Here is a 57671-nt window from a genome sequence, read left to right on the forward strand (position 1 = left end):
GCCGCGGTGGACGGAACGGTCGTCGCGGCGTCGCCGGTGACGCCGCGGCCGGGGCGGCCGCCGACGGCGACGGCGACGAGGCCGGCGGCGGTGAGCCCCCCGGCGCCGACGAGCAGCCGGCGCCGGGTGTACGTGGCCGCATCGTGGCGGCGGGCGCGCCGGAGCGGCGGCATCGCGCTCGGTTCGTCCGCCCAGTCCCAGTCGTGCTCGGCCACTCCACACTTGTAGAGGCTCGAGACCCCCGGATCGTGTCATTTCTCGCCAGATTTTTTCTGCCGCGGCCCGCAGCGGCACATCGCACCCACCGTTCCGGGGACTCGGCCTACGCTGACGGTTCGCGAAAGGAGCCGCTCATGCCTGCGAGTGACGAGGACATCGTGCGCCAGATCGGGGCGCTGGTCGACGAGGAGCACCGACTCAACAACCACCCCGGTGAGCCCCTCGGCGACGACGGCGCCGCCCGGCTGCGCGAGCTGGAGGTGCAGCTCGATCAGTGCTGGGACCTGCTCCGGCAGCGACGGGCCAAGCGCGAGTTCGGCGATGATCCGGGCGAGGCGCACGTGCGCCCGGCCGACGTCGTCGAGCGCTATCAGCAGTAGACGGCTCGCCGGCTACATCGGCGTAGCCGGCTCGCCGGCTACATCGGCTCAGGCGGCGGGTGTGGCCGGGGCGAGATGGAAGGCGCCGTCGTTCATCGTCAGGATGATCAGCTCGCCGTCGGGGGCGATGCCCCACCCGGTGACCGGCGCCGGCGACGCGATGCCGAGGCGCACCATCTGGTAGTCGGCGCCGATGGCGAAGAGCTGTCCCGTCATGTCGGCGAACACGTACGCCCCCACGAGCGCCGGGCTCGCCGCGCCGCGGTACACGCACCCGCCGATCACCGCAGGGCCGATGTCGCTGTGGTTGTACGCGAAGACCGGCGCCACCGCATCGGGGGGCACGGCATCGGGGTGGTTCACCTGGGTGCCCTCGACCGCCGGCCAGCCGTAGTTGGTACCGGACGTCCCGGCCGGGAGGTGGTCGACCTCCTCCATCGTGTTGTTGCCCACGTCGCCCCACCACAGGTCGCCCGTGGCGTTGTCACGGCAGAACCCCCACGGGTTGCGCAGCCCCTTGGCCCACATCTCGGGCGCCCGGCCCTCCTGACCGACGAAGGGATTGTCCGGCGGCACGGTGTAGCCCGGTCCGTCGGCGTTGGGGACGATGCGGATGATGCCGCCGAGCAGCTTGGAGTAGTCCTGGGCGTCGGCGCCGTTGCTGCCACCGCCGTCGCCGGAGGCGATGAAGAGCGTGCCGTCAGGGGTGAACGCCAGCCCGCCGCCCTTGTGTCCGAGCCCCGGCTGGTCGATCGCCAGCACCTCGCGTACCGACGCCGGATCGGGGCGCCCGGCGGCGTCGAGGGCATAGGAGACGACGTGGCTGTCGGGGTCGGGATCGTCGTCGGTGTAGTAGAGGAACATCCGTCCGTCGACCGGGTTGAAGGCGATGCCGAGCATGCCGCGCTCCGAGCCCGGTTGGTAGGCGGTGACGAGGCTGGACAGGTCGAGGACCTGTTCCGGCGCGGCGCCGTTGGCGACGCGAGAGACCTGGCCGCCCTGCGACGTGACGTAGATCGAGCCGTCGGCAGGCCGCGAGGCGAGCGCCGTCAGGAGCGGGACGTCGAACAGGTGACGCACCTCGAGCGCGGCCGACTCGATGGTCGCCGCCGGCGGCAGCGGTGCGACCGGTGTGGTGGTGGTCGTCGGCGCCGCCGTCGTGGCCGGTCCGACCGACGTGGTCGGCCCGCTCGCCGTGGTGGCGGCGCCGGCGTCGGGACCCGATCCGGGCGACGCCGCCGGCAGCGATCCCGGCAGCGACGTCGCGTTCTCGGCGGTTGCCGCCGCGCTGTCAGCCGGTCCTGCGTCGCCATCGTCACCACCGCAACCCGACGCGGTGAGCGAGGCGCCGGCGAGCAGCGCCGCCACCACACCCCTCCTGCGTGTTCCCATCCCGGCCACCGTACCGGCGGGGCGCCCGGGCATCGGGTCACTCCGGCCCGAGCCCTCAGCACCCTCTCAGCCGATCCTCAGGGGTCGTCTGTGTGACGGCCGATCGCGTCCCGGCGGGATCGGGCAGCACACAGACGCGAGCGCATCGTCTCGGCGACCCAATCAGCCCGCTCCTCGAGGTCGCTCCTCGTGTACTCGTAGACGCGAAAGCCCTCGTCGATGAGCTCGTTGCGGCGTTGGGCGTCACGCTGGCGCTCGGCATCGGAGGCATGCCCCCTGCGGCCGGTGACCTCGACGACCACACGAAGGTCGGAGTACACGAAGTCGACCCGGCCGACGAGCCCGTTCGGTCCGTGGACCCGGTGTTGGGTCGTCGGGCGGGGGAGCCGGTGCTGGCGCATCAGCCGCAGGAACGCCCGCTCCAGAGGCGATTCGCCGCCGGTATCGGGCAGCAGCCGATCGATCGCCGTGACGCCGTGACGGCCCCGGGCGCGCAGGCGGGCGAGTCGCTCGGCGATCACGCTGCGGGCGGACAGCCGGCGACGTATGGCCGAGTCGATCGCCGCCGCCAACCGCACCTGCGGAACACGCAGGGCGGCGAGATCGATGATCGTTCGCGTCGCCGAACTGCACCGCAAGCCGTCGACCGTGATGACGTCGTGGGGACCGACGTGCATGGTCGTGTGGACGCGGACCCCGTCGAGCGAGTGGTGCCGCCCCCGACGCACCGTGAACTCGCCCCGCCCGGGCAGGGCTCGGTCGCGGCCCAGCAAGGCCGCCGCCGCTTCGTGGCTCACCGAAACGGAAATGGTTCCTCTGCGTGACTGGAGATCCCACGTACCGACGCTCTGGCATCACACGGACGGGAGATCACGCGGTCGCGCGTGTGTTCGATATACGCTAGAGCGATGGCTGCTGGTCGCCGAGGCACGGTCACGTCGAACTTCGGAAGCGGCGCGCGCGAGAACCACGACGCCACGCCGTTCTACGAACGCTTCCGGGCGCCGGAACTGTCGGCCGACGACACGGTGCTGCCACCGGTGCCGGTGGCCGAGCCGTTCGTCCACGGCGACGCCCGCGACATGTCGACGGTTGCCGACGGGTCGGTGGCCCTGGTGGTGACGTCGCCGCCGTACTTCGCCGGCAAGCAGTACGAGGAGGAGCTCGAGCGCGAGGGTGTGCCGGCGTCCTATCTCGAGTACCTCGAGATGCTCACCGACGTGTTCCGCGATTGCGTCCGCACGTTGGAGCCGGGCGGCCGCATCGCGGTCAACGTCGCCAATCTCGGCCGCAAGCCCTACCGGAGCCTGTCGGCCGACGTCATCCGGATCCTCCAGCACGACCTCGGCCTCCTCCTGCGCGGCGAGCTGATCTGGCAGAAGGCCGAGGGGGCGACCGGTTCGTGCGCGTGGGGTTCGTTCCGCAGTCCCGCCAATCCCGTGCTGCGCGACATCACCGAGCGAGTCATCGTGGCCAGCAAGGGCCGCTTCGACCGCGCCCGGACGGCGCAGCAGCGAGCGGCCGAAGGACTCCCCCACGACAACACGATGCTCACCGAGGACTTCATGGCACTCACGCTCGACGTGTGGTCGATCCCGCCCGAGAGCGCCAAGCGGGTCGGCCACCCCGCGCCCTTCCCCGTCGAACTGCCCGAGCAGCTGATCCGCCTCTACACCTACGCGGACGACCTCGTGCTCGACCCGTTCATGGGCAGTGGCTCGACGCTTGTCGCCGCGGCGCGGCTGGGCCGTCGCTACGTGGGCTACGACCTCGATCCGTCCTACGTCGACATCGCCCGCCGCCGCGTGGCCGACGCCATCGAGGACACGTCGACCGCCGCGGACACCGCTGCTGCCGCGACCGACGCTGCGGTCGACGCCGGTACGGTCGCGGCCGACGGGCAGGGCGCCCGCAAGACAGCGGAGCGCCTCCTCACCGATGTCGGCTTCACCATCGTCGGATCGGCACGCCGCATCCGGGGCACCGGAGTGACCGTCGACGTCGTCGCCACCGATGCCTCGGGTGACAAGTGGTGGTTCGACGTCGCCGGATCGTTCCTGACGCGCCGCGGTGGCCTGCGGTCCACCGAGGTCGTGTGGCGCACGCTCGGCGAGGCGGCGGCGCTGCGTCGCGCCCGCGGCACCACACCGCTCGTCGTGTTGAGCAGCCACCTGCCGAAGCAGCCGAGCGATGCCGATGCCGCCCTTCGGGCAGCCGGCCCGGACACGATCTTCGACGCCGTGGCCTTCACGTCACGCGCCGACATCGACCGCCTGCGCCTGTACGCCAAGGGCGGCTACACCGCGACCCCGCAGCCCGGCTTCTGGCGCCCCGCCGACCTGCCCTGAGGCAGCCCGGCCGGGCCTCAGATCGCCGGCACCGGCTCGCGTTCGGCGACGTGCGCCGGGCGGGGAGCCTCGGTGCCGAACGGGGGGTCGAGGCGGTTCGAGCATGCGTTGTAGACGAGGAAGGCGTTGCAGCGGCCGTGCAGTGAGATGTTGTCGGGCGAGCCGTGCATCAGGTTGCACTCGAAGAAGGCCACCGATCCCGGTGCCCCGGTGAACATCGCCACCTCGCCGCTCGGTTGCAGCGCCTGCAGCGCGGCGAGGTCGGGAACGCCGTACTCCTGCTCGCGCAGCGAGGTCCGATAGTGATCCTCCGGAGTGTGCCCGGCGAACGACAGGTATCGGTGGTGCGAACCGGGCAGCATCAGCAATGGTCCGTTCCACGCAGTGTTGTCGGTCAGGGCGATCGACACGCTCACCGCGCGCATGGCGGGCATGCCGTCTTCGACGTGCCAGGTCTCGAAGTCGGAGTGCCACGGGAACGATCGTCCGGTGACCGCCGGCTTGAGGTTCACCCTGCTCTGGTGGATGTACACGTCGTCGTCGAGCAGCTGGCGAGCGACGCCGGCGAGCCGTTCGTCGGCGACGATCCGCTCGAACGTCGCACTCACCTTGTGCACCTCGAAGAGCGACCGTACGACCTCGGAACCGGGCTCGAGGACGAGCCGCTCGTTGGCGGCCAGTGCGGGATCGCGCCCGGCCGCCTCGGTGGCGGCGAGGCACTCGTCCACGGTGTCGTCGTCGAGCCAGCCGTCGAGCACGACGAAGCCGTCACGCTCGTAGGCGGCGAGTTGGTCGGCACCGAGGGGTCCGGGCGCATCCCTGCCGCCCCACAAGACGGGGTCGGCGCGGTCGACGATGGTTCCCTCGCGTCCGACGCGCGACGGGTAGCGGTCGGCGCTCATCGGCTCACCGGTTCCTCGACGATCAACGGGTAGGCCCCCGTCTCGTCGTGCACCTCCTTGCCGGTCACCGGAGGGTTGAAGACGCACACGCACCTGATGTCGGTGGTCGGCCGGACGATGTGGCGATCGTGGGCGTCGAGGGCGTACACCACACCCGGACGCAGCTGGTGGACGGTGCCGGTGGCGAGCTCGACGAGCTCACCTTCGCCGTCGATCACATAGACGGCCTCGAGATGATTCTGGTAGTGCATCGGAATCTCGGTGCCGGCGTAGAGCACGGTGTCGTGAACCGAGAAGCCCATCGCGTCTCGAGCGAGCAAAAGACGCCGCGATCGCCACGTGTCGGCGCGCACGTCCCGGTCGCTGCCGGCGATGTCGTCGAGCGTGCGAACGATCACGCCGCCACCACCTCGGTGATCGCGGCGGTGATGCGACCGAGCCCGTCGATCAACTGCTCCTCGCCGATCGTGAGCGGCGGCAGCAACTTCACCACCTCGTCGTCGGGTCCAGCCGTCTCCAGAAGCATCTGCCGTTCGAAGGCGGCCGAGCAGATGGCCGGCCCGAGCTTCGGCTCCGAGCACGAGATCCCCTGGATCAGGCCCCGGCCCCGCCGTTCGACGAACCGGTCGGGGTGCGCGTCGACGAGCCCGTCGAGGTGGGTCTCGACGACGTCGCCAAGGTGAGCCACACGCCGGGTCAGAGCGTCGTCGGACCACCAGTGGCGGAGGGCGGCCGCCGCCGTGACGAAGGCCAGGTTGTGCCCGCGGAACGTGCCGTTGTGCTCACCCGGCGCGAGGACGTCCCAGCGCGGATCGACGAGCACGATCGACAGTGGCACGCCGTAGGCGCTGAGCGACTTGGACAGGCAGATCATGTCCGGCTGATACGGCAGCTCCATCTTCTCGAACGAGAAGAACGGGCCGGTCCGCCCACAACCGACCTGGATGTCGTCGACGACGAGCAGCACCTCGTGCTCGTGACAGAGCTCGGACAAGCGGCGCATCCACTCCGCCGATGCGACGTTCACGCCACCCTCGGCCTGCACGGTCTCGACCACGATCGCAGCGGGAAGGTCGACACCGCTGCCGTTGTCGGCCAGCAACGACCCGAGCAGCTCGAGCGAGTCGAACCCGTCGCCGTAGGCGCCCTCGAACGGCATCTTGACCACGTGGTTGAGCGGCACGCCGGCGCCGGAGCGCTTGCCCCCGTTGCCGGTGAGCGCCAGGGCGCCCAGTGTCATGCCGTGGAAGGCGTTCGTGAAGCTGACGACGGTCTCCCGGCCGGTCGCCTTGCGGGCGATCTTCAACGCCGCCTCGATGGCGTTGGTTCCGGTGGGCCCGGGGAACACCACGCGGTAGTCGTGACCGCGCGGCCTGAGGATGAGGTCGTCGAGGGTGAGGAGGAAGTCCTCCTTGGCGGCCGTGGCCGTGTCGAGCGAATGCGTGACCCCGCGTCGCTCGATGTAGTCGACCAACGTGGCCGTCAGCTCCGGTGGGTTGTGGCCGTAGTTCAGCGCACCGGCGCCGGCGAAGAAGTCGAGGTATTCGCGACCTTCCGTGTCGACCTGGACGGCACCGGAGGCGGTCTCGAAGACGGTCGGCCAGCCGCGGCTGTAGGCACGTACCTCGGATTCGAGGCGGGCGAAGGTTTCCATGGTGGTGTCCTCTCCTGTGGGGTAGAGATCGTCGAGGGCGAGCGACGGCATCACATCGGACCGATGCGCACGCGCCGCTCCGGCTCGTGCGCCGCCGGGTCGGGAAAGTGTTCGCGTTCGAACAGCGGCTGCCAGTCGACGGGTGCGCCGCGGGCGGCGGCGAAGCGCTCGAACAGACGCGCCGAGGGCTCGTTGGTGGGCGTGACGGTCGCTTCGAGGAATCGCAGTGGCTGCAGTCGAGGACGGTCGACGAGATGGTCGAGCAGGCGCACGCCGAGCCGGTGCTGTCGATGCGCCGCGGCAACGGCGATCTGCCAGATGAACAGCGTGTCGGGGGCCGCCGGTGGGCAGAACCCGGTGACGAAGCCGGCGAGGTTGCCGACGTCACCACCGCTGCTCGCGCCCGGCAGGGCGACGGCGCACGTGTCGGCGAAGTGCTCGGCCAGCATCAGGTAGCTGTACGGCGAGTTCACGTCGAGACCCTCGTGGGCGACGCGCCACATCGCCGCGGCGTCGGTGAGGAAGGGCGGCCGCACGAGGACGGTCTGGTCGCGGGGCGCGTCAGGTGAGAGGCCCGGAGGGTGCTTCATCGGTCGCCAGTCAGTCGTTGCGCAGCACGGCCTGGAGGAACGCCTGGGTGCGCTCCTCCGTGGGGTCGGTGAACATCTCGTGGGGCGGGCGGTCCTCGACGATGCGGCCTTCGTCGAACATCACGACCCGGTCGGCGATCTCCTCGGCGAACCGCATCTCGTGGGTGACGAGGAGCATCGACATCGATGTGTGCTGGGCGAGATCACGAAGCACGGCGAGGACCTCGCCGACGAGCTCGGGATCGAGTGCCGACGTCACTTCGTCGAACAGCATCAGCCTCGGCTCCATCGCCAGGGCGCGGGCGATGGCCACGCGCTGCTTCTGACCGCCCGACAGCGACGCCGGGTGCACGTCGGCCTTGTCGGCGAGCCCGACACGGTCGAGCAGGTCCATCGCCAGGGCGTTGGCGTGATCCTTGTCGAGCCCGAGCACCTTGCGGGGCCCGAGCGTGACGTTCTGTCGCACGGTGCGGTGCGGGAAGAGATGGAAGTGCTGGAAGACCATCGACACGTTGCGCCGCACGCGCCTGATGTGGGACTCCTTGGCCGGCACCCAGCGGTCGACGCGCCGCTGGTGGTAGAGCTGCTCGCCGTGGATCGACACGAAGCCCTCCTCGGGCCGTTCGAGCGTCATGAGCACACGCAGGATCGTCGTCTTGCCCGACCCGCTCGGCCCGATGATCACCACCTTCTGGCCGGCTTTCACCGTGAGGTCGAGGTGGTCGAGCACGACGTTGTCACCGAACCGCTTGACCACCTGGGACATCTCGACGCAGACGTCGTTGTCGACGTCGTAGGGGTCGGGCAGCTTCCCTGCGGCGGCGGGCGTCCCGGCCGGACCACCCGGGTACGTCTCCCCTGGTGCCAGTTGCTCATGTGCGCTCATAGCCGTACCTCCGCTCGAGGTTGCGGGCGAGGATCGCCGCGGGGACGCTGACGGCGAGGAACAAGAGTCCCGCCATCGTGTAGGGCTCGAGGCCACGGAAGGTCCTTCCCGTGATCGACTGCGCTGTACCCAGCACACCGAACACCGTGATGGTCGAGGCCAGCGGGGCGTCCTTGAAGCTGGCGACGAGGTAGTTGCCGAGCGCCGGGAGCGACGTCGGAATCGCCTGCGGGAGGATGACCGATGTCCACTGTTGGCGCCGCGACAGGTTGATCGCCGTCGCGGCCTCCCACTGGCCGCGGGCGATCGATTCGATGCCGGCGCGGTACGCCTCCGAGGCGTAGCAGGCGTAGTGGATGCCGAGGCCCACGACACCGCACACGAACCCGCTCCAGCGGACGCCGTAGTTCGGCAACACATAGAAGATGACGAACAGTTGAATGAGCAACGGCGTGCTGCGGATGAACTCGACGACGAGACCCACCGGCCAGGAGATGATCTTCAGGCGAGTGCGCCGGGCGATGGCCAGGGCGAGTCCGAGCACGAGGGCGATCCCCATGCCGAGGACGGCGATCTGGACCGTGATCCACAGGCCTTCGAGCAGGTCGGGCAGGAGGGAGCGGGCGTAGGCCCAGTCCCACGTCGGTGGTTCCTCACGCTGGAGGGGAATCCGGTTCATTTCACGGCCTTCGCCATTCGTCCGGTGTCCAACCCTCGGCCGTAGTGGCGTTCGAGGAGTCGGGTGATGCCGGTGATCGCCAGAGAGATCACGAAGTAGAGCACCAGGGCGGCGGCAAAGATGTCGATGGTGTCGGCCTCACGCAGCTGGCGCATGTTCTGGGCCCGCTGCGTGATGTCGCGCAGCGACACGAGATACACGAGCGATGAGGCCTTCATGACCTCGATGACGAGGTTGCCGTACGGCGGCAGCATCGTCACCATCGCCTGTGGCAGGACGATCGACCACATCCGTTGCCGGCCCGACAGATTGATCGCGATGCCTGCCTCGGTCTGTCCCTTCGGGAGGGCCTGCAGAGCGCCGCGGACGAGTTCGGCCCCGTAGGCCGACAGGTTGAGCCCGAGGGCCAGGACGCCAGCCTGCAGCGAGGAGAGCTCGGGCCCGAACAATGGCAAGGCGAAGTACAGCCAGACGAGCAGGATGATTGCCGACACGCCGCGCACCACCTCGACGTAGACGCGCACCAGCCACCGCAGCGGAGCGACAGGCGACAGGCTGCCGATCCCGAGGAGGATCGCGGCGACGGTTCCCCACGCGACGGCGAGCGCGGTCACCTGGACGGTGACGAGCGCGCCTTCGGCGAGGACGCGGAATTGTTCGGCGTTCAGCATGGTCGTGTTGGATCGGGGCGAGCTGCCGAGCGGTCAGCGACGCTGTCCGCTCGGCAGTTCTCGGAGTCGAGCGGACGGCCGTCAGGCGGTCGTCGTCCCCGCCATCTCGTCGGCGGTGGCGCTGGCCGCGGTGTCGCCAGCGGTCGTACTGTCGTGGCTCATCTCGGTGCCATCGACGGCGGCGCTGTCATCGGTTTCGCCGCCGAGCAGCGATTCGAGCGTGACGTCGGCCGCGGCGTCGACCTCGGACGCGCTGAAGCCGAACTCCTCGATGAGCGCGAGGATCTCGCCGTCGGCCTTCATCTCGTTGAGCACATCGTTGAACTCGTCGCGGAAGTCCTCGTTCTCGTAGCGGAACGCGAACGCGCCGCAACCGAGCTGTTCTTCGCCGTCGATGACCGGGACGAATCCCTCGGTGGCCTCGAAACCGTCCAGGTCGGCCACCTGGGCGCGCACCGTGATGGCCGTCAACGCCACGGCGTCGACGCGGCCGGCGTCCAGGGCGTCGAAGAGGTCCGGCGTCGTCTGGAAGCCGCTGATCTGATCGTCGGCAACCCCCGCACCGATCGCATAGCCCTCCTCGACGGCACCGGCGAGCACCCCGAGCTGGGCGCCGCTGTCGATCACGCTGTCGAAGTCGTCGAGGTCGTCGGGATTGCCCTCGGGTACCGCGAAGGCGGTGGTCGCGCAGTAGTCGGGATCGGCGAACAGCACCTGTTCGGCACGCTCGGCGTTGATGAACATGCCGGCGGCGATGACGTCGACACGGCCGGCGTTGAGGCCGTTGATCAGGGCGCCGAAATCGATGACCTCGAAGTCGATCTCCTCGATGCCGAGCCGCGAGAAGACCTCGCGGGCGATCGCCGGGGCCTCGCCGGTGGCCTCGCCGTCCTCCTCGTAGCCGTACGGCCGCTCGTTGGCGATGCCGATCGTGATGCCCTCCTGGCGCGCCGTGGCGAGCAGCTCGCTCGGCTCACCCTCGGTCGCAGCCGTGCCGGTTGCCTCAGTGCGAGCGACGTCGGTGGCATCCGCCATGTCCGCGTCGCCACCGGCCTCGGTGTCGTCGGGCGGCGCGCTGGCGGCGGCCGATGCCGTGGTGACGGCGCCGGCGAGCGCGACCGCCGCCAATGCGGCAAAGGCGGATCGACGTCGACGTTGGGTGTGCAGGTGTCGGGCGAGGTGCATGTGATTGCTCCCGGTTGGCTTCGTGAGTCGTCACGACCGGCCAGACACCAGGCCGGAACATCCGCTTTCAAACACGGACACTCGACACGGCGGCGCCATACAACCAGTCATGGCACCGCGCCAAGAACCACCCCATAACAAGGTCGCACCCGACGCAGCGACTGGCACGCACCGTAACACCGCAAGCAGCGCAGGCAAAGCTCTCCCGATGATCGGACGTCTAGCAGGACCTTCGCGCATCGTGACCTGAACGACATGGAGGATTGAGCACGCTGCTGATCTGTGGATCGGACTGAATCATCCTGATCCACCCACTCAGATTTACTCGTGACGAACGTCCTGTGAACCACGCATCTGGGATGTGTGGCGCGCTCTCGGCTGCCGACTGGCGACGACCTCGACCGCTTCCGGATCGCGCGGTCGCGGACCCGTCGCGAACTGTTACGCCGGGGTCACGCGTCCGCGACGAACGGTCCGTAGGGTCCGCTCCACGATGAGTACCGCGGTGGCGATCACGCTGCGCAGGTGGTGCTGGCGTGGCGGCGACGGACGATGGACCCCTCTCGTGGGGTGGACGTTGCTGGCCGCGTCTACCACCGGCGCCGTGGCGTTGCGACGCCAGCTGCCCTGGATACCCGTCGCCTATCTGACCGTCGTCATCGGCGCCGGCACGGCGCTGTGGCGCTTCGCCCGCTGGCATTCGGCGTCGCGGCGATGGGTGCGCTGGCCCGGTCTGTCGCTGTGCGGGCTCGTCCTCGTCGCGATGTGCCCGATCCCGTGGCTGACCGCCAATCTGGCGCACCCGCCCGGATCGGCGTGGCGTCTCGACGGCAACCTGACCGTCGACGGCCACACCGTCGATCCGCCCGGCCGGTGGTACTGGCTCACGGTCGGCCGACCACCGCTGGTGGCCGAACTCGTGCTCGGCGAGCTGTTCTCCGACCACGCGCCCGCCAAGGATCTCCGGGACGGGTCGCACAAGAGGCGGCCCCGCTACAGCGAGCCGGCGGCCGCGGCCGTCGGCCTCCGCCAGGCCCACGCCGACGGAGCGATCGAGCGGGTCGGCGAGGTCGAGGCCGTCGTCGGAGGCCCGTGGGCAGACACGCCGATCGGACGGTGGTGGCGCGACCTCGGGCTCGGGCGGTCGCACGGGATGATGGTCGCGCTGGTCACCTACGCCGACGCCGAAGGAATCGATCTCGCCCACGGCCGAGCGATCGCCGGCACCGGCGGCATCAACGCCGACGGGACGGTGTCGACGATCAGCGGGCTCGTGGCGAAGGCGACCGCGGCGCGCCGGGTCGGCGCCGACGTGCTGCTCTATCCGGCCGCTCAGTCGGATGAGCTGTCGGGGTTCGCGGCCGGCACGATGCGACTCGTGCCGGTCCGCACCCTCGACGACGCGATCGCCGCCCTCCGGGCGTTGTAGCCGACCACGTCGCGCCGGCTACGCGGGCGACGAGCGGCGGGTCCGCTGGACGAGCACAGCGCCACTCAACGTCAGCAGCGCACCGATCGCCGTGACGACGGCGGGCGTCGTGCTCCCGGTGCGGGGAAGCTGCGTCGGGGTTCCACCCGCCGGTCCCAGCGGCCGCTGTGGTCGGCGCCGGGCCGCCGGTCGTGGTCGGCGCGTCGGTCTGACCCGGGGCACCGGTCGTGGTCGGCGCGTCGGTCTGACCCGGGGCACCGGACGTGGTCGGCGCGTCGGTCTGACCCGGGGCACCGGACGTGGTTGGGGCCACGGTGGTCGTCGACGCCACGGCTGGGCAGGCCGTGGCATCGAACGACCATGTGTCCTCGACGGCGACGACCGCACCGTCGGGGTCGTAGACCCGCAGGAACAGGAAGTAGCTGTCGGGGTCCTGGGGGTCCCAGCCGGGCCAGTCGATGGGCGCCAGGCTGACGGCGTGCGTCTGGGGCGACGACGTGGCCGTCACGCCTGCAGCCGGACCCTCGTAGTCCCCGGCCTCGCCGCCACCTTGGAGTTGGACCGTGAACGCGCCGGTACCCGACGTGGTGAACGTGACCGACACCGTGCATCCGGCCGTCGACACGTCGTTGAGCGTCGCACCGTACGTGTCGTCTGCCGTCACCTCGACGGTCGTCGAGAACGTGTTGGTGCCGTCGGAAATGGTGACCGTCCAGGTCCCCGGCCCACGGAAGGGGGTCATCGAGTCGCCGAGGGTGAGCGTGAAGTTGCCCTCGGGATCAGGGACGACGCCCATGTAGGGCGAGTGCGACCAGCCGTCGCCGAACGGGTCAGTGCCCGTGACGGTCAGCGGGGCCCCTGGCGTGAACTCGGACCCGGTGATCGTGACCGAGCCGCCGACGTCGATCGTGGCGGGCGTCGGGACGATGTCCGCGTGCACGGGCGCGACGCCCAGTAATCCCCCGCCCAATGCCGCAGCCACGGCAACGACGAGACTCAAGAAGAGGCGCTTCATCGCATGTTCCTTCTCTGTGCCACCCTGAACACCGCTCATACGGTGCGGGATGTGACGCTACGCATACATGACAAAATCGGGAAGACTCTGGGCGATATTTGGTTCAATCCATGAGTAAGTTCGCCCGAGTATTAGCCCGTTCTGCGCGGGGGCCACAGCCAGCCGTTGTTGTCGGTGCCGTATGGTCGGGTGGGTCCGGGTTGGCAGGTCTGTTGGCCGGAGCCGACGATCAATGCGGCGGCGCCGGTGGCGGTGACGCGTCCTTCGCTGTCGATCAGCCAGACCCCGTCACCGAACAACGGACGCACGGTCGTGTAGGCGACGCCGCTGCCGGCGGTGGCGGGCGCGGGGTTGGGGAACGACCACGGACCGATACCGATCGTGCACACCTGACGACGCTCGGCGGCCTGCAACGACCAGAACGGATCCCGCGGAGAGCCCGAAGGGTCGCGGATCTCGAAGTGCACGTGCGGCACCGAGAACTCCGAGTTCCCCGAATCACCCATGTAACCGATGATCTGACCGGCGCGGACCCGATCACCGGGCTGCAGACCGGGCGGGAACTGCCACACCCGGTCGGCCCGACCATCGTCGGAGCCCGGGTTGTCGTTGTTGGTGTGGAAGTAGTTGTAATGCCAGCCGTCATCGCCAGAGACCGTCACGCCGTACCCGGCGAGCTCGCTGCCCCGATACCCGACAGCACTGATCGTGCCGTCGACCGCGGCCAGCAACGGCTGCATCCGCACCCCGACCAAGTCGACACCCTCATGACGGCGCGAACAATCCACCTCACGACAATCGTTCCAACCCGGGTAATACGACACCGGACCCAACACCGGAAACGCAATCGAACGCATCGCCCCCGACCCATGCACACCAAGAGACGGCGGCGCCGCCCGCGGATCGCGACGCGCCATGTCCCCCGGCCCGTCCGACAACGTCGGCCCGTCGATCACCACCGGACCCGCCGCATCGTCCCCTACCCCAACGTCGACGTCGACGTCGACGTCGACGTCGACGTCAGCCGTCTCCCCGGCGGGGGCGTACACCCCGAGCCAACGCTCCACGAACAACTCCGTCGACAAACGATGCTCGGCGGGGAAGTCCTCCCACCACGCCGTGCCCTCAGCACGCTCCACGAACCACCGGCCAATGGCACCGACAAGATCACCGTCAGTGCCGACCAACAGCCGCTGCACATCGGCACGGGCCCTGGCATCCTGCACCGACGCCGGCGCGTCACCAGCCACGCCATAACCGGCATAGCCGGCCCACTGGTCGGCGCTATAGCCGTACGCACCCGACCGGCCATCGGCATCCGGGGCCACCGCGTAGTCACCACCCGACTCCAACTCGGCCAGCACGATGACGGCCCGTTCCAGATCGACCACCAACTCACCATCCACCACCATCTCGCCGACGGCGGCCGGCGGCGCCTCCGGCACCGTCGTCGCGGCGCTCGCCGCCCGGCGCGGCGACGTCAAACCCGACGGAGCCCACGCCGCCGTGCTGGCCGCCGGCACCCGACCCGGCACCGGCCAACCAGCACCACCAGGCCCCCCACCCCAACGGCCACCACCCGCGATCCACGTCGTGTTCCACGCAGGCAACGGCCCGAACACCTCCACCGGCAACAGCGTCGTCGTGGTCGTCGACGTCGTCGTGGTGGGGGCGATCGTCGTGGTCGAGCCGGCATCACTCGACGGAGGGGGCTCACTGCTGTCCACGGGGTCGGAGTCGACCGGGTCCGAGCCGACCGGATCCGAGTCCACGGGATCCGAGTCGGCCGGGCCCGAGCCGACCGGTTCCGAACCCACCGGGTCGGAACCAGAAGGGTCGCTCGACGGAGGCGCCGTCGAGGAGGTCGTCGTGGTCGTCGATGTCGGCGGTGCCGTCGTCGATGTCGTGGTGGTCATGGTGGTCGTCGTGGCCGTTGCCGTGGTCGGCGGCAGCGGCGGAGGCGTCGGGCTGCTGGCGACGACCGGACCGCCACCGGCCAGCCCGCATACGGCGAGCGCACCCACGAGCGCTCGCCGCAGCGGGGCGAACCAGCAGCGGTCGAGGCAAGTCATCGACCCGCCGATGAGTCGATGACGTCGATCGGTGTGCCGGCCGGCAGCTGCCGGAGCACCTCGAGGTCGTCGAGCTGAAGCCGGATACAACCATGGGAGACCCGAGCCCCGGTCTCACCGATCTCGTCGGCGGCACCGAGCGGACCATGGATCGCCGCGATCGCATCACCCGACGACTGAAAGTCCGAAATCGTCTCGGAATGCGACGACGTCACCACCACGAACGGACCCCACCCCGACGTCGTATCCGGCGGCTCCTGCATGAACGCCACGAAGAAGCTGCCCACCGTCGTCGGCGCATCCTCGGTACCGATCCCCGCCGGCGCATCGAGGATCTCCACCCCCGACTCGAACACCCGCAACCGCGTCGTCGCCACATCGATCTCCACCCGGAACGGCGTCGACGCCAACGTCACATCACCACGACGCACCCACGCCGTCGACCCGTTCGGCCGCTGCGCCAAACGCACCCGCAACCACCCCGGCACCTCATCGATCACCGGCAACACACTCGGCCGGTCATGCCACCTCGCCGGCACCACCCCCACCTCCTTGCCATCAGGCCCATCAAAGCTCGGCGTGTCCGCAACGAAACTCGCCACCAACGTCGGCGACGCATCGATCGCCTCCGACGACGACGGTGCCTGTGATGCGCTGTCGGGCGTCGTCGACGCCACCGACACCGTGACGAGATCATCCACCGGCACGGTCGGCGCGACCTCGTCAGGATCATCGCCCGGCCACAACACGACACTGGCCGTCACCGCCGCGACGAGGACCACGACAGCGGCGATGACGAACTTGATCGGTGACCGAGTCATGGCGGGGGTCCTCCTTCGAACGGGTTTGATCTCGAACCGGTGCGGTACGGCCCCACCGACAGGTGGGCGCCGACGGGGCCGTACTCGCTCTTGATGCCGCTAGCCGGTGACCGGGATGGGCCCGGGTGTGATCGGCGCGGGGGGTGCGGCAGGCGGTGGGATGCGCGTCACCGTGTTGCACTCCGGGTCGACCGTGTCGGGCGCACAGTTGGACAACACCGCCGACACCGTGTTGTGCAGCTCACCGGGACCTGTGACCACCTGGTGCACACGCACCGAATAGGTCATCGTCACCGTCTCGCCGACAGCGAGCGGCCCGGACCACGTGAGCGTCGGCGCCGTGAACGACAGGCTGCCGCTGCTGGCGGATGCCGTGTCGAGCCACGTGGCGTCGTCGAGTACGTCGGTCAGATCGTCGACGGCGACGGCGGGATCGGCCTCGGTGAAGTCGACGTTGCCCGAGTTCGTCACCGTGACCGTGTACGTCAGAGTGCCGTTGGGCTGCACCGTCGTCGCCGACACCACCTTGCTCACCGTCAGCTCCGGATCACCTGGTGTCTCGGCGCAGGCGTCGTCGGTCAGCTCGTCTCCGTTCGCACGTACCGTGGCCGTGTTGAGGAGGCCGGTGCCCGACTCCCCCGTGGTCAGCGTGCAGTCGCGGGCCTCGGCCGTCGCGTCGCCGGCCGCGTCGACCAGGACCACGGCGGTCACGAGGTACACGTGCTGGCTCCCTGCCGCGAGTTCCTCGGCCGTGACGACCACGATCTCGTCCTCGCCGTTCCACGAAGGGTCGGTGACGATGCCACCCGGCTCGGTGTTGGCGATCGCTGCCGACTCGACCGTGATGCCGTCCCCGAATCGGAACCGGTCATCGAGGTCGTAGCTGCCCGCACCGGTGCCGTCGTTGCTCACCGTGATCGAGTAGGAGATCTCGTAGCGGTTGTCGCCGAGGTCGGTCGGACCGGATGCGATGTCCTTGACGAGGGTGATCTCCGGCGAGGGGAACGGCGTGCACGTGTCGGCGTCCGCCTCCTCGTCGTTCACCGTCATCGTCGCCGTGTTGAACAGGCCGGTGCCGTCGTCCGTACCGAGCTCGCAATCGGAGTTCGCCGCCGTGACGAGGGCCGGATCGACGGACACCTCGACCGACACGACGTACGCGTGGACGGTCGGGGCATCGGGAGCACCCGCCGTGATCGGCTGGTCATCGACGATGACCAGTGTCGTCGTGTCCGCGTCCCACGTGCCGAGCGTCGGGATGCCACCGGGTTCGGAGTTGGTGACGGTCGGCGTGCCCTCGATCGTGACGGCGTTGCTGAAGCGGAAGTCGTCGACGAGGTCATATGTGCTGGCCGCGGCGCCGGCGTTGGTGACCTCGATGGTGAACTCGACGGAGTAGTTGCCGTTGCCGAGAAGTTCCGGTCCTGCCGTGATGGTCTTGGTGTGCAGCGGCTCGGAGATCGGCGGGCACGCGTCCCGGTCCGCCTCCTCTCCGTTGACGTCGAGCGTCGCCCTGTTGAACAGCCCGGTGCCGGTCTCGCTGTCGGCGAGCGCGCAGTCGGTGTCCTCGAACGTCACCGTCTCGGCGTCGACCGACACCTGGACCGTGACGACGTAGGCGTGGACCTCGGGAGCACCTGGGGCGCCGGCGGCGATCGGTTCGCCGTCGACGATCGCCAGCGTGGTGGCCGTCGGGTTCCACGAGCCGAGCGTGGCGATGCCACCGGGCACCGTGTTGACCACGGTCGGTGTGCCCTCGATCGTGACCGATTCGCCGAACTGGAAGTCGTCCACGAGGTCGTACTCGCTGTCCGCGGCGCCGGTGTTGGTGACCTCGATCGTGTACTCGACCTCGTAGAGGCCGTTCCCGATCGGGGTGGGGCCGCCGGTGACGGTCTTGGCGTGCAACGGCTCGGAGATCGGCGCGCACGCGTCGTCGTTCTCCACGTACCCGCCGAGCGTCAGGGTGGACTCGTTGAAGAGGCCGGTGCCGTCGTCGCCGCCCATCTCACAGTCGGTGTTCTCGAACGTCACCGTGTCGGCGTCGAGCGACACGACGGCAGTGACCACGTAGCTGTGCGTGGTCGGACCGTCGGCCGTGCCGGCGGGAATCGGCTGACCGTCCACGACGGCGAGTGTCGTCGCCGCCGGGTCCCAGGTACCGAGCGTGGCGATGTCGCCCGGCTCGGTATTGGTCACCGTCGGGGTGCCTTCGATCGTCACCGACTCGCCGAACATGAACTCGTCGGAGAGGTCGTACACGTCCGGGGCGGCCCCCATGCTGTGGACGTCGATCGTGTACTCGACCGTGTAGGTGCCGTCCCCGTTCGGGGTCGGTCCGGCGGTGAGCTCCTTGTCGTGCGTCGTGTACGGCAGCTCGGCGCAGGCCTCGGCCTCGAGGTCGACGTCCTCGACGGTGAGGGCCGCAGTGTTGAGCAGACCGGTGCCGGTCTCGCCGCCCTCCAGGGCGCAGTCGGTGCTCTCGAACGTGGCCGTCGCCTCGTCGAGAGTCACGTTGGACGTCACCGTGTACACGTGGGTGACGCCGTCGGCGATCGGTACGTCGTCGGCGATCGTGAGCGTCGTCGTCGCCGCGTCGTACGTGTTGACGAGCGTGATCGATCCGTCGCCGGGGTCGACGTTCGCCGCCACCGGGTCGCCGTTCAACGTGACGCCGTCGCCGTACTGCAGCGTGTCGGACAGGTCGTAGCCCGGACCGCTGCCCGTGCGGGTGTTGCTGATCGTGAACACGACGTCGAACGTGCCGTCGTCATTGCGTACCAGCGAGTCGAGCTCTTTGACCAGCACGTCCTCGTACAGCTCGATCAGCGCCGAGGTACGCATCACGAGCACCGTGTTCTCGGAACGGGCCTGGGCCCGGTTGACGTACACGTCGCCGGGTTCGGCGCCGGACGTCTCGAGCTCGAGCTGGAACTCGAACGTCGCGCCGGGGGCCAGTTCCGGGCCGATCACGCGGATCGCCGTCACGTCGCCGAGGTCGGCCGGCGGCGTGGTGGTCCAGCCGACGGTGTTGCCGGCCGGATCGCCGGCGGCGCCGTTGCTCGCGTCGGCCGGGTCGTCGCTCAGCGTGGTCGGATCGGCGGTCGCGTAGTACACGGTCCCGCCGTCGGGCGTGGCGACCTCGCCGAGGGCGTGGTCACCGCTGAACTGCGTCCCACGGCCGTCACCGTTGTACGGGAGGATGTCGATCGTGTCGGTGAACGCCTGCGCGACCGGATCGAACGACGAGATCGTGACCGTCCACGGCAGCGTCACGGCCCCGGTCTCGTCGGTGATCTGGACCTGCTCGTCCGTCGCCGTCTTGACGATGGCCGTGCGCCCGTTCGTCGAGGTGGTCACGGTTGCGGTCGTCGGACGGGTGGATTGGTCGTCGACGCTGGCGACGGCGGAGTTCGTCAGCCGTGTCCCGCCGGCGACGTCGGCGTCGGGCCCGGCTTGGTAGGTCAGCGTCTGCAGAGTGTTCGTCGGGACCCCGTCGAGGTTCCACGTGAGCACCTGCTGGCCGTCGGGGTTCGTCGCCACGCTGGTCGGCGCAGGTGTGGCCGAGCCGTCGACATAGGTCATGCCTTCGGGCAGGGTGTCGACGATCTCGAAGTCGTCCACGGTCGGCGCGATCGCTCCCGTTCCGTTGGCCGCGTAGGTGAGCGTGAACGTCGCCGGCTGCCCGGGCAGCACCGTCGGACGATCGACCGACTTCTCGATGGACGGAGTCACGCCGACCACGTAGAGCACGTCGCGGCCGCTACCGATGTAGGGGTAGCGCATGCCGGGCGTGCGCGGTCCGCCGCCGTCGGTCGGGCTGAGCGTGCGGCTCGGCCGCTGCCACACCCCGTCGATCGCCAACTCGCCGAACTGCCAGACGTCCTGGCCGACGGGGGCGTCGTCGTTCAACGTCGCCCGCACGTTCAACAGACCGAGGGGTAGGCCGCTGATGGAGGAATGCGGGTAGGAGGCCCGAACTGCCTTGACGGTGGACAGGTCGGCCGGCAGCGTCGTCGTCCAGCCACCGGGATCGGTCGCGCAGGTGAACGCGTTCGGGTCGTACCCGGCGCTCCCCGGATCGACCGTGGCGGCGCCACCGACGTAGTACTCGATCGTCGCGTCGGGGATCGGCGTGCCGCCCCACCTGCCCCGCAGATAGTGCTCCTGGTACGTGACCCACCTGGTGTCCATGATGATGCACTGGGAGATGATGTCGGTCGGGTCGCGCGGCTCGGTGCCGAGCTGGTGAACGTTGACCATGTCCACCGGTGCTCCGGCTGACACGTAGAGCTGGTTGCTCCACCACGATGGCGCCGAGACGCCCATGGTCTCGGGGCGCCAGGCGTTCGACCACCCGCCCCGCGTGATGGTCTTGTCGGAGCGGTTGTTGTCAGGGTCGTCGCTCGCCGTGGCGCCCGACACCGACGTGTACGTCGGTGCGTTCGAGACCAGCGTGATGCTGTTGTTCGCTGCGGACTGGATGCGGAACCAGACCGAACCGCTGGCGATTGCCGACCGATCGACCGGCAGGAGCTGATCGGCGGAGTCGGTGGTCGGTACCTGGGCCAACGAGTAGTCGATACCGGTGAGCGTGAGCTCGAACGTGTCGGCGTCGATCTGCGTCAGTGTGCACGAATCGACGAACGGAGCCATCTGCTCGGTCGGGTGCGTACCACCCGACCAGGGATGGCCGCCAGCGGGTCCATCCGTGAACGGCGTGCATGCGTTGGGGCCGACGACGAGGCCGGCCGCGATCCCGTCGGTCACGGTGAGCTCGTAGGTCACCGAGTCCGGACCGGCCTCGCTGAAGTCTTGGAGGAAGAGCGTCCACTCGAGGTCGACATCGACGTAGCCCGTGCCGTACTCCCGGAAGTTGGTCGCGCCCTGCCAGGCGATGTCCATGCCGAACGTGTTGACGATCGGGATCGGGTCGGGCGTGACGGTCTGGCCGGCGATGGAACCTTCGATCGACAGCTCGCTGCCGGTCGGGCCGTTGGCCGTCACGGGCGTCTGCACGGCCACCGCCGAGCCGGCGTTCACCGTGCCGAAGTTGCACGTCAGCGTCAACCCGTCGGTGGAGATGCTCGACGCCGGAGTGACGCCGGTGGTGAGGCAGGCGTCGGGGATGCCCTCGAACCGGCCGTTGCCCACGGTGAACGTGGCGGTCACGTCGTCCACCGGGTCGTTGCCCGGCGGATCGGCGCTGTCATTGACGTTGACGTACCACTGGGCCACCACCGGGTCGCCGCTGGCCACCTCGGCCGGCGGCGTGATCCAGTCGCCGGCGATCTCGTACTCGGGAGGCCCGGCCAGCGCCAACGGCGCGAAGAGGCCGTCGTCCGCCGCCGGCGGCACGTCCTCGGTCGTCGCGGGCACGTCCTCGGTCGTCGCGGGCACGTCCTCGGTCGTCGTGGGCACGTCCTCGGTCGTGGTGGGGGGCACGTCCTCGGTCGTGGTGGGGGGCACGTCCGCTGTCGTCGCGGGCACGTCCTCGGTCGCCGGTCCGAAGGTCACCTCGGACTCGCCAGGGGCGTGGAGCCCGATCGTCTCGACGTTGTCGGGTCCGAGCGCATAGGTGCCTTCGTCGTCGGCGACGACGGCGACCGTGAACGTCGCCGACGTCGCACCGGCGACCAGCTCACCGTGGGCCTCGACGATGTTGGAACCGACCTCGGCCGTCACGGCGATGCCGTCGGTTCCGGCGACCGGCTCGGCCACCGTGAGACCCGCGGGCAGCGTGGCCGTGAACGACCAGCCCGACTTGGAGCCCAGCTCCGTCGTATTGGTCACGGTGAAGGTCAGCGGCACGACATCGCCCGCCGCGGCATCGTCGGAAGCGCCGAGCTCGAGATCGAGCTGGGGTGTCACGTCGACCAGCCGGAGATTGTCGAGGGCGCCGACACCGGCGCCGCCGGGGCTGGCGCTCACCACGATCTGGAGCGAACCGCCGGGCGCCATCACCGCCACGTCGCCGAGCGCTGTTCCGACGGCGATGTCTCCCGCCACGACGGCGGGGCGGGCGCAGACGTCGACCGCGGTCGACGACGCGGGCAGTTGCGTGCCGTCGGCCACGAGCGACAGGTCGAATCGGGGCGCACCGGCACAGTTCGCCGACGCGAAGTCCGCGGCGACGGTGTAGTAGTGGCCGGGTTCGACACTGACCGGAGCCGTCGCGACGACGGCGCTGCCGGCGCCACCCGGAACCGGTGTGACGACGTGGTTGCCCTGCGACTGCGTCACCCCACCCCATTGACCGAGCACGTCGGCCAGAGTGCGCACGACGTTCCACTCCTCGGCGGTGCCGGGCCACCCGTTCGGAGCGATCGCGTCACCGTAGGAGGCGACGATTCCGCTGGCACTCACCGGCTGGCCCACCTCGAAGTCGTCGGCGAAGACCAGGACAGGGGGTTGCGGTGTTCCGGGCAGACCCGGCACCGATGCGGCACCGAAGGCCACGTCACTGGCCGGCACCCCGGAGACGAGCGGTGCGTCGGCCGGCGAGGCGATCGTCGTGGCCGGCGGCGTCGAATCGACCGGTTCGGACGGAGGCGCGGAAGCGTCGGTGGTGGGCGCCGGGTCCGTCCCAGTCGATGTCGGCGGAAGCGATGACGGCGGCGACGTGGTCGTCGCGGCGGCCGCGGTCGTTGCGGGTGGCGATTCGGTGTTCGGTGGCGTCGGCGCCGGCTCGGTTGGTGTCGTCGCCGGCTCGGTTGGTGTCGTGGCCGGCTCGGTGGCTGGTGGCTCCGGCGGCGGGGTCGAGGCGTCGGCGACACTCATCGGGACGACCAGCCCGGACAGCAACGTGGTCGTCACGAGCAGGACGTTGACGGCCCAACGGTGGCGTCGAGAGCGGTGGTTGCCGAGTCGCGATGAGGGCGCGTTCGTTGCTCTCGTGTGAGCCAAACCTCGAGCGTTCTCCACTGTGCACCACCTTCTCTCCACCCACGAACCAACTGATTCGCAGGACCCATCACCGGAATTCATGACTAACGACAGGGTCGGGTGGCCGGCGATGACGAAATGTGCTCAGATTCCGGCGTCCTCATGCCCCGGATGTCTGGTTAGCGTCAGGTACGTGGGCGAACTGCGCGTGGGTGCTGCTTCGATCGCCGGCGTCGTCGACCGACCGCGCCTGTCGACGATCCTCGACTCCGACCTTCTGCAGGTCTGTGTGGTGCAGGGGCCGAGCGGCTCGGGCAAGACGACCTTGGTTCGCAGCTGGGCCTTGCAGCAGACGTCGGACCACCCCGTCGCTTGGATCTCGGTGAACAAGCTGCTGGCAAGCCGGCACTCCTTTTGGCAACACGTCGTCAACAGCGCCCACCGCTTGGGCCTTCTTGCCGACGACACGGCCCGTTCACTCAGCGATCAGCTGACCGTCACCGCCGATCCGATCAGGATCGCGACGGCGCTCGTCGCGGAGTCTCGACGGCTCACATTGGTGTTCGACACCTACGAGAACCTCGGAGCTCTCACACCGGAGATCGACAACGACGTCACACGAATCGTCGCAACCGTTCCCACTGCACGCGTCCTGATCACCACAAGAGGCCCCACGGCGCTGGCCGACCAGGACCTCCCGGCCGGTCGCATCTCACGGGTGATCACGATGAGCGAGCTGGCCTTCACCCCAGACGAGATCCACACACTCGTCGCGAGTCAGACCGGCCTGGACGACGTGCACTTGGCTCGCTCGATCGCCCGCTCGACGCGGGGATACGCACTCGAGGTGCGCGCCGCCGTGCTCGCCGTGGCGAACCTCGGGACCGTGCCACGGGCCGACTCGGCCGAGTGGAGCACCGTTCTCGAAAGTCGACTCGAGGCCTTGCTGCCCGACCCGCTGGCTGCCCGGTTCGTCGCCGACACGAGCGTCCCCCCGTACTTCGACATCGACCTGGCCGCCCGGCTGACCGGACATCCCGACGCCGAAGGTCTGCTGTCAGTCTTGGAGCGCAACGGCTTCGGACGGTGGATCCCGTACGCCCGTGGGCGTCCCGTCTTCCAGTACGTCGAGGCGGTCCGCGACGTCTTCCGCACACGAGCGGCCGACGACGACGAGCGGCTCCGGCGATCCTCCAGAACGACCGCTCACTGGCTCCTCGACAACGGCGACCTCGACCAGTCGCTGCAGTTCGCCATCGCCGGCGGTGACTACGCCACCGCTCAACTGATCTTCCTGCTGTTGTTGATCACCGATCCCGACAGCTACATCTCCGACCGATTCCTCGTCCCGCTGCAGCAGATCCCGCACGAGGAGCTGGAGCCGCACCCACTCCTCGCCTTCGCCCTCGGTCTGGCGTTGATGGCCAACCCCATCCTGCGGCAGGAAGCGCCGAGTGCGTTCGCCATCTCGATCGCTTCGACCGCGATGCCGGTGAAGCTCTCTCCGCAATTGGACCGGTTCTGCTCGGCCAGCCTGAAGGCCGTGGCGCGTCGGCTGATCTTCCGGTTCCGGGAGTCCGCCGACGCCAGTCTGGAGGCGGCTCAGCTCGTGGACGCCATCGACGCAGACGTCGTCGAGCAGTTCCGCGAGCACATCGGGACGATCTTGCGCCAGCTCAGCTACTCGTTGCTCCAGGGCGGCAAGATCGACGACGCCCTGGTCATCATGGCCCGCTCGGCAGCCCTGTGCGTGAACGAGACATCGCGGAACTACTCGATCGCCTATGCCGCGGGAACGAGTGCGTTCGCCGGGGACATCGCCAAGGCCAAGGCCTTCCAGTTGGCCATCGACACGAGTGCGTGGCCCGCCGATCTCAGGCAGTCGTACATGAACGGCCTCGGCCTCGTGGCCGAGGGCTTCATTCGCCTCGACAGCCTCGACTTCGCGGGAGCGCTCGACGTGCTCGGCGAGTCGGAGTCGTACATCCAGACCGCCGAGTTCTGGCCCTTCCTCACGGCGATCTCGATGGCAGCACGATTCGGCCTCGGGCAGGGTCTCGCCGAGGCCGAGCGCGTGACCGCGGAACTGTCGAAGCCGGTTCCGCCACCGGGCATCGGCGACAACGTCGGGACCGAGCTCCTCAACGCGTGGCTCGCCCACTTGTGGCTGCAAGGCGGAGAGCCCCGGCGGGCCGCCGGCGTGCTCGAGAACCAGCGGGCCGACAGCCCTCACCTCGCGTGGGCGCGCGTCGAGGTGTTGCTCGAGGCCGGCCATGCGCGCCGTGCCCTCGACCTCGCGTCGGTGCTCCTCGAACTTCCAGGTCACACACTTCGCTCCCGCGCGGCGACGCAGACCGTGGCGGCCGTCGCCGCCGCACGGCAGGGTGCACCAGACGTGGCGATCTCGTTGCTGAACCGGGCGGCAGTCATCTACGAGACGTACGGCGCCCGACTGCACGTGGCGCGTCTGCCGCTCGCCGATCGCGTCGTCCTGTTGGAGCTGGCGCGGCGATCCGGATCGACGAGCCTGCAGCACTATCTCGAGCTGCCGACCGGCGTGACGCCGGAAGCGGGTCGCCCGACGGTCGAGCTGACACCCCGCGAGCGGGTGGTCCTCGCCGCTCTCGCCGAGCACGGCACCACGCGCTCGATCGCCCACGCCCTGGTCGTGTCGCCCCACACGATCAAGTCGCAGCTGCATGCCATCTATCGAAAGCTCGGGGTGTCGTCGCGCGACTCGGCATTGAGGGTGGCGCGTGAGTACGGCTTGCTCGACAGGACCGAAGTCGGCTCCTGACGGCTTCATCCCGAGTCGACGCGGTCTAGTCCCAGGACCAATTCGGAGCCATCCGGTACCAATTCGATCCCATCGACGTCACAGCCCGCATTCGGCGCCCTTGTACATGGTCGCAGAGACCAGACGAGAGAGTGGGTATGTCCAATGGAGCCGCCGCAAGCGAGACCGACCACGTCCAACACACGCGCCCCGAGACGGGACGATCTGCGAGATTCGAGTGATGGCGAACTCCTCAGGCTCGTCGGCGACGGTGACAACGAGGCGCTCGCGACGCTGTACGAGCGGCACTATCACGATGCCCTTCGATTCGCCCAGCGGCTGTCGTCCGGCTCGGGTCTTCGATCCGCCGAAGACATCGTGGCCGAGGCCGTTCGCCGCGTCCTCACAGCACTCGACGGTGGCAGCGGTCCCGTCATCGGGTTTCGCGAATATCTCTTCACGGCCGTCCGCTCCGTGTCGATGAGCCCGCCGCGCAGCTTCCACGTCGAAGCGCCGCACGAGTCACCGGCCGCCGGCGAGGTGCCAGCGGTGGACGAGGCGCTCGACGGTCTCGTCGTGCGGCAGGCCTTCGCGTCCCTTCCGGCGCGTTGGCAGCATGCGCTGTGGATGGTCATCGTCACGGGGATGAAGCCCATCGAGCTGGGGCCGGTGCTCGGCCTCAGCCCCAACGCCGTCGCCGCCCTCGTCAAGCGAGCGCGTGACGCCCTACGGATCGCCTACGTCCGGGCCTACCTTCCGCGCCCGGCCGCGCTCGCCTGCCGGCGGGCGATCGATCAGCTGGCGCGTTGCACCGTGACGTCCCTCGGCGACGGCCCGCAACGCGCGCTCGATGCGCACCTCACCGCGTGCGACGACTGCCGGCGTGCCGCCGCGACGATCGGCGAGGAGATCGCGACGTGGCGACGATCCACGGGCCGCACTCGGGGATGTACCCGATTGCCGCGGGACGCGAGCCCCGGCGAGCGCCACACCGAAGCGGTCGCCTGACGGCTTCCGCGAGGTATTCTCGAGTCGATTGGTCAACTTTGAGCACGGCGTCCAGCCGTCGCTGCGGTAACCTGGGGGTCACCCACTTGGGCGAGTTCGTGCCGCCGGCCACGCCGGCGTCGTCTGCTCGACCGAGCAGACGTCAGGAGCTCGTCATCAGCAGACCGTTCGACCGTTCCAAGTTCGCCACGTCATCGCGCGGCCCGTCATGGTGACCAAGAAGTCGGCCAAGGGTGCGGCCAACCCCTACCTGGGGGACGGCGACATCGACGCCCTCTCGCCGGCCAACCGGCTCGCGTACGAGATCATCGCCGACCGCCGTGATGTCCTGCCGTCTGTAGAGCGGATCATGAACGCCGGGCTCGCCGAGCCCGACACCGTGAACGCACTGACCTTGTTCCGGACCGCGCTCGGCAGCCTGGACGATCCCAACCGGGACCCGCGGGCGGCCGTCGCCGCAGCGACGGCGGCCTCTTCGGGGTCATGAGCCAGGCTAGGTTCCAGAAGCAGCAGCGCGAGAAGCAGCGCCGAGAGCGCGCCGCGGCGAAGTTCGCCAAGAAGACGGAGCGACGCGAGGCGGCCGAGGACGCACCGCCGCCTCTGGCCCCCGCCGAGGAAGCCGAGATCCTCGCTGCACTCGCCGACCTCCACGCTCGGTACGGTCGCGACGAGATCGAGCTCGAGGACTTCGAGGCCCAGCGGGACGAGCTCACCGGGCGCCTGGGCTCGCTCTGAGTCCCCCGCACCAGGTCGATCGATCGACCTGAGCCCGGGAGGCGGTCGCAGAAGCCTCGCCGGGGTCCGGCAGCCCGGCCCCGAACTGCGCCAGCCCGCACCACGCTCACGACCGACCCGTCTGGCGACCGAATAGGCCCAGGTCGGTGCCATCAGCGCGCACGATGTCGACCGGTGACCCCTCGGCCCGATAACGTGAACGTCGCGGCACGGGGCGGAGGTGGTGGAACCTCGGGTTCGGTGTCGATGCCGTGGACTGCGTCCGAACCGCACAAGAGCGCAAGGAATCCCGGCCCATCGCGGCACCCGCCGTGGTGTTCGGCGCGAAGTGCGTTGCCGCGTGCACACGCGGCCGAGAACGAGGATCGATGCTCGACTTGAACCAACTCGAAGACGTCGTCTGGTCGGTCGCCGACGGGCGGGCGACCGACGACGAGATCGCGTTGCTGCACGCCGACAAGGCGGCATCACTGCGAACGATCGACCGGCTCATCGCCGAGGCCGAGGAAGACCTCGAGGCGGTCCGTTCACTCCCCGGCGAGGAACGTGATCAGGTGGTCGCCGACTTCAACGAGATGCTCGAGAGCCTCCACTCGACGGCGGCCCGGCTGCGCCCGCCGCCCCCGGTCGTCCACGTGCCGTCACCGCCCGAGCTCGAGGACGAGCCGGTCGTGGTGGGCGAGGTGGAACTGCAGGCCTCCTGGATCGGCGGCCAAGTCGTGGCCTGGGCCGGCGGCCGAGGCACACCGACCGAGGACAACGAGCAGCTCGCCGCCCGCCTGGAATCGATCGGCGGACCCCCGCTCGGCTGGGAGGTCCATCCGGGCGTCACCCTCCCCGGCGGGCAGCGCGCCGAGTCGGTCGCCATCCCCCTGTCCGCGGCGTTGGGCTGGCTGGTCGCCGTCGGCAGCACCGAGACGCCCGAGGGCGTGGGGCTCAGCGTTCGCTGGCTCGGCCGGGTGGCCGTCGAGGCCGTCCGGCTCGTCGCCAGGGGGGCCATCGTGCCCACCCTCCGGGTCGGGCGCCGCGGCGCCGACGGCACCGTCGCTGCGTCGGTCCACTGGACGCCGGCACTCCTCGACAACGCCCTGATCGACGCCCTCGCCGCGGCGATGCCGGGCACCGTCGTCCCCGCCGACGGCGGCAACGGCAACGGCGTGCGCCGGTCAGTGGTCATCGACGTCATCACCACTGCCGTCGAGACGATCGTCGGCACGAGCGTCGAGCGCATGGACCTGCCGCCGGCCCCGGACTCCGCCCTCACCGCCGACGACCTGCAGGCCGCCGTGATCGCCCGCATGGACGGCACGCCGTTCCGGGCCCACGCCACGCTGGCATCCGATCTGTCCCAGCAGCTCGCCCGCTGGTCCCGCGTGCTCACCGACCCCAAGCGGCCCCGACTGGTACTGCAGCTCGCCGCTCCCGACCACGGCGGGGTGTGGATGCTGTCGGTCCTCGCCCCCCTGGGCCACCGCGGCCTGCTCCGCCTCGACGAGGCGACGCGCATCGAGCGTCACAACGGTCCCGTCACCAACGAGTGGAAGCGCCTCGGCGACATGCTGCCCGAGCGCCAGCGCGCCGCCCTCACCCGCGGCGGCCAGGTGGCCCTCAGCCAGGACGAGGCGTGGCGCTTCATGACCGACGGCGGCCCGGTGCTGGCCGGCATCGGATTCGACGTGCGTGTGCCCGCCCTGTCGCGCCGCAAGGCCAAGCCCTCGCTCCGCCTCTTCACCGAAGCGGTGTCGGGTTCGGTCGTCGGCGCCCACCAGCTCAGCAACGTGTCCTGGACGGCCCTGTTCGACGACGTCGAGCTGACATCGGCCGAGATCCGCGTGCTCGCCAAGCAGGCCCGGCCCCTCGTGCAGTCGCACGGCCGCTGGGTCGAGGTCGATCGCGTCGACCTCGAGGCGGCGGCGGCGGCACTCGCCGAACGGGAGTCGATCACCCAGCTGTCGGGGGCCGAGATCCTCCGCCACAGCATCGGCATCGACGGCTCAGGGCTCGCCGGTGGGGTGGTCGTCGAGGGCGACGGTTGGGCCAGCGACATCGTGCGCCGGGCGACCGAGACCTCCCTGGCCCCGGTCGAGGCGCCCGACGGCTTCGTCGGCACGCTGCGCTCGTACCAGGCCGAGGCCGTCGGCTGGATCGGCTTCCTCGAGGCGGCCGGACTCGGTGGGTGCCTCGCCCTCGACATGGGTCTCGGCAAGACGCCCACCGTCCTCGCCCACCTCGCCCGCACGGCCGCCGACGCCAAGGCGCTCGTCATCGCCCCCGCCGCAGTCGTCGGCAACTGGGCCGCCGAGGCGGCGAAGTTCGTCCCCGGCCGGCGGGTGATGGTGCACCACGGCGCGTCCCGGTCGACCGCCGAGGAGTTCGCCGCGGCCGCCGCCGACGCCGACATCGTCATCACGACGTACGCCACCGCCGTGCGTGACGTCGAGACGTTGGCCCGGACCGAGTGGCACAGCCTCGTGCTCGACGAGGCCCAGGCGATCAAGAACGCCACCAGCGAGACTGCGCAGCAACTGCGTCGCCTCGCCGCCCACACCAAGCTGGCCCTCACCGGCACGCCGATCGAGAACGGCCTCGGCGACCTGTGGGCGATCCTCGATTTCACCAACCCCGGTCTCGTCGGCAGCCGGCCGGCCTTCATCGCCCAGATGTCCGGCGACGGCGAGACCGCCCTGCGGGCGCTCAACGGCATCTTGCTGTTCCGCCGCACGAAGGCCGAGCCCGAGGTCGCCGCCGAGCTGCCGGACAAGATCGACGAGCTCGACCACTGTTCGATGACCGCCGAGCAGATCGGTCTCTACCAGGCGGTGCTCGACGAGCTGGTGCAGAACGTCGAGAGCGACACGTCGGGCGAGCCCAAGCAGGGCGCCATCCTCGCCGCCATCACCGCCCTCAAGCAGATCTGCAACCACCCCGCCGCGTACCGCGACGACGGCCAGCCGCTGGCGGGCCGCTCGGGCAAGCTGGCCCGGCTCGAGGAGCTGGTCGAGTCGGTGTTCGAGTCCGGCGAGCGGATCCTGATCTTCACGCACTTCGCGTCGTGGGGCCGGCGCCTCGCCGACCATCTCACCGAGGTCACCGGCGTGCCGATCTCGTGCTACGACGGCAGCCTCAGCCGCACGGCGCGCGATCGCCTCGTCAGCGAGTTCCAGACCGGCGAGGGCCCCGGCGCCCTCGTCCTGTCCCTGAAGGCGGGTGGCACCGGGCTCAACCTCACGGCGGCGAACCACGTGGTGCTGTACGACCGATGGTGGAACCCGGCCGTCGAGGACCAGGCTCGCGACCGGGCGTGGCGCATCGGCCAGGGCCGCACGGTGATCTCGCACCGGTTGGTGTGCCCCGGCACCATCGACGAACGGGTCGAGGAAGTGGTCGCCGGCAAGCGGCACATCGCCAACCTCGTCCTGCCCAAGTCCAGTTCCCTCGCCGACCTCGAGCCCGATCAGCTGCGCATGGCGCTCGGGCTGCAGGCCGATGAGTTGATCGTGGAGGATGACCAATGAACGAGCGAAGCGAGAGAACCTTCGACACGTCGCCGAAGGCTCACAGGTGCCCCTTGAGCCGATGCCGGTCCGCCATCCCCGCTGGAACAGGGGGGCACCTGTGAGTCGCAATGATTCGCGGCGACGGCGTGGCCGGCGGGCCCAGCGCTCGACGGCGGTCGACATCTGGCGCGCGCCGGCGCCCATGCCCGAGCTCGAACCGCTGATCACGCCGCCGGTGCCGAGCGCTCTGCTGCGCTCGCTCGGCCTGCCTCCGCTGCCCGATGCCGTCGGGGCGCAGCACCATTTCGCCACCGTGGTCGACCGGGCGTCGGTCATCGCGTCGGCGCTGGCCCTCAGCGCCGACCTCATCGAGCACCCCGACTGAGCACCCATCGCCGTCAGGCGAAGTGGACCGCGGCAATCGGTGGGAGGTCGTTGGTGACGTTGGTGAAGTGATCGCCGGCGTCGTCGCTCACCCACAGCGACCCGCTGGTGGACCCGAGGACGAGGCGCTCCCCCGTCTCGTCGACGTCGAGCCCGTGCCGATACACGAGGTGGTAGCCGTGCTGCTGGGGCAGCCCGTCACAGAGCGTCTCGAACGTCTGGCCGCCGTCGGTGGTTCGGGTCACGACCATCCGGCCGTCGACGGGCACGCGCACCTCGTCGCTCTGCGACGGGACGAACCAGGCGGTGCCGGGATCGCTCGGATGGGCGGCCACGGCGAACCCGAACGTCGACGGGTCGACGTCGACGATCTCGGTCCAGTTGGCCCCGCCGTCGGTGGAACGGAACATGCCGCTGTGGTGTTGGGTCCACATCGCCGCCGGCTCGTCACGGCACCGGACGACCCGGTGCGGGTCCTGGATGTACGGGTTCTCGGCCTGGTCGGGAGGCATGAAGCCGGCCTTGAGCCCCGAGCCGACCTGCCACGTGACGCCGCGGTCGTGCGTGATCCACACGCCGCCGCACGAGATGCCGACGACGAGCGTGTCGGCGTCGGAGGGATCGACCGACACGGAGTGGATGCCGGGGCTGTCGTAGCCGCCGCCGAACCACTGCGGCCGTGACGGGTCGTCCCACAGCGAACGCACCAGCTCCCACGACTCCCCGCGGTCCTCGCTGCGGAACAGACCGCCGGGGATGGTGCCGCACCACAGCGCGTCGGTGTCGTCGTCGTGGCCGGCGGCCAGCGTCCAGATCAACGACGTCGACCACACGACGTCGTCGCCACGGACGGGGTCGACGTCGGCGGCGTCGACGGGGCGGGGTGGGTAGGTGGGCGGCGACGACTCGACGAACGTCGCCCCGCCGTCGTCGGAGTAGTGCGTCTTGCAACCGAAGTGCCCGTGGTCGACGGCGACGTGGAGCCGTCCGTCGCGGCGGTCGTGCAACACGTTGGTGACCGGCACGCCGAGGAACCCGACGAGTTCGAGCTCGCCCTGGCGGTGGCGGAACAGCCCCTTGCGGGTGCCGATGAAGATGTCGTTGTTCATGGGATCTCCCCCCGGTGTGGTGCGGGCGTCAGCCGCCCGACAGTGCTTGGAAGACGTGGACGGTGGTGCCGTCGGGGACCGCGGTGGACAGCGCGTCGCGGTGGGGCACCTGGTCGTTGGCGATGAAGACCGTGACGTGGCGGCGCAGCGCTCCGGCGTCGTCGAGGACGTAGGTTCGCACGGCGGGCCGGCGGGCGAAGTACTCGTCGAGCACGCGCTGCAACGTCGGCGGTTCCCGACCGGCCGCGATCTCCTCGTCGGGACAGTCGACGTGGCGACGGAACGCCTTGGCGAAGGTGACGGCGATCATCGACGTGGACGTCCTCTCCCCGTGCGGCCGAGCGAGCCCTCGGCGACGTACTCCATCAGCAGCCCGTCGTGGAACGACCCGTCGGCGCCCTGCTCGTAGGCGTGCATCACGCCCACCTCGCGGAATCCCGCCTTGCGGTAGCACGCGATCGCCGCGGCGTTGTCGGCGGCCGGATCGATGACCACTCGGTGATGGCCCCGATCGCCCACGAGGTGAGCCAGCAGCGTGCGCACGGTGTCGGTGCCGAGCCCGGTGCCGTGCCGCCCCGCATCGACGAAGATGTCGATGCCGGCGTGGCGGTACTGCGGATCCTCCTCCTCGGCCCACTGGACGAAGCCGGCCACCGCGCCGTCCCGATCGACGACGGCATAGCCGTGCACCCCGGGGTCGTCCGGCCACGCCGGCGACGGCTCACCCCAGACCCGAATGATCTCGGGTTGCCGGTGGATCTCGCGCAGCCGCTGCACGCCCTCGTCGTCGAGGTCGGAGACCGGGACGAGCGTGACGAGGCTGCCGTCGAGAGGATGATCGACGACGAACGGTCGGCGGGCTTCGGGGTCGTCGAGCAGGTCGGCGAGCTCGTCGAGGCGGGCGATCATGTCGCGGAAGTAGCGGTCGCCCCAGTTGGCGACGAGCCACGCCCATCCCAGTTGCTCGTGGTTGGGGTCGAGCGAGCCGAGCACGACGTCGAGCTCGTCGAGCGCGTGACGGACCCGGTCCCGCTCGGTGGCCACGTCGACGGCCAGGCGCTGGGGGCCGACGAGGTGCCCGACCACGAGGCGCAGCGCGAGGTGGCTCTTGAACACCGTGGCGGCGAGAGGGTCGTCGGCGAGCCAGCGGCGCAGTTCGTCCCGTCCGGAGTCGGTGAGGGCGAAGCGTCGGGACTCCCTGGCGCCGCGGGTCGTGTCGGTGGAATCGACGAGCCCGGCCGATGCCAGCCGGTCGAGCTCGGTGTAGAGCTGGCTCATCGCCGGGGCGTTGAAGAAGAACCGCAGGGTGCGGTCGGCCCGCTGCTTGAGCTCGTAGCCGGTGGCCTCACCGAACGCCAACAGCACGAGCGCGGCGTAGGCGGTACGACCCATGCAGCGCATTGTATTCCAATTTGGAACATGTCGGGGCCGCGGCAAACCTGATCGCGGTCGGTCGCCGGCCGCCGTTAGGGTCGCCGTTCGTGGACGACCGGGGACTGATGGTCGAGGCCCGCGGGCTCGTGAAGCGGTTCGGGGACTTCACCGCGGTCGACGGCATCGACGTCGAGGTACGGCGCGGCGAGGCGTTCGGCTTCCTCGGACCGAACGGGGCAGGCAAGTCGTCGACGATGCGGATGATCGGGTGCACCTCGCCGGCCAGCGGGGGCACGTTGCGAATCCTCGGGCTCGACGCAGCCACCCACGGCCAGCAGATCCGGGCCCGCCTCGGCGTCGTCCCCCAGGCCGATCAGCTCGACAACGAGCTGACGGTGGAGGAAAACCTCGTCGTCTACGGGCGCTACTTCGACCTGCCGCGCAAGGAGTGCCGTCGTCGCGCCGCCGAGTTGCTCGAGTTCGTCCAGCTCAGCGAGCGGGCGACGAGCAAGGTGGAACCACTGTCGGGGGGTATGAAACGACGGGTCACGATCGCTCGCAGCCTCGTCAACGAACCCGACCTGTTGCTGCTCGACGAACCCACGACGGGACTCGATCCGCAGGCGCGGCACGTGCTGTGGGACCGCCTGTACCGGCTCAAGCAGCAGGGCGTCACGCTCGTGCTCACCACCCATTACATGGACGAGGCCGAGCAGTTGTGCGATCGCCTCGTGGTGATGGACAAGGGACGCATCGTCGCCGAGGGATCGCCCCGCGAGCTGATCGAGTCCCACTCCACCCGTGAGGTCCTCGAGCTGCGCTTCCCGGCCGGGACCAACGACGAGCGGGCGCCGCATGTCGCCGGCATCGGGGACCGGCACGAGGTGCTGCCCGATCGTGTGCTGGTCTACGCCGACGACGGGGAGAAGGCCCTCGCCATGGTGCACGACCGGGGCGTGGTGCCCGAGAGTGCACTGGTGCGCCGCTCGAGTCTCGAAGACGTGTTCTTGCGCCTCACCGGGCGCTCGCTGGTGGACTGAGCCGGCCGTGTCCACCCCAGCCGCGCTGCGCGTGTGGGAGAGCGGCTTCGCCGTGTATCGCCGCATCTGGCGCGCCAACCTGCTCAGCTCGCTGGTGCAACCGTTCCTCTACCTGCTCGGCATGGGCGTCGGTGTCGGGGCCCTCGTCGACGACCGAGCGGGCTCGACCGAGCTGCTGGGCGGGACGAGCTACCTCGGGTTCCTCGCCCCGTCGTTGATCGCCGTCACGGCGATGATGGTGCTCGCCCAGGAGGCGATGTGGCCGGTGATGGACGGCTTCATGTGGTCCAACGCCTATCGCTCGATGTACGCCACGCCGCTCGAGCCGGGCCAGATCGCCGCGGGCGTCGCGCTCTGGCAAGCGACCCGGGGCGCGCTCGCCTGCGGCGGCGTCGCGGTCGCTCTGGTGTTGTTCGACGACACGCGGTCGTGGGGCCTCCTGTCCGCCGTCGTCTTCGGCGTGTTGACCGGTCTCGCAGTGGCCTTGCCGATCACTGCCTGGTCCGCATCGCGCGAAGCCGGCGACCAGTCGTTCCCCGCGATCATGCGGTTCGGCATCATGCCGATGTTCCTGTTCGGCGGCGCGTTCTACCCCATCGATCAGCTCCCCGACTGGTTGCAGTGGGTCGCCCGCGTCACGCCGCTCTACCACGGCGTCGAGCTGTGCCGCGGTTCCGTGCTCGGCACCCTCGAGGCCGGACCGGCGCTCGCCCACTCCGCCGTGCTCGTGTCCTTCGCCGCGATCGGCCACGTCGTCGCGCGGCGCGTCTTCGCCAGGAGGCTCGCCACATGAGCGCCGTCGCCCGCGTCGCGCCGGGTCTGCGAATCGTTCCCCCGGCCCTGCTGCGCGCCCGCCGGCCACACCGGATGATCGAGCGCAGCCTCCACGTCGTCCGGCGTAGCCCCCTCATCTACGTCACAGGCTTCTTCGAGCCGCTCTTCTATCTGCTGTCGATCCGTATCGGCTTCACCGAGCTCGTCGGCGACATCGACGTCGCCGGCCGGTCCGTCGGCTACGCGGCGTTCGTCGCGCCGGCGCTGATGGCCTCGTCGGCGATGAACGGTGCCGTCTACGACTCGACGATGAACATCTTCTTCAAGCTGCGTCACGCCAAGCTCTATGACGCCGTCCTGGCCACGCCGATGACGCCCGACGACGTGGCGCTCGGCGAGATCGCCTTCGCCGTGCTCCGCGGCTTCCTCTACTCCGTCGCGTTCCTGGTCACGATGTGGGCGATGGGCATGGTCGGTTCGCCGCTGGTGCTGCTGGCGCTGCCGGTGTGCCTGCTCATCGGCTTCGCCTTCGCCGCCATCGGCATGGCGTGCACCACCTACATGCGCTCGTGGGCCGACTTCGAGTACGTCAGCGCGATCACGTTGCCGCTCTTCCTGTTCTCGGCGACGTTCTACCCGGTGTCGTCCTACGGCGAGTGGGGCTGGGTGCTCCAACTCAGCCCGCTGTACCACGGTGTCGCCCTCGTGCGTTCGCTGAACCTCGGCCACCTCGAGTGGTCGATGCTCGGTCACGTCGGCGTCCTCCTCGGACTCGCCGTGATCGGCGTCACCGTCGCCTCCCGGCGCGTGGCCAGTCTGCTCTTGACGTGACGTGACGGTTGGTGCCGGCCGGGCACCAACCGTCACGCTGCGGTGGGGCCGGTCAGGTCCAGTTGCTGATGGCGACCTGCTCCGGGTAGGGCTCGCCGGCGCCGGTCTCGGCATACTGCTTCAGGCTCAGCAGGAACGTCGCCCACCGGGTGCTGCAGTGAGCCATGAACTCCACCGGCTCGCGCCATCCCTCGTGCTTGAAGAGGACGATCGTGTAGCCGTCGACCGAGGCGAGGTCGAAGCTGACGTGCGTGCCGATCCATTCGGCGGGTCCGTCGATCACCTCCCATTCCACCCGGGCGGCGGGGCGCCGGTCGAGCACCCGCATGTCGAAGCCGCCCGCTTCGCCGAAGCGGAACTTGATCGTGCCACCGGTGGCGGGATCACCGGTGGTGTCGTTGGTCCACCAGCCGGCGAGACCGTCGAGGGTGGTGAGGGCGTCGTACACCGTGTCCGGTGTCGTCGTCGTGCCGATGCGGTGGATGATGTCAGCCATTTTCCTTCTCCTTGTCGTTGTCTTTTTGTGAACGTTCGATCGTCTCGGCGATCGTCTTGATGCGCTGCAGTCGGGCGTCCCAGATGGTGCCGACGGCAGAGAGTTGGGCGACGGCCCGGGCGAGCTGGGTCTCGTCCACCTGGAAGCGCCGCTCGCGACCGTGGGGCTCGGCGTGGACCAGTCCGGTCCGGGCGAGCACGTCGAGGTGCTTGGCCACCGCCTGGCGGGTCACCGGCAGGTGCTCACTGAGACTGGTGGCCGTGCCCGAGCCGTCGCGCAGCAGCTGATCGAGCATGCGGCGCCGCGTGGGATCGCCGACGGCCGACCACAGGTCGTCGTCGATGACGATCATCACCGGGTCGACACCTGACGCAGGGCGACCTCGGCGATGCGCGGGACGTAGAAGTCCCAGCCGCTGACGTGGTCGCGGTAGATCTCCTCGAGCTTGGCGATCTCCCAGCCGCGCTCGCGAAAACCCGACTCGACCATCCGCAGCGTCGTGCCGTCGGCGGTCGGCGTCAGGTCGAACGTGACGAGCATCGAGTTCGTCGCGGTCGCCGACTCGCCGGGCTCGTGCGTCCAGCGGAACGAGAAGTGCTCGTACGGCCGGGCGTCGACGACGGTGATCGGCACGACGTCGACCCGACCCGAGGCCTCGTCGCGCCAGGTCAGCTCGCTCGAGGAGCCGGCCACCGGTTCGATGTCGGTGTCGGCGCTCCACCAGTCACGGATGTGCTCGGGGCGGCTGACGACGTCGAACACCACCTCAGGCGAGGCGGCGATGTGGATCTCCCGTTCGATCGTTCCGTACTCCATGGCGATGCTCCTTGTGCAACTATCGGTTGCACGTCACCATAGAGCAGGTTCAGCCAACGCGCAACCTTTTGTTGCGTGGTGGTGCCAGCACCAGCAGAAGGGGCGCCCTTGACCCCCGCCCGGCGATCGCCGAGTCTGGCTCTGATGAGGACGACCCCATGATGGACTTCGGCCTGGTGACCGGTCTCACCGACCTCGCGCCGCGACCGGGCGAGCTCGCCGCCGAGGCCGAGGCGCGCGGCTACACCACGCTGTTCCTCGCCGATCACACCCACATCCCGTCGTCGACGCCGTACAACCCGCGCGTCGGCGACCTGCCCACCGACTTCTCACGGCTGCTCGACCCCTTCTGCGCGTTGACCGAGGCGGCCGCGGCGACCACGTCGATCCGGCTCGGCACCGGCATCTGCCTCGTCGCCCAGCGCGACCCGATCGTCCTCGCCAAGCAGGTCGCGACGATCGACTACCTCTCGGGCGGACGGTTCATCTTCGGCGTCGGCTACGGCTGGAACGAGGCCGAGATGCGCCAGCACGGCGTCGAGCCCAGGCATCGCCGGCGGATACTCCGCGAGAAGGTCCTCGCCATGAAGGAGATCTGGACGAACGACGAGGCGTCGTTCCACGGCGAGTTCGTGCACATCGAGCCGTTCTCGTCGTGGCCCAAGCCGGTGCAGCGGCCGCACCCGCCGATCTGGCTCGGCGGCAGCGGTCCCACGGCCTTCGCCCACATCGCCGAGTTCGCCGACGGCTGGTTCCCGCCCGCGGGCGGCGTCACCAAGCATCGCGAGCAACTCGAGAAGGCGCTCGCCGAACACGGTAGGGACGTCGGCTCCGTGACGTTCGCCGTCAACGGTCCGCGCCCGTCGGTCGAGGCGTTCCGGCACTACGAGGCGCACGGCGCCACACACGTCACCTTGATGGTGCCCGCCGAGCGCGACGAGGCGTTCCGCGAGCTCGACCGTCTCGACGAGATCGTCGCCGCCTACCGCGCCGGCTGACAGCTTCCGAGATAGTGCCAGGCACTATCTCGGAAGGCGGCGGTCGGAGGGGCGGATGTCGCTGCCGCGAGTGGGGAGAGCGACGACCGCGCTGCCGGGCATGACGTCGTCGCCTCGGCGGTTGCGCGCGGTTGTCTCGATGCGGACGCACGCCTCGCCGTCGTCGTCGACGAACTTCTCGGTCACCGTGCCGGAGAGCTCGACGACGTCGCCGAGGTGCACGAACGACCGCAGCTCGGACGCCGCCTGCACCACCCAGCCGTCGTCGCCCATCCAGTCGGTCAGCAGGTGGATCTGCCAGCACTGCCGCTGGAACCCCACGTCGTACTGCGTCGCCACGCCCATCGCCCGCGCCGCCTGGCTGTTGTAGTGCACGGCGTAGATCGGCTCGAGGGCGCCGGTCTCGGGATCGCGGAAGCTCCACGCCGGGTGCCGGCGGTACTCCAGGAGGGCGGCACGGTGGGCGGCGAACCGCGGGATCGGCGTGCCGCCCCCGACGATGTAGGCGATCTCGTCGGTCAGACCGATCGGACCCTTGACGATCGGGTCGAGCCGGTCGCCCACCGCGACGTCGTCCCACCACCGCACGTCGGCGCCGCGGGGTCGCTCGGCCAGGACGCGTTCCTCCAGGGCCGCGAGCTCCTCCTGACTCCAACCCGGCGAGACCTCACCTCGCTTCCCCTCGGACGACGACACCGGCTCCTTCGGTCGCACGTGACCGCGCTCGAAATGCACCACGTCCCAACGGTTCTCGGCCACGAGCGTGCCGTGCTGGTTCGTGTAGCGAGTGGTGAAGTGGTCGACGACGACCTGGCGGGCGAACCGGCTCGGTCGCGGGCCGCTGAAGCCGTCGTAGCGGCACGTCGCCTCGATGCGATCGCCGAGCCGCACCGGGACGTGGAACCGGAAGTCGCTGGCCGAGTGGAACGCGCCGAGCCCCTCCCACCCGAACTGGATGGCGGCGAACACCGACACGACCCACGAGGGCGGGGCGACGCAGCAGCCGTAGCGGGTGCCGGCTGCGTAGGTGGCGTCGGTCCACAACGGGTTGGTGTCGCCGATGCCGGCGGCGAACTTGGCGACGGCGAGACGCGTCGCCTCCTCGTTGTGCACCGAGTGGTCGATGCGCAGCTCCACCCCGATGCGGGCGGTCATCGCCTCGATCATCTCTGGCGTGATCTCGGCCGTGGCCATCCTCACGTCGCGCCGCTCGCCCACCGCGTCGCCAGCACCCGTCATGTCGCGCTCTGCGTCTCGAGCTCGGCGACCGGCCATTCACGGACGAGCCGGAGCTTGTCGACCTTGCCCACGCTGTTGAGCGGAAGGCCGTCGTGGCGGATGCACCACCGGGTCGGACGCTCGAAGTAGGCGAGGTGCTGCTTGGCGTGGGCACGCAGCCGCTCGGTGAGGTCATCGGAGCCCGGCGCGACGAAGACGGCCGCGGCCACCTCCTCGCCGAGGTCCTCGTGAGGGAGTCCGAGCACGGCCACCTCGAGCACGCCGGGGCACGATCCGAGGACGCGTTCGACGTGGGCGGCGGCGACGTTCTCACCGCCCCGGATGATTAGATCCTTCGAGCGCCCGGTGAGGAAGAGCCGCCCGTCGTCGTCGAGCCGACCGAGGTCACCGGTGTGCAGCCAACCGTCGGCGTCGATCACGCCGTCGCCGGTCGTCCCGAGGTAGCCGGTCATCTGCGTGGGCGTGCGGGCGACGATCTCGCCGATGCCCGCCTCGTCGGGCCGGTCGATGCGGAGCTCCACGAGCGGCATCGGTTGGCCCACCAGGCCGGGCTGCGACGCCGAGTCGTCGCGCGACGAGGTGGAGGTGAGCGTGCCGCCGGCTTCCGTCAGTCCGTACACCTGGGAGACGTGGCGGGAGGCGTTCGGGAAGGCCTGCTGCATGCGTTCCAGCAGGCCCGCCGGCAGCGCCGAGCCGCCGACGGCGAGCGAGCGCACGCTCGACACATCGCGGTCCGGCAGCGATGGATGGTCGAGCACGCGCTGCAACATCGTGGGCACGGCCGGCCATCGCTCGACCCGGCGTGACTCGATGACGTCGAGCACCTCACCGGCGTCGAATCGACCGCGGAGGAAGACGAGCGTGCGCCCGAACAGCAGCGCCTGCAACAGGGCGTAGATGCCGCCGATGTGGAACAGCGGCCCGGTCGACAGCATCACGTCGGGCGGCGCGGACCCGGGCTCGTAGGGGAGGCGGCGGGTCACGTAGAGCGTGGAGTGCAGCGCGGCGATCAAGGCCCGATGGGAGAGGATGGCACCCTTTGCCTTGCCGGTGGTGCCCGACGTGAACAGCACGACGGCCGGGTCGGACTCGTCCGGCCCGCCGGCCACCACGGCCGGTGGGGTCGACGGCGCCGGCGAGGCGTCGCCGTCGCCGTCGCCGTCGCCAGCCAGCAGTGACGACCACTCGATGACGGGGGCGTCGTGCGATGCGCGAGCGGCGAGCCGGGCGGCGATGGCCGCGTCGGCCACGATCACGTCGGGCGTCGACACGGCGAGGGCGTGGGCGAGTTCGTCGTCGCTCCACCAGGCGTTCCCGAGGGTGACCACGCCTCCGGCCGCGACGATGGCCCAGAAGCCCACCACCCACTCCGGGGCCCCGTGGCCGACGAGCATCACCCGGCCACCGCCCCGCAGCCCCGACGCACGCAACGTGGCCGCGACGCGGTGCGCGCCGTCGACGACCTCGGCGAACGTGAGCTCGCGATCGCCCTGGACGAGATGCACGCGATCGCCCCACGCCTCGCCGTCGGTGAGCACGGCGGACAGATGGCGCGGTCGGGGGTGGAAGAGCCGCAACGGGACGCCGCCGGCGATCTCCACACCGATCTCGGTCCCCCACGGGCCGGTCATCGCACGTCTCCCAACACCGCGGCCTGCCCGGCCGGGTACTCGACGAGCTCGATGCGCACGCCGTCGGGATCGGCGCACATCTGGAAGCGTGCGGTCAGCTCGGGCCGGTCGAACTCGGCGCGCTGGGACGGCACGATGGTCCCACCGTGCTCGACGATCCCCGCCGCGGCGGCGTCGAGATCGTCGACCCACAGGGCGAGGTGCGTGAAGCCGAGCTGGTTGAGGGGTGCCGCTGCCGGTGGCGGCACGTGGCCCGACTCGGGGTGGATCAGCTCGATCGACATGCCGTCGCGGCGGAGGATCGTCATCGTCATCTTCACGTCGTCCACACCGGTCAGCCGGCTCATGGTGTCGCCCTGGATGAACGTGGAGTGGACGACCTCGAAGCCCAGCCCGTCGCAGTAGAACCTCATCGACCGGTCACGGTCGGCGACGCAGATGCCGACGTGGCCGATGGCCTTGATCGCGATCGTCATCGGGATGTGAGCTCGGCGTCGTCGTCGGCGTGCCGGTAGACGACGTCCTCGGGGTACCGGAGGCCGCGGACGAACGTCGCGGTGGCCGCCCACTCGCTCGAGACAAGCCGCGAGGCGTAGTCGATCGTCGCCGTTCGCCGGGCGATCTTCCACTCACCGTCGCGGCGCTCCAGCCTGTCGATGTACCGGCCGTGGACGATCTCGACGTTCGGCTCGTCGCCGCCGGGTTGATGGCCCCTCGTGGCGAGCACGTACGTCTCGCTGTAGGCCACGTCGCCGTCGACCTCGATGATCGACTGGCCCAGCTGGTGGTGGCGCTCGACCGTGCGGAACTCCTCGGGGTCGAACGTGTCGATCCAGTCGTGGCTCAGTCCGTGGAACGGCCCGTGCGACTCGATGGCGTCGGGGTGGAAGACGCTGCGCACCAGGTCGAGGTCGTAGCGGTCGATGCCGCGTGTGTAGCGGGCGAGCACGTCGCGGATGGCGTCCTTGTCCAGCAGCACCTGGATGCGCGGGTCGGGCTGGGCTGTGCTGACGTCGTTCATGGTGGGTCCTCGTGTGGTGGTCGGATCAGGAGGCCGTCGAGGGCAGGTACGGGCTCAGCGCCGCTTCGGTGTCGGGGTCGCCGAAGCTCAGGGTCTCGAACGCCAGACCGAGGTTGAACGCCGTCGTCATCCCGTGGGCGAGCCAACCGTTGACGGCCCGCTTGGTGAGCTGCACCGCAGCCGGGTTCAGCGCGCTCAGCCGCTCGGCCCATTCCATCGCCCGCTCGAACGAGGCGCCGTCGTCGACGACCTCGGTGACGAGGCCGCAGCGCTCGGCCTCCTCGGCGCCGAACCAGTCGCCGCTGAGCAGGTAGCGCTTGGCCCTGACGATGCCCATCGCCAACGGGAGCGTCAGGACTCCCCCGTCGCCGGCAGCCATGCCGTGGCGCACGTGGCCGTCGGCGAACGTGGCGCTGCGTTCGGCCACGATGATGTCGCACAGCAGGGCGAGGGCCGCGCCGGCGCCCGAGCACTGCCCCTGCACAGCGACGACCACGGGCTTCTCGAGATCGATCTGGGCCTGGACGAGGTCGCGGGCCATCCGCTGCGTGCGCAGGCGCGCCCGGTGGTCACCGCGGACGGTCTCCTCGACGAGGCCGAGGTCGCCGCCGACGCAGAACGATCGTCCTGCGCCGCGCAGCACGAGCACCCTGGTGTCGTCGTCCTCGGGGACCGTGCGCAACAGCTGGGTCAGCTCGTCGTGGTCGGCGCGGCGCAGGGCGTTGAGCTTGTCGGGCCGGTTCAGCGTTGCGACGAGAATGCCCGGCGCCGGCCGTTCGATGCCGAGATGCTCGAAGCCTTCGTACAGGACCCCAGGGCCGGTCACCGTCGCACCTCGAAACCGGCGGCGACCCGGTCCCACGTCTCGGGCGTGACGCCCCGCTTGCGCAGCAGATGCTTCTGCACCTTGCCGCTCGGCGTGTGCGGGAGCTCGTCGACGAACTCGATGTAGCGGGGAACCATGAAGTACGGCGCCGTGTCGTTGATGAACGCGGCCAGCTCCTCGGCGGTCAGCGCCGCGTCCGGGGCCCTGACCACGCAGAGCTTGAGCTCGTCCTCCTGCGCCAGCTCGTCGACCGGGACGCCGTGGGCGGCCACCTCGTACACACCGGCATGGGCGATGGCGGCGCGCTCGGCGTCGAACGACGACAGGTTGCGTCCTTTGTGTCGCACGAAGTCGGCCTTGCGGTCGACGAAGAACACCTCGCCGTCCTCGTCGATGCGACCGAGGTCCCCGGTGTGGAGCCACAGGTTGCGGAACGTCTCCAGCGTCACGTCGGGCTGACGGAAGTAGCCGGAGAACGTGGTGAACGGGATGCGGGGACGGACGCAGATCTCACCGACCTCGCCGACGGGCACCTCGCGGTCGGTGTCGTCGAGGATCTTCAGCTCGATGTCGTCACGCGGCCGGCCCGCCGATCCCGGCTTGAACGTGTCGAGGGCGCCGCTGATCACCGCCAGCGGCGTCTCGGTCTGGCCGAAGCCGGTCCACATCCCCTCGAGCCCGAAGCGCTCGATGAACGGGCCGCGCAGCTCGTGGGGCAGCGGCGCGCTCCCGCAGATGCGCAGCGGATTGTCGCGGTCGGCCGGCGACGCCGGGGCCTCCAGCAGATACACGAGCATCGCGCCGAGCACGAGCGCCTGGGTGGCGCCGTAGTAGCGGATCCGGTCCCAGAAGCCGCCGACGGAGAACGCCTTGTCGAGGGCGACGGGCAGACCGGCGTACAGGCCCTCCCAGATGCTCAGCCAGGCGGCGCCGTAGTACATCGGCATGTACGAGTAGTAGACATCGCCAGGACGGGCGTCCTTCATGGCCAGCCACGCCGGCACCTGGTTGGGGATGTACCCGTGGCTGAGCATCGCCCCCTTGGCGCGACCGGTCGTGCCCGACGTCCAGATGATCGTGGCCAGGTCGGCGTACTCGACGTCGACATTGGGCTCGTCGGTGCGACCGGAGTCGAGCTGGGCGAACGGCAGCCATTGGATGCCGCCCTCCTCGACCACCTCGGATCGCCCGAGCACGACCGCCCGCTTGAGCGAGTTGCCGCCGTCGGCCCCCAGCCCCAACACCCGGTCGACGAACCGGTCGTCGACGACGAGCAGGCTGGCGTCGCTGCCCTCGATCGCCTGACCGAGCCAGTGCCCGAAGTACGACGTGTTGATCGGCGACCAGACGGCACCGATCTTGTTGGCGGCCAGAGCGACGAGGACGAACTCCAACGAGTTCTCCATCAGGACGCTGATCCGGTCGCCCTTGCCGACGCCCAGCTCGGTCAGGCCGAAGGCGATCGAGTTCACCGTGGTGTTGACGTCGTCGAACGTGAGGGTGCGCTCGTCCATGCGCAGATAGGTGTCGTCGCCGGCGACGGCGGCCTGGTCACGCAGGACGGTGCCGAGCACCTCCGACGAGAGGGCGAGTCGGTCAGTCCGTTGCGGCACGGCGATCTCCTTGGTTCGGGACGTCGGGGTAGAACTGCGTGGCCCACTCCCGCAGCGAGCGGAAGACCTCGGTCTCCTCCGGGGTGGTGGAGGGCCGCACGCGCCAGCGCATGTGCTCCCACACACGCCAGTCGGGCTCGGCCTGGGTGCGTTGCGCGGCGTAGTAGCGCTTGACGGCCGCCGGCAGCGCCTCGGGGTCGGTCGGTGTCTCGGCGTCGGCAGCCCGCAGCGCCCAGTCCGACACGAAGTAGTTGCTGTACTCGTGGTCGATCGGGGTGACGGCCGTGAACACGAGACCGCCGACCATGCCGTCGAAGACGTCCCGGAAGACCGACCGGGCGATCGCCACGCCATACAGCTCGTTGGTGAGGAAGCCGCCGGTCGGGTAGTGCGCCCGGTTGCGCCACCGGTGCCCGTCGGTCTCGAAGCTCACCAGTTCGGGGACAAGTCGAGCGCGGTGCACGTACTTCAGGTGGGCGAGGTCGGCGGCGTTCTCCACCATCATCTGCGGGTACATGCGCAGCCTGTTGCGGACCGTGTCGCCCGGGTAGACGATCTCCCCGCCGAGTACCTCCGGCGGATCCCACTGCGGCGCCGCGCCGGAGGCGTCGTGCCACACGAAGACGATGCCGTCGTGTTCGGCGAGGGGCCAAGCCCGCAAGCGGTTGGCCGTTCGTCGCCGCTGCGAGTAGGGCACGTCGACGTTGTGGCCGTCACCGTCGAAGCGCCAGGCATGGAACGGGCAGATGATGTCGTCGCCCTCCACGCAGCCGCCGTGGCCGAGGTGGGCGCCGAAATGGGGGCAGAAGGCGTCGAAGACCCGGACCGTGCCGGACTCACCCCGATAGGCGACGAGCTCGCGGGAGAAGTACGTCAACGGGCGGGCCTCCCCGTCGGGGAAGTCCGCCGACCAGCCGAGCTGGAACCAACCGGTGGGATGGGCGCGGTAGGGAAACCCGCGGCGATCCTCGTTGCCCATCTCGACGTTCTCCTTGAGTCGCATCCTCGTGTCGGGTCCGCGGCCGGACCCCCTCCCGGCAGCTTGCGGTCGGCGCGCGAGGAGGACAAGAGGTCTGCCGATGCTGTTGTTGCAACTGCCACGACCGGGTCACAGCAGCCGGGCCAGCCGGTCGCGGGACTCCTCGTCGGCGTAGCGGTAGATGGCGAGGAGCAGGCTCGGCTGGTCGACGGGACGCAACTGCAGGAGCTGCATGCGAATGACACCGACGTCGGGATGGTCCATCGTCAACGGGTGCGGGATGTAACGACGGACGCGCTGGCGGGCCCAGAGCGTCTCGAACTCCTCGCTCGCCTCCGAGACCTCGGCGATCACCTCCTGGAAGCGGGCGTTGCCGGGATACCGGGCCGCCTCGGCGCGGAATACCTCGACCAGCTCCTCCATGCCGAGCTTCCACTCGAGCAGGCGCTCGCGCGCCTCGCTGCCGACGACGAACATCCACAACGAATTGCGCCGTGACGGCGGCAGCATGAGCGGATCGCCGAAGAGCCTGGCGTAGGTGGCGTTCCAGGCGACGAGGTCGTACGGCCCGGTCGTCAGCAGGGCCGGGCACGGCAGCATGTCATCCACGAGATGCTCGAGCTCGGGCACGGCATCGGGCGGCGGGGGTGGCGGCTCTGCTACGGGCGTGCCGGCGAGGCGGCGGAGGTGCCGCCATCCGTCACGGTCCAGCCGGAGCGCCCGGGCGATCGAGTCGAGGACGTCGGTGCTCACCTGGATGTCGCGGCCCTGCTCGAGCCACGTGTACCACGTCATGCTGACCGCGGCGAGGTCGGCGACCTCGTTGCGCCGGAGACCGGCGACGCGGCGTCGGCCGCGCCGGACCAGGCCGACGTCCTCCGGTTGCACCTCGTCGCGGCGGGCCTTCAGGAACTCGGCGAGCTCCAGGCGTTGACGCGACCTCTCCGCTGCCGTGTTCTGTTGCATCGCAACCCCCTTGAATCGGATGCTATCACCTGTACTCGTGTAGCCAGCCGGGCGGGCAGACGTCCTGGTAGCGGCAGCAACAGCAGAACTGGCCCTCTTGTCCGGGCCGTGCCGATCTCGGAGATTGAGCACGACATGTTCGACTTCCTCAACGACGTCCGCGTGCTCGAGTGCAGCATGCTGATCAACGGCTGCTCGCTCGGCAACTTCTTCGGAGACGCCGGCGCCGACGTGATCAAGATCGAGCCGCCGCCCCTCGGCGACTACATCCGCGATGCGATGGGCTCTGTCGCCCCCCGGCAGAGCCCGGTGCATCTCCAGCTCAACAAGAACAAGCGGAGCCTGATCCTCGACCTGCGCACGGACGAGGGCAAGGAGGTGTTCTGGGATCTCCTCGACACGGCCGACGTGTTCGTGGACGGGTTCATCGTCGGGGCGTGCGATCGCCTCGGGATCGGTTACGAGGAGCAGCGCAAGCGCAAGCCCGGCATCGTCTACGTGCAATACACGGGCTACGGCGCCACCGAACCGTACGCACGCATCCCCACCCACGGCCGGATGATGAGCGCGGCGGCGGCGCGGTTCCGCGTGGCGGTGAGCGACGACGGACTCATCCGTCCCGCCGCCAACGGCGAGAAGGACGGACCCTTCGACGGCATCTCCGAGGGCGGTGAGGCGAGCTGGGTGGGAGCGATCCAGGCCGCCTACTACGCCGTGTGCGCGCTCCACGCTCGGGCGCGCACCGGGGAGGGGTGCTACATCGACGTGTCGGCCGCCGACGCCGTGGTCACGAGCGCCTGGGCCGGCGCCCTCTACGCCGTCAACGAGGACCGCCTCACCGGGTGGAACGCGATGCCGGCTGCCGACGCCGACTCGAAGGCGCTCGTCACGCCGTCGCCAGCGCCCGCCCTGGACGGCGCCAAGTACTTCTTCTACGAGACGAAGGACCACGCCATGGTCCTGTTCGCCTGCGTGGAGCGCAAGTGGTGGGAGGCGTTCTGCCAGCTGGTGGAGCGGCCCGACCTGGCGTCCCGGCACAACACCGAGGAGGCGGCCGACATGGCGATCGGCGACGTCGACCTCTACTTCACGCTGCGCGCGATCATGCTCACCCGCACCCGCGACGAGTGGGTGGCCCTGGCCGCCGACCACGACCTGCCGATCGGACCCGTCAACCTGCGCGTCGCCGACCTCGTGGCCGACCCGCAGTTCCGGGCGCGCAACGTGTTCGTCGAGCACCACCATCCCTACGCCGGCGACTTCACCTACATCGGCCCGCCGCTGCTGGTGCACGGCCGCCCCTACGAGATCCGCCGCCCGGCACCGCTCGCCGGTGAGCACTCGAGCGAGGTGCTGGCGGAGCTGGGCTACGACCGCGACCGCATCGAGCGGCTCACCGAACAGGGTGTCGTGCGGGTCGCCGACGACACCTCCCTGATTCCGACCGGGGGCGCGAAATGACCGGAACGACCGACAGCACCGGCTTCGAGACGATCCTCTACGAGACACCGGCGCCCAAGGTGGCGCGGATCGTGCTGAACCGCGTCGACGCGCGCAACGCCCAGAGCACACGGCTGCTCTACGAGCTGAACGCGGCGTTCGACGCCGCGGCCCGGGACGACACGATCTCCGTCATCGTCCTCGCCGCCAACGGCCCGCACTTCTCGTCGGGCCACGACCTCCGCGAGCGGGGCCGGCTGGCGTCGATGACGGAGCACACCACCGTCGGCACCTGGTGCGGCTTCGGCTGCGAGGGGGCCGAAGGAACGATGGCCTTCGAGAAGGAGCTGTACCTCGGCCTCTGCGAGCGCTGGCGCAACATCCCCAAGCCGACGATCGCCGAGGTGCACGGCAAGGTGATCGCCGGCGGCCTGATGCTCGTATGGCCGTGCGACCTGATCGTCGCGTCCGACGACGCGACGTTCGTCGACAACACGGTCTCGATGGGCGTCGCTGGCGCCGAGTTCTTCCAGCACCCGTGGGAGCTCGGCGTGCGCAAGGCCAAGGAGATGCTGTTCACGTCGTCGGTCATCACCGCCGAGGAGGCGAGCCGGTTCGGCATGGTGAACCACGTCGTGCCCCGCGCCGAGCTCAGCGCGTTCACGCTGGACCTGGCGGCGCGGATCGCCGAGAAGCCGTTGTTCGCCCTGAAGCTGGCGAAGGAGGCCGTGAACGCCGCCCAGGACGGTCAGGGCCGCGCCAACGCGATGCAGACGTCGTTCGCCCTCCACCAGCTGTCGCACTCACACAACATGCAGGTGCACGGGCTGCCGATCGCGCCCGCGTACCTCGAGGGAGAGGTCGTCAAGTCATGAGCGAGGGACGAGCGAATGACGGCTGTCCGCGCGAGCGCCAGCGAGCCGGACTGCGATGGGGCGCGAGCGCAGCGAGCGGGGGCGCAGCCCCCGGGGTGAAGTCATGAGTGAGCGTGTGTTCGTGATCGGGGTCGGGATGACGGCGTTCGAGAAGCCTGGCCGCCGGGAGTGGGACTATCCCGACATGGCGCGCGAGGCCGGCCAGGCCGCCCTCGCCGACGGGGGCATCGACTACGCCGACGTGGAGCAGGTGTTCGCCTCCTACTGCTACGGCGACTCCACGTCCGGTCAGCGGGCGGTCTATGAGCTGGGCCACACCGGCGTTCCCGTGGTCAACGTCAACAACAACTGCGCGAGCGGTTCGTCGGCGCTGTACCTCGGCAAGCGGCTGATCGAGGGTGGTGTGCTCGACTGCGTCCTCTCCGTCGGCTTCGAGAAGATGCAGCGGGGCTCGCTGGGTGAGCAGTGGTCCGACCGGGAGAACCCGATGCGTCCGCACTTCCGGGACATGAAGCGGCGCCGGGGCCTCAGCATGGAGGCACCGATGGCGCCGCAGATCTTCGGCAACGCCGCGCGCGAGTACATGGAGCGCTACGGCGTCCGGCGCGAGTCGCTCGCCCGGATCGCCGAGAAGAACCACCGGCACTCGGTGCACAACCCCAACTCGCAGTTCCGCGACGAGTACTCGCTGGACGACATCCTCGCCTCGCCGACGATCTTCGATCCACTGACGAAGCTGCAGTGCTGCCCGACGAGCGACGGCGGCGCGGCGGCGGTGCTGGCCAGCGAACGGTTCGTGCGCGAGCGCGGCCTCGAGGATCGGGCGGTCGAGATCGTCGGCATGGCGTTGACGACGGATCGTCCGGACACGTTCGGCGGGTCGGACATGTCGCTGGCCGGATTCGAGATGACCAGGTCGGCGGCGACCGCCGTCTTCGAGCAGTCGGGCGTCGGTCCGGGCGACGTGGACGTCGTCGAATTGCACGACTGCTTCTCGGCCAACGAGCTGATCACCTACGAGGGTCTGGGACTGTGCCAGGAGGGCCAGGCCGGCGAGCTCATCGATTCCGGGGCCGTCACCTACGGCGGCGACGTGGTGGTCAATCCGTCGGGCGGTCTCATCTCCAAGGGGCACCCGCTCGGCGCCACCGGGCTGGCCCAATGCGCCGAGCTCACGTGGCAGTTGCGCGGCGACGCCGGCGATCGCCAGGTGACCGGCGCTCGGGTCGGTCTCCAGCACAACCTCGGTCTCGGCGGCGCCGTCGTCGTGACGATGTACCGCAAGTGAACGTGGAGGAATCCGTGGAGCAGCCGACCCTCGACGAGTTCCGCGAGCGCTGCCGCAGCTGGCTCGCCGACAACGCCGAACGGCGGACGGCGGAACCCCGCAAGTTCGTGTGGGGCGAGGGGTCCGACTCGGTCGCCCTCTTTAGCAACATCACCTTGGAGGAGGAGGCCGAGGTGCATGCTGCCTCGCGCCGCTGGGAGCAACTCAAGGCCGACGCCGGCCTCGGCTCGATCAGTTGGGATCCGCAATACGGCGGTCTCGGCCTGCCGCGCGAGTACGAACGGGTCTACCGCTCGGAGGAAGCCCGCTTCGTGGTGCCCGAGAGTCACGAGCTGATCCAGATCTCGCGCAACATCGTCGCCGCGACGATCGCCGTGCACGGCACCGGCGAGCAGCGCGCTTTCTTCGTCCGCGCCATGCGGCGGGCCGATCTGGTGTCGTGCCAGCTGTTCTCCGAGCCCGGCGCCGGATCCGACCTCGCCTCGATCGCCATGCGCGCCGAGCGCGACGGCGACGAGTGGGTCGTCAGCGGGCAGAAGGTCTGGACGACCGGCGCCCGCTTCGCCGACTGGGGTTACGTGCTGTGCCGGACGGGGACGGCGGAGGAGCGCCATCGCGGCCTCACCGCGTTCCTCGTGCGCATGGAGACGCCCGGCATCGAGGTGCGCCCTCTGCGCCAGATGACGGGCGGATCGTCGTTCAACGAGGTGTTCTTCGACTCCGTACGGGTCCCCGACTCACAGCGCCTCGACGGCGTCGGTGAGGGATGGCGCGTCGCCATGACCACGCTGGGGTTCGAGCGCAGCCAGAGCATGTCGAACGGCCGGGTGGGGGCGCCGTGGGTGCAGTACCTGGCTCTCGCCCACCACATCGGGGTCGCCGACGATCCGGTGGGCCGGCAACTGCTGGCCCGGCTCTACAGCCAGATGCAGGCCGATCGGTGGACGTCGCTGCGCGGCCTGGCCCGGATCAAGCAGGGCAAGGCGCCCGGCCCGGAGGGCTCGATCGCCAAGCTGGCGTGGACGAACCAGAATCAGCTCGCCTCGACAGTCGTCACGCACCTGCTCGGCGCCGGCCTGCTGGCCGACAGCGGCGAGTGGGGCACGTACGCGTGGACCGAGCTGATCGTCGGCACGCCAGGTACGCGGCTCGCCGGCGGCACCGACGAGATCCAACGCAAGATCATCGGCGAGCGGGCGCTGGGTCTCCCGCCCGAGCCGCGTCCCGACGGCGGCTGACGTGCCGGGGACCGCCGCACGCGGACAGGCGGTTCGCACGTTCTGCCGGATCTGCGAACCGTCGTGCGGTCTCGTCGCGTCGGTCGACGACGGCGCGCTCGTCAAGCTGTCGCCCGACCGTGACCACGCCGTCACCAAGGGCTTCGCCTGCCACAAGGGCCTCGCCGCCGTCGACGTCCACCATGACCCCGCTCGGCTCGACGTCCCGCTGGTCCGCGGGGCTGACGGTGCGTTGCATGCGGTCTCGTGGGCCGAGGCGATGGCCGAGATCGGCGGACGGCTGCGAGCGATCGTCGACGCCCACGGCAGCTCGGCGATCGGCGCCTACCTCGGCAACCCCCTGGCGTTCAACGCCCTCGGCGAGCAGCACATGGTCGAGATGCTGCGCGGGCTGGGCGTCCGGCGGCGCTTCTCGGCGGGCACGCAGGACTGCGCCAACAAGTGGGCGGCGTCGGAAGCGGTCTTCGGCACCCGCAGCGTGCATCCCATCCCCGACCTGCGACGTACCGACCTGTGCCTCGTGATCGGCGAGAACCCGCGGGTGTCGCAGACGAGCTTCTTCTCGGTCCCCAACGTGCTCGGCGAGATGCGTCGCTCCGCCGGTCGCGGCGCGCGGTTCGTCTTCGTCAACCCGCGCCGCATCGAGACACCCGAACGCGGTGTGGGCGACACGGTGCTCATCCGGCCCGACACCGACGTGTGGTTCCTCGCCGCCCTGCTCCACGAGATCGATCGGCTCGGTGGGTTCGACGAGTCGGTCGTCGCCCGGCACGGCCGCAACGTCGACGGTCTGCGGTCGTTCATCGGTCCCTACCAAGCCGACGCCGTCGGCGCGGTCACCGGCATCGAACCCGGCACCATTCGCGAGCTGGCTCGGGCCTGGGTGGACACACCGCGCGCGTCGGTGCACGCGTCCACAGGCCTCAACATGGGCCGCCAGGGCACGCTCGCCTACTGGCTCGTGCACATGCTGTCGTTCGTGACCGGTCACCTCGACACCGAGGGCGGCAATCTCAAGAGCGACGGCTTCTACCCCAACGCCCGGTCCGGCGCCGGCGACCCGCAGCGCGGCTACATCGACACCGAGTTCGGCAAGCTCCGCCGGGGCGGCATGCCGGGAACCCTGCTGTCGCACTCGATCCTCGACAGCGCCGAGCCGATCCGGGCGATGATCGTCGTCGCCGGCAACCCACTGCTGTCGATCCCCGGCGAGCGACGCCTGCGCGAGGCCTTCGGTCGGCTCGAGCTCCTCGTCTCCGTCGACATCTACCTCAACGCGACGTCCGGGCTGGCCCACGTGGTGCTGCCGGCCACCGACATGTACGAGCGTGACGATCTCAACGTGATCAACGTCGGCACCAGTGCCCGGCCCTTCGTGCAGTACACGCCCGCCGTCGTCGCAGCGAAGGCGCTGCGGCGACCGGAATGGTGGATCGCCCACCGCCTCCTCCAGGAGATGGGCCAGCCGTCGCTGCTCGATTCGGAACAGCCCGATCCGTGGGCCAAGCTCCGCTACATGCTGCGCTCCGGCAGCGGCATCGACCTCGACGAGCTGCAGCACAGCGGCGAGCCGGTGCTGCTGCCGGAGCCCCCACCGGGCACGTTCTACGACACGCAGGTGCACACGCCCGACGGGCGCGTCGACTGCTGCCCCACCACGTTCGCCGCGGCGATCGGCCGCTGCCACCGCCTCTTCGCCGAGTCGGCGGCCGCCGTGGATGACGGCCGGCTGCTCCTCATCCACGGTCGTGACCGATGGATGCACAACTCGTGGATCGCCAGCGGGCGGCCGGACCGATCGCGGGCTCCCCTCTCCATGCATCCGGCCGATGCGGCCGCGCTCGGCCTGGCCGATGGGGATGCGATCGAGGTCACCAGCGACCACGGCGAGCTCGAGACGACGGTGGCCATCGACGATTCGCTGATGCGCGGAGTCGTGTGGATGGTGCACGGCGGAGGCGGGCGTGCGGAAGGCGCCAATCCCAACGCGCTGCTGCCCACCGGTGCGGGCAGCTACGAACCGCTGTCCAGCCAGGCGCACATGACGGGGATCCCCGTGACCGTCGCTGCCTCATCCGAGTGTTGAACGTCCCCCTGTCGGGCGCTCCACACTCGGGCGCGGTTCAACACTCGGATGGGTCGGGACGGGAGTCAGGAGGGGCGGGCGGTCGTGCTCAGCCACTCGTCGCGGAGTTGGCGGCGCAGGACCTTGTCGAGCGTCCCCCGCTCCAGCGGCTCACTGCGGATCCACCAGTGCTCCGGCACCTCGAAGCGCGAGAGGGTGAGGCGGGCGTGGGCCACGAGATCGTCGGACGTCAACGCCGGATCGGACGTCACGACGACGGCGGCGATGGCCTCGCCGAAGTCGGCGTCGGGCACGCTGAAGACCGACACCTCGTCGACCGACGGATGTGACGCGATCGCCTCTTCCACGGCGGTGGGCGAGATGTTCTCGCCGCCGCGGATGATGATGTCCTTGATGCGATCGACGATGTGCAGGCGGCCCTCGTCGTCGAGGTACCCGACGTCACCCGTGTGCACCCAGCCGTCGTCGCCGATCGGCGACTCGTCCTGGCCCCAGTAGCCGAGCATCGCCGACGGCGTTCGCACGAGCACCTCGCCCGTTCCACCGCCGGCGGGCGAGTCGATGCAGATCTCGGCGACTCCCAGCGGCGCGCCCACGCAGGTGGGGTCGGCCGCCGCATCGCGGGCACCGCCGATGGTGACGGTGCCACCCACCTCGGTCTGGCCGTAGGCGTTGGACGCACCGCCCCGCAACGAACCGAACCGCTCGGCCAGCGTCGCCGGCAGTCCGGGCGGCATCGGGGCCCCGCCGAGCGTGATGGCGCGGAGGCTGGAGACGTCGATGTGGTGATCGGCGAGCGCATCGGCGGCGCGCTGGGCCATCGTCGGGACCGCGCCCCAGGCCGTCACCCGCTCACGCTCGATGAGGCGGAGGATCTCCACGGCGTCGAACTTCGGTCCGGCGAACACCAGGCGGCCGCCGATCGCCGTGGTGACCAGCACGTTCATCGTGCCGGCCATGTGGAACACCGGATAGCTCAACAGGCTCACCGGCATCGGCACGCCCGGCGGCGGTTCGTCGGGCAGCTCGTGAGGCAGGCGACTGCCGACGAGGGCGTTCTGCACGCTGGCGATGACGGCGCCCTGCGTGAACGTCGCCCCCTTGGGCCGCCCGGTCGTCCCCGACGTGTAGATGATCAGGCCGGGCATCGTCTCGTCGACGACGGGCAGCCCCGCCGGCTCGTCGTCGGCCGGACCGTCGTCGAGCCGGCTCATCGGCAGGGCGATCCCGCTCGGCACCTGCGGCGCGTGCTCGGCATCGACCAGCACGACCGCGGGCGAGCAGTCGTCGATGACACCATGGATCTGCTCGGTGGTCCAACTCCAGTTGAACGGTGCGGCGACGGCACCGATCTCCCAGCACGCCCACAGCGAGGCGATCCACGCCGGGCTGTTGGCGGCGAGGATGCCGACCCGGTCGCCGGGCCGGACCCCGGCCTCGCGCAGCACGCCGGCGGCCCGGCGCACGGCGAGACGATGTTCGGCGAACGTGCGCCGGTCCCCACCCTGCACGAGGTGGACGCGGTCGGGCCATCGATCGGCGGTGGCGTCGAGCACCGCCGGCAGCGACGGGGGCCGCATGCGGTACCGGCGAAGGGGGCCACGCGGCCCCTCCTCCTCGACGACCTCCCGCGACCAGATCGCCGCCGTCACGTCCGCATCGCCACCGGCGTGGCACCGCGTTCGAGCTCGTCCATCGTCGCCTTCGGGTAGTCGCGCTGGTAGCGCATGTACTGCACGAGCTTCTTGTCGGAGCTGGTGAAGTTCGCCTTGCCGACCCGGATGGTGCTCAGCACGTCCATGTCCTCGTTGGCGATGTTGGTGTGCATCTGCGCCTGGTGCTCGAGGATCGTCTCGGCGTTGGCGAGGTCGTTGGTGACGACGACCACGAAGACCTTGGTGCCCTGCTCGCCCATCGGCACGGTGGTGGCGATGTGGCCGATGATCGTGCCGTCGGCTTGCGGCTGCACCGAGCGCACCGAGTTGGTGCCGAAGAGCTCGATGTCCCAGTTGATCTCGCCGACCTCGGGCCGCGAGAAGCTCCACTTCATCGCCGCACCCCAGTCGTTCCACTCCACGTCGGGGTTGCCGACGTCGACGTTGTGGAGGCTTTTGAGGTGCTGGAAGTCCATCACGTTGGCGGCGAACACCCAAGGTTCGACGTGCACGGCGGCGGTCAGCGGCACCTCGAAGGTCCGCACGGCCCACTCGCCCTCGAACGACGAGAACGACGGGACCTCATAGGCCGGCGTGTCCCCCCACCACACCCACAGCAGTCCGTCGTGCTCCTCGATCGGCAGCGTCCGGACGACGGCTGCGCCAGGAATGCGGTCGCCGGTGGCGATCTTGGTGCACCGCCCGTCGCCGCCGTACTGCCAGTGGTGGAACGCGCAACGGATGTCGTTGCCCACGACGTCGCCGACGCTGAGGTCGGCGCCCATGTGCGCGCAGTACGGCAGCATCGCCCGGGCGACGCCGTCCTCACCCCGGAACAGGACGATGCGGCCGTCGCAGAGATCGATGCCCCGGACCTGCCCGGCGGCCAGGTCGGACGACAGGCCGACCGGGTACCAGCAAGTGTGGTGGCCGGCGCCGACCGATTGGTACAGGCCGGCGCCCTCCGTGCTGACGAGTGCTTCCTGGTCGACGCTCATCGTGTTCCCCCTTGTGGTCGTGTGCGGATGCGTGTGAACGGTTCGGTCGTCCCCGCCGTCAGGCCGGGGACACGGTGTGGCCGGCGCCGTAGCTCAGCAGCGGTGCCGGATTGCGCTGGTCGAGGATCGTCGTCACGTGCTCACCGAAGACCTGGTCGAGCCAGTCCTCGTGCGTGAACACGTAGAGCTGCCGGGTGCGGATCGCCGCCTCGACGAGCTCGGCCACGGCGTCGGCGCTGATGCCCGCGGCGAGGGCGCGGGCGACGTTGGCCCCACCGTCGGACCCGTTCGGCGACACGTCGTAGATGCTCTTCCACGCGTTGGTGTCGACCGGCCCGGGACACAGCGCAGTCACGCCGATGCGTCCGCCCTCGATCGCCATCTCGTGGTACAGCGCGACGGTCAGGCCGAAGAGTGCGTGTTTGGTCGCCGCGTACGGAGCGACGAACGGACCCGGCTTGAGCCCCGACGCCGACACCGTGTTGACGATGTGGCCCTCCTCGCCGTGGGCCAGCATCGGCGGGACGAACGCGCGCAGACCGTGGATCACACCCCAGAGGTTGACCCCGAGGATGCGTTCCCAGTCGCCACGAGGAACCTCACTCAGTAGGCCGTACGGCCCGCCGATACCGGCGTTGTTGCACAGAACGTGCACGGGACCGAAGCGGCGCTGGGCGAGCGCGGCCAGGGCGAAGAGATCGTCTTCCTGGGCGACATCCGTGCGCACCCCGACGACCTCGCCGCGGAGCCCACGGAGCTCGGCCTCGACGTCGTCGAGTTGAGCGATGTCGACGTCGGCGACGACGACGTTCATGCCGGCGCCGGCGAACCGTCGGGCCATCGCCCGGCC

At 69.9% G+C, this 57671-nt stretch carries 52 protein-coding genes (1 of these 52 running past the window's edge); 20 read left to right on the forward strand and 32 right to left on the reverse strand.

Going from position 1 to position 57671, the window contains the following annotated elements:
* A partial coding sequence (locus DN771_RS14080) for a hypothetical protein (protein WP_205528588.1) occupies positions 1-215 on the reverse strand: 215 nt, incomplete at its 3' end.
* Positions 216-353: 138 nt separating this feature from the next.
* Here DN771_RS14080 and DN771_RS14085 point away from each other — a divergent pair.
* The gene (locus DN771_RS14085; RefSeq protein WP_116998186.1) at positions 354-599 is read left to right on the forward strand and encodes a DUF2630 family protein; all 246 of its coding nucleotides are present in this window, start codon (positions 354-356) and stop codon (positions 597-599) included.
* A gap of 48 nt (positions 600-647) precedes the next feature.
* Here DN771_RS14085 and DN771_RS14090 read toward each other — a convergent pair whose 3' ends face one another.
* The gene (locus DN771_RS14090; protein ID WP_162941936.1) at positions 648-1991 is read right to left on the reverse strand and encodes a PQQ-dependent sugar dehydrogenase; all 1344 of its coding nucleotides are present in this window, start codon (positions 1989-1991) and stop codon (positions 648-650) included.
* Positions 1992-2068: 77 nt separating this feature from the next.
* A complete protein-coding gene (locus tag DN771_RS14095) occupies positions 2069-2788 on the reverse strand; it encodes a DUF559 domain-containing protein (protein WP_116998188.1) in 720 nt (239 codons plus the stop codon).
* Between the two features lie 111 nt (positions 2789-2899).
* On the opposite strand from DN771_RS14095, the gene DN771_RS14100 reads away from it, so the two are divergent.
* Complete coding sequence (locus DN771_RS14100) at positions 2900-4339, forward strand: DNA-methyltransferase (protein WP_116998189.1); 1440 nt, start codon at positions 2900-2902, stop codon at positions 4337-4339.
* A 17-nt stretch (positions 4340-4356) separates the two neighbouring features.
* Here the strand turns inward: DN771_RS14100 and thpD are convergent, their stop codons facing one another.
* The 8 genes from thpD to ehuB form a co-directional block, all read right to left on the reverse strand.
* Positions 4357-5241, reverse strand: coding sequence for an ectoine hydroxylase (thpD, locus tag DN771_RS14105; RefSeq protein ID WP_116998190.1), 885 nt, complete (start codon positions 5239-5241; stop codon positions 4357-4359).
* On the reverse strand, positions 5238-5639 hold the full coding sequence (locus DN771_RS14110; protein ID WP_116998191.1) for an ectoine synthase: 402 nt from the start codon (positions 5637-5639) through the stop codon (positions 5238-5240). Before DN771_RS14110 ends, thpD begins: the two co-directional genes overlap by 4 nt.
* Positions 5636-6895 carry a diaminobutyrate--2-oxoglutarate transaminase gene (gene ectB, locus DN771_RS14115; protein WP_116998322.1) on the reverse strand — a complete coding sequence of 420 codons (1260 nt, stop codon included), beginning with the start codon at positions 6893-6895 and terminating at the stop codon, positions 5636-5638. The genes DN771_RS14110 and ectB overlap by 4 nt, the downstream gene beginning before the upstream one ends.
* 50 nt (positions 6896-6945) lie before the next feature.
* Positions 6946-7485, reverse strand: coding sequence for a diaminobutyrate acetyltransferase (gene ectA, locus DN771_RS14120; protein WP_116998192.1), 540 nt, complete (start codon positions 7483-7485; stop codon positions 6946-6948).
* Positions 7486-7495: 10 nt separating this feature from the next.
* A complete protein-coding gene (ehuA, locus tag DN771_RS14125; RefSeq protein ID WP_116998193.1) occupies positions 7496-8371 on the reverse strand; it encodes an ectoine/hydroxyectoine ABC transporter ATP-binding protein EhuA in 876 nt (291 codons plus the stop codon).
* Positions 8358-9050 carry an ectoine/hydroxyectoine ABC transporter permease subunit EhuD gene (ehuD, locus tag DN771_RS14130; protein ID WP_116998194.1) on the reverse strand — a complete coding sequence of 231 codons (693 nt, stop codon included), beginning with the start codon at positions 9048-9050 and terminating at the stop codon, positions 8358-8360. Before ehuD ends, ehuA begins: the two co-directional genes overlap by 14 nt.
* Complete coding sequence (gene ehuC / locus DN771_RS14135; RefSeq protein ID WP_116998195.1) at positions 9047-9721, reverse strand: ectoine/hydroxyectoine ABC transporter permease subunit EhuC; 675 nt, start codon at positions 9719-9721, stop codon at positions 9047-9049. Before ehuC ends, ehuD begins: the two co-directional genes overlap by 4 nt.
* 81 nt (positions 9722-9802) lie before the next feature.
* A complete protein-coding gene (gene ehuB / locus DN771_RS14140) occupies positions 9803-10906 on the reverse strand; it encodes an ectoine/hydroxyectoine ABC transporter substrate-binding protein EhuB (RefSeq protein WP_116998196.1) in 1104 nt (367 codons plus the stop codon).
* A gap of 493 nt (positions 10907-11399) precedes the next feature.
* Here ehuB and DN771_RS14145 point away from each other — a divergent pair, with 493 nt between their 5' ends.
* On the forward strand, positions 11400-12335 hold the full coding sequence (locus DN771_RS14145; protein WP_162941937.1) for a hypothetical protein: 936 nt from the start codon (positions 11400-11402) through the stop codon (positions 12333-12335).
* Positions 12336-12353: 18 nt separating this feature from the next.
* Here DN771_RS14145 and DN771_RS30885 read toward each other — a convergent pair whose 3' ends face one another.
* On the reverse strand, positions 12354-12686 hold the full coding sequence (locus DN771_RS30885) for an LPXTG cell wall anchor domain-containing protein (RefSeq protein WP_227462351.1): 333 nt from the start codon (positions 12684-12686) through the stop codon (positions 12354-12356).
* Positions 12687-12898: 212 nt separating this feature from the next.
* On the opposite strand from DN771_RS30885, the gene DN771_RS14155 reads away from it, so the two are divergent.
* Positions 12899-13135, forward strand: a complete 237-nt coding sequence (locus DN771_RS14155; protein ID WP_116998199.1) for a hypothetical protein — start codon at positions 12899-12901, stop codon at positions 13133-13135.
* Between the two features lie 346 nt (positions 13136-13481).
* Here DN771_RS14155 and DN771_RS14160 read toward each other — a convergent pair whose 3' ends face one another.
* A complete protein-coding gene (locus DN771_RS14160; RefSeq protein WP_162941939.1) occupies positions 13482-14741 on the reverse strand; it encodes a M23 family metallopeptidase in 1260 nt (419 codons plus the stop codon).
* On the opposite strand from DN771_RS14160, the gene DN771_RS14165 reads away from it, so the two are divergent.
* Complete coding sequence (locus DN771_RS14165) at positions 14716-15444, forward strand: hypothetical protein (RefSeq protein WP_162941940.1); 729 nt, start codon at positions 14716-14718, stop codon at positions 15442-15444. The genes DN771_RS14160 and DN771_RS14165 overlap by 26 nt on opposite strands.
* On the opposite strand, the gene DN771_RS14170 is transcribed toward DN771_RS14165, so the two are convergent.
* Positions 15419-16243, reverse strand: coding sequence for a L,D-transpeptidase (locus DN771_RS14170; RefSeq protein ID WP_116998202.1), 825 nt, complete (start codon positions 16241-16243; stop codon positions 15419-15421). The two genes, DN771_RS14165 and DN771_RS14170, sit on opposite strands and share 26 nt — an antisense overlap.
* Positions 16244-16342: 99 nt before the next feature.
* Positions 16343-23059, reverse strand: a complete 6717-nt coding sequence (locus tag DN771_RS14175; RefSeq protein ID WP_162941941.1) for a DUF7927 domain-containing protein — start codon at positions 23057-23059, stop codon at positions 16343-16345.
* A 262-nt stretch (positions 23060-23321) separates the two neighbouring features.
* Here DN771_RS14175 and DN771_RS14185 point away from each other — a divergent pair, with 262 nt between their 5' ends.
* The 6 genes from DN771_RS14185 to DN771_RS14210 all read left to right on the forward strand — a co-directional run bounded on the left by DN771_RS14185 (position 23322) and on the right by DN771_RS14210 (position 31529).
* Entirely contained in the window at positions 23322-25925 is a 2604-nt protein-coding gene (locus DN771_RS14185; protein WP_116998205.1) for a LuxR C-terminal-related transcriptional regulator, read from the forward strand.
* 144 nt (positions 25926-26069) lie between these two features.
* Positions 26070-26912: an RNA polymerase sigma factor gene (locus tag DN771_RS14190; protein WP_116998206.1), complete on the forward strand. Its 843-nt coding sequence runs from the start codon at positions 26070-26072 to the stop codon at positions 26910-26912.
* A 208-nt stretch (positions 26913-27120) separates the two neighbouring features.
* Positions 27121-27399: a hypothetical protein gene (locus DN771_RS14195; RefSeq protein ID WP_116998207.1), complete on the forward strand. Its 279-nt coding sequence runs from the start codon at positions 27121-27123 to the stop codon at positions 27397-27399.
* Positions 27396-27647 carry a hypothetical protein gene (locus DN771_RS14200; protein ID WP_116998208.1) on the forward strand — a complete coding sequence of 84 codons (252 nt, stop codon included), beginning with the start codon at positions 27396-27398 and terminating at the stop codon, positions 27645-27647. Before DN771_RS14195 ends, DN771_RS14200 begins: the two co-directional genes overlap by 4 nt.
* 368 nt (positions 27648-28015) lie before the next feature.
* Positions 28016-31162 carry a DEAD/DEAH box helicase gene (locus DN771_RS14205; protein ID WP_162941942.1) on the forward strand — a complete coding sequence of 1049 codons (3147 nt, stop codon included), beginning with the start codon at positions 28016-28018 and terminating at the stop codon, positions 31160-31162.
* A 100-nt stretch (positions 31163-31262) separates the two neighbouring features.
* The gene (locus DN771_RS14210) at positions 31263-31529 is read left to right on the forward strand and encodes a hypothetical protein (protein WP_162941943.1); all 267 of its coding nucleotides are present in this window, start codon (positions 31263-31265) and stop codon (positions 31527-31529) included.
* Positions 31530-31542: 13 nt separating this feature from the next.
* Here the strand turns inward: DN771_RS14210 and DN771_RS14215 are convergent, their stop codons facing one another.
* The 3 genes from DN771_RS14215 to DN771_RS14225 are packed head-to-tail and all read right to left on the reverse strand — an operon-like array spanning position 31543 to position 34029.
* The gene (locus DN771_RS14215; RefSeq protein ID WP_116998211.1) at positions 31543-32637 is read right to left on the reverse strand and encodes a beta propeller repeat protein; all 1095 of its coding nucleotides are present in this window, start codon (positions 32635-32637) and stop codon (positions 31543-31545) included.
* Between the two features lie 28 nt (positions 32638-32665).
* Entirely contained in the window at positions 32666-32947 is a 282-nt protein-coding gene (locus DN771_RS14220) for a MoaD/ThiS family protein (protein ID WP_116998212.1), read from the reverse strand.
* A complete protein-coding gene (locus tag DN771_RS14225; RefSeq protein ID WP_162941944.1) occupies positions 32944-34029 on the reverse strand; it encodes a GNAT family N-acetyltransferase in 1086 nt (361 codons plus the stop codon). The genes DN771_RS14220 and DN771_RS14225 overlap by 4 nt, the downstream gene beginning before the upstream one ends.
* Positions 34030-34136: 107 nt before the next feature.
* On the opposite strand from DN771_RS14225, the gene DN771_RS14230 reads away from it, so the two are divergent.
* The 3 genes from DN771_RS14230 to DN771_RS14240 are packed head-to-tail and all read left to right on the forward strand — an operon-like array spanning position 34137 to position 36656.
* The gene (locus DN771_RS14230) at positions 34137-35051 is read left to right on the forward strand and encodes an ABC transporter ATP-binding protein (protein WP_116998214.1); all 915 of its coding nucleotides are present in this window, start codon (positions 34137-34139) and stop codon (positions 35049-35051) included.
* A gap of 7 nt (positions 35052-35058) precedes the next feature.
* Positions 35059-35844: an ABC transporter permease gene (locus tag DN771_RS14235; RefSeq protein ID WP_162941945.1), complete on the forward strand. Its 786-nt coding sequence runs from the start codon at positions 35059-35061 to the stop codon at positions 35842-35844.
* On the forward strand, positions 35841-36656 hold the full coding sequence (locus DN771_RS14240; protein WP_116998216.1) for an ABC transporter permease: 816 nt from the start codon (positions 35841-35843) through the stop codon (positions 36654-36656). The genes DN771_RS14235 and DN771_RS14240 overlap by 4 nt, the downstream gene beginning before the upstream one ends.
* Positions 36657-36708: 52 nt before the next feature.
* Here the strand turns inward: DN771_RS14240 and DN771_RS14245 are convergent, their stop codons facing one another.
* Genes DN771_RS14245 through DN771_RS14255 form a run of 3 tightly spaced genes read right to left on the reverse strand, consistent with a single transcriptional unit; the run spans position 36709 to position 37968 of the window.
* Positions 36709-37152, reverse strand: coding sequence for an SRPBCC family protein (locus tag DN771_RS14245; RefSeq protein ID WP_116998217.1), 444 nt, complete (start codon positions 37150-37152; stop codon positions 36709-36711).
* Positions 37145-37504, reverse strand: a complete 360-nt coding sequence (locus DN771_RS14250) for an ArsR/SmtB family transcription factor (RefSeq protein WP_227462353.1) — start codon at positions 37502-37504, stop codon at positions 37145-37147. The genes DN771_RS14245 and DN771_RS14250 overlap by 8 nt, the downstream gene beginning before the upstream one ends.
* A complete protein-coding gene (locus tag DN771_RS14255; RefSeq protein ID WP_116998219.1) occupies positions 37504-37968 on the reverse strand; it encodes an SRPBCC domain-containing protein in 465 nt (154 codons plus the stop codon). Before DN771_RS14255 ends, DN771_RS14250 begins: the two co-directional genes overlap by 1 nt.
* A gap of 158 nt (positions 37969-38126) precedes the next feature.
* On the opposite strand from DN771_RS14255, the gene DN771_RS14260 reads away from it, so the two are divergent.
* The gene (locus DN771_RS14260) at positions 38127-38966 is read left to right on the forward strand and encodes an LLM class F420-dependent oxidoreductase (RefSeq protein ID WP_227462354.1); all 840 of its coding nucleotides are present in this window, start codon (positions 38127-38129) and stop codon (positions 38964-38966) included.
* 24 nt (positions 38967-38990) lie between these two features.
* Here the strand turns inward: DN771_RS14260 and DN771_RS14265 are convergent, their stop codons facing one another.
* The 8 genes from DN771_RS14265 to DN771_RS14300 form a co-directional block, all read right to left on the reverse strand.
* The gene (locus tag DN771_RS14265) at positions 38991-40205 is read right to left on the reverse strand and encodes an FAS1-like dehydratase domain-containing protein (protein ID WP_205528590.1); all 1215 of its coding nucleotides are present in this window, start codon (positions 40203-40205) and stop codon (positions 38991-38993) included.
* Positions 40202-41836, reverse strand: a complete 1635-nt coding sequence (locus tag DN771_RS14270) for a class I adenylate-forming enzyme family protein (protein WP_116998220.1) — start codon at positions 41834-41836, stop codon at positions 40202-40204. Before DN771_RS14270 ends, DN771_RS14265 begins: the two co-directional genes overlap by 4 nt.
* Positions 41833-42312 carry a VOC family protein gene (locus DN771_RS14275; RefSeq protein WP_116998221.1) on the reverse strand — a complete coding sequence of 160 codons (480 nt, stop codon included), beginning with the start codon at positions 42310-42312 and terminating at the stop codon, positions 41833-41835. Before DN771_RS14275 ends, DN771_RS14270 begins: the two co-directional genes overlap by 4 nt.
* Entirely contained in the window at positions 42309-42857 is a 549-nt protein-coding gene (locus DN771_RS14280; RefSeq protein WP_116998222.1) for a nuclear transport factor 2 family protein, read from the reverse strand. The genes DN771_RS14275 and DN771_RS14280 overlap by 4 nt, the downstream gene beginning before the upstream one ends.
* A gap of 25 nt (positions 42858-42882) precedes the next feature.
* The gene (locus DN771_RS14285; RefSeq protein ID WP_162941946.1) at positions 42883-43683 is read right to left on the reverse strand and encodes an enoyl-CoA hydratase-related protein; all 801 of its coding nucleotides are present in this window, start codon (positions 43681-43683) and stop codon (positions 42883-42885) included.
* Positions 43680-45296, reverse strand: a complete 1617-nt coding sequence (locus DN771_RS14290) for an AMP-binding protein (protein ID WP_162941947.1) — start codon at positions 45294-45296, stop codon at positions 43680-43682. Before DN771_RS14290 ends, DN771_RS14285 begins: the two co-directional genes overlap by 4 nt.
* A complete protein-coding gene (locus DN771_RS14295; protein ID WP_116998225.1) occupies positions 45280-46299 on the reverse strand; it encodes an aromatic ring-hydroxylating dioxygenase subunit alpha in 1020 nt (339 codons plus the stop codon). The genes DN771_RS14290 and DN771_RS14295 overlap by 17 nt, the downstream gene beginning before the upstream one ends.
* 105 nt (positions 46300-46404) lie before the next feature.
* On the reverse strand, positions 46405-47241 hold the full coding sequence (locus DN771_RS14300) for a helix-turn-helix transcriptional regulator (RefSeq protein ID WP_116998226.1): 837 nt from the start codon (positions 47239-47241) through the stop codon (positions 46405-46407).
* A 135-nt stretch (positions 47242-47376) separates the two neighbouring features.
* On the opposite strand from DN771_RS14300, the gene DN771_RS14305 reads away from it, so the two are divergent.
* From DN771_RS14305 to DN771_RS14325, 5 genes are all read left to right on the forward strand, one after another.
* Complete coding sequence (locus tag DN771_RS14305) at positions 47377-48702, forward strand: CaiB/BaiF CoA transferase family protein (protein WP_162941948.1); 1326 nt, start codon at positions 47377-47379, stop codon at positions 48700-48702.
* On the forward strand, positions 48699-49556 hold the full coding sequence (locus DN771_RS14310) for an enoyl-CoA hydratase (RefSeq protein ID WP_116998228.1): 858 nt from the start codon (positions 48699-48701) through the stop codon (positions 49554-49556). The genes DN771_RS14305 and DN771_RS14310 overlap by 4 nt, the downstream gene beginning before the upstream one ends.
* A 103-nt stretch (positions 49557-49659) precedes the next feature.
* Positions 49660-50844 carry a lipid-transfer protein gene (locus DN771_RS14315; protein ID WP_116998229.1) on the forward strand — a complete coding sequence of 395 codons (1185 nt, stop codon included), beginning with the start codon at positions 49660-49662 and terminating at the stop codon, positions 50842-50844.
* 14 nt (positions 50845-50858) lie between these two features.
* Complete coding sequence (locus DN771_RS14320; protein ID WP_205528591.1) at positions 50859-52082, forward strand: acyl-CoA dehydrogenase family protein; 1224 nt, start codon at positions 50859-50861, stop codon at positions 52080-52082.
* 1 nt (position 52083) lies between these two features.
* Positions 52084-54168: a molybdopterin-containing oxidoreductase family protein gene (locus tag DN771_RS14325; RefSeq protein WP_116998231.1), complete on the forward strand. Its 2085-nt coding sequence runs from the start codon at positions 52084-52086 to the stop codon at positions 54166-54168.
* A 65-nt stretch (positions 54169-54233) separates the two neighbouring features.
* Here DN771_RS14325 and DN771_RS14330 read toward each other — a convergent pair whose 3' ends face one another.
* The 3 genes in view from DN771_RS14330 to DN771_RS14340 are tightly spaced (at most 58 nt apart) and all read right to left on the reverse strand, a layout consistent with a single transcriptional unit that may run on beyond the window.
* Entirely contained in the window at positions 54234-55820 is a 1587-nt protein-coding gene (locus DN771_RS14330; protein ID WP_116998232.1) for a class I adenylate-forming enzyme family protein, read from the reverse strand.
* Positions 55817-56821: a Rieske 2Fe-2S domain-containing protein gene (locus DN771_RS14335; RefSeq protein ID WP_116998233.1), complete on the reverse strand. Its 1005-nt coding sequence runs from the start codon at positions 56819-56821 to the stop codon at positions 55817-55819. Before DN771_RS14335 ends, DN771_RS14330 begins: the two co-directional genes overlap by 4 nt.
* Positions 56822-56879: 58 nt before the next feature.
* Positions 56880-57671, reverse strand: partial view of an SDR family NAD(P)-dependent oxidoreductase gene (locus DN771_RS14340; RefSeq protein ID WP_162941949.1) — the 3' portion only. The gene runs 54 nt beyond the window's last position; only the last 792 of its 846 coding nucleotides appear in the window; its start codon lies off the right edge, out of view; its stop codon occupies positions 56880-56882.

This window comes from Desertimonas flava (assembly GCF_003426815.1).
Lineage (GTDB): Bacteria > Actinomycetota > Acidimicrobiia > Acidimicrobiales > Ilumatobacteraceae > Desertimonas > Desertimonas flava.

Coding starts and splice junctions, on each gene's coding strand:
- DN771_RS14240 (WP_116998216.1), top strand. CDS start 35,841: ATGAGCGCCGTCGCCCGCGTCGCGCCGGGTCTGCGAATCGTTCCCCCG.
- DN771_RS30885 (WP_227462351.1), bottom strand. CDS start 12,686: ATGCCACGGCCTGCCCAGCCGTGGCGTCGACGACCACCGTGGCCCCAA.
- DN771_RS14090 (WP_162941936.1), bottom strand. CDS start 1,991: ATGGGAACACGCAGGAGGGGTGTGGTGGCGGCGCTGCTCGCCGGCGCC.
- DN771_RS14170 (WP_116998202.1), bottom strand. CDS start 16,243: ATGACTCGGTCACCGATCAAGTTCGTCATCGCCGCTGTCGTGGTCCTC.
- DN771_RS14250 (WP_227462353.1), bottom strand. CDS start 37,504: ATGATCGTCATCGACGACGACCTGTGGTCGGCCGTCGGCGATCCCACG.
- DN771_RS14310 (WP_116998228.1), top strand. CDS start 48,699: ATGACCGGAACGACCGACAGCACCGGCTTCGAGACGATCCTCTACGAG.
- DN771_RS14195 (WP_116998207.1), top strand. CDS start 27,121: ATGGTGACCAAGAAGTCGGCCAAGGGTGCGGCCAACCCCTACCTGGGG.
- DN771_RS14255 (WP_116998219.1), bottom strand. CDS start 37,968: ATGGAGTACGGAACGATCGAACGGGAGATCCACATCGCCGCCTCGCCT.
- ehuC (WP_116998195.1), bottom strand. CDS start 9,721: ATGCTGAACGCCGAACAATTCCGCGTCCTCGCCGAAGGCGCGCTCGTC.
- DN771_RS14300 (WP_116998226.1), bottom strand. CDS start 47,241: ATGCAACAGAACACGGCAGCGGAGAGGTCGCGTCAACGCCTGGAGCTC.
- DN771_RS14225 (WP_162941944.1), bottom strand. CDS start 34,029: ATGGGTCGTACCGCCTACGCCGCGCTCGTGCTGTTGGCGTTCGGTGAG.
- DN771_RS14265 (WP_205528590.1), bottom strand. CDS start 40,205: ATGACGGGTGCTGGCGACGCGGTGGGCGAGCGGCGCGACGTGAGGATG.
- DN771_RS14335 (WP_116998233.1), bottom strand. CDS start 56,821: ATGAGCGTCGACCAGGAAGCACTCGTCAGCACGGAGGGCGCCGGCCTG.
- DN771_RS14280 (WP_116998222.1), bottom strand. CDS start 42,857: ATGAACGACGTCAGCACAGCCCAGCCCGACCCGCGCATCCAGGTGCTG.
- DN771_RS14260 (WP_227462354.1), top strand. CDS start 38,127: ATGATGGACTTCGGCCTGGTGACCGGTCTCACCGACCTCGCGCCGCGA.
- DN771_RS14275 (WP_116998221.1), bottom strand. CDS start 42,312: ATGACGATCGCGATCAAGGCCATCGGCCACGTCGGCATCTGCGTCGCC.
- ectA (WP_116998192.1), bottom strand. CDS start 7,485: ATGAAGCACCCTCCGGGCCTCTCACCTGACGCGCCCCGCGACCAGACC.
- DN771_RS14270 (WP_116998220.1), bottom strand. CDS start 41,836: ATGACCGGCCCGTGGGGGACCGAGATCGGTGTGGAGATCGCCGGCGGC.
- DN771_RS14100 (WP_116998189.1), top strand. CDS start 2,900: ATGGCTGCTGGTCGCCGAGGCACGGTCACGTCGAACTTCGGAAGCGGC.
- DN771_RS14085 (WP_116998186.1), top strand. CDS start 354: ATGCCTGCGAGTGACGAGGACATCGTGCGCCAGATCGGGGCGCTGGTC.
- DN771_RS14205 (WP_162941942.1), top strand. CDS start 28,016: ATGCTCGACTTGAACCAACTCGAAGACGTCGTCTGGTCGGTCGCCGAC.
- DN771_RS14295 (WP_116998225.1), bottom strand. CDS start 46,299: ATGCGACTCAAGGAGAACGTCGAGATGGGCAACGAGGATCGCCGCGGG.
- DN771_RS14165 (WP_162941940.1), top strand. CDS start 14,716: ATGACGGCCCGTTCCAGATCGACCACCAACTCACCATCCACCACCATC.
- DN771_RS14315 (WP_116998229.1), top strand. CDS start 49,660: ATGAGTGAGCGTGTGTTCGTGATCGGGGTCGGGATGACGGCGTTCGAG.
- ehuB (WP_116998196.1), bottom strand. CDS start 10,906: ATGCACCTCGCCCGACACCTGCACACCCAACGTCGACGTCGATCCGCC.
- DN771_RS14230 (WP_116998214.1), top strand. CDS start 34,137: ATGGTCGAGGCCCGCGGGCTCGTGAAGCGGTTCGGGGACTTCACCGCG.
- DN771_RS14200 (WP_116998208.1), top strand. CDS start 27,396: ATGAGCCAGGCTAGGTTCCAGAAGCAGCAGCGCGAGAAGCAGCGCCGA.
- DN771_RS14305 (WP_162941948.1), top strand. CDS start 47,377: ATGTTCGACTTCCTCAACGACGTCCGCGTGCTCGAGTGCAGCATGCTG.
- ehuD (WP_116998194.1), bottom strand. CDS start 9,050: ATGAACCGGATTCCCCTCCAGCGTGAGGAACCACCGACGTGGGACTGG.
- ectB (WP_116998322.1), bottom strand. CDS start 6,895: ATGGAAACCTTCGCCCGCCTCGAATCCGAGGTACGTGCCTACAGCCGC.
- DN771_RS14190 (WP_116998206.1), top strand. CDS start 26,070: ATGGAGCCGCCGCAAGCGAGACCGACCACGTCCAACACACGCGCCCCG.
- DN771_RS14245 (WP_116998217.1), bottom strand. CDS start 37,152: ATGGCTGACATCATCCACCGCATCGGCACGACGACGACACCGGACACG.
- DN771_RS14220 (WP_116998212.1), bottom strand. CDS start 32,947: ATGATCGCCGTCACCTTCGCCAAGGCGTTCCGTCGCCACGTCGACTGT.
- ehuA (WP_116998193.1), bottom strand. CDS start 8,371: ATGAGCGCACATGAGCAACTGGCACCAGGGGAGACGTACCCGGGTGGT.
- DN771_RS14215 (WP_116998211.1), bottom strand. CDS start 32,637: ATGAACAACGACATCTTCATCGGCACCCGCAAGGGGCTGTTCCGCCAC.
- thpD (WP_116998190.1), bottom strand. CDS start 5,241: ATGAGCGCCGACCGCTACCCGTCGCGCGTCGGACGCGAGGGAACCATC.
- DN771_RS14145 (WP_162941937.1), top strand. CDS start 11,400: ATGAGTACCGCGGTGGCGATCACGCTGCGCAGGTGGTGCTGGCGTGGC.